The organism is Dyella humi (assembly GCF_044904605.1).
Classification (GTDB): Bacteria; Pseudomonadota; Gammaproteobacteria; order Xanthomonadales; family Rhodanobacteraceae; genus Dyella_B; species Dyella_B humi.
Genome location: NZ_JADIKI010000023.1, coordinates 1,078,311 through 1,135,981, shown reverse-complemented (window position 1 = coordinate 1,135,981; position 57,671 = coordinate 1,078,311). Strand labels below are relative to the sequence as shown.

The 57,671-nt window shown below is 61.4% G+C and carries 53 protein-coding genes (2 of these 53 cut by a window edge); 39 read left to right on the top strand and 14 right to left on the bottom strand.

Features of this window, described 5'->3' with window-relative positions; translation table 11 throughout:
- Positions 1-2,177, bottom strand: partial view of a sensor domain-containing protein gene (locus ISP18_RS16360; RefSeq protein WP_380014359.1) — the 5' portion only. 310 nt of this gene lie to the left of the window's left edge; only the first 2,177 of its 2,487 coding nucleotides appear in the window; its start codon is at positions 2,175-2,177; its stop codon lies beyond the left edge, outside the window.
- 107 nt (positions 2,178-2,284) lie between these two features.
- On the bottom strand, positions 2,285-3,418 hold the full coding sequence (locus ISP18_RS16355) for a hypothetical protein (RefSeq protein WP_380014356.1): 1,134 nt from the start codon (positions 3,416-3,418) through the stop codon (positions 2,285-2,287).
- Between the two features lie 250 nt (positions 3,419-3,668).
- Here ISP18_RS16355 and ISP18_RS16350 point away from each other — a divergent pair, with 250 nt between their 5' ends.
- A complete protein-coding gene (locus ISP18_RS16350) occupies positions 3,669-4,955 on the top strand; it encodes an acetyl-CoA C-acetyltransferase (protein WP_380014353.1) in 1,287 nt (428 codons plus the stop codon).
- A gap of 8 nt (positions 4,956-4,963) precedes the next feature.
- Positions 4,964-5,500 (top strand): energy transducer TonB family protein, encoded by a 537-nt coding sequence (locus ISP18_RS16345; RefSeq protein ID WP_380014350.1) that lies wholly within the window; start codon positions 4,964-4,966, stop codon positions 5,498-5,500.
- Positions 5,501-5,796: 296 nt separating this feature from the next.
- On the opposite strand, the gene ISP18_RS16340 is transcribed toward ISP18_RS16345, so the two are convergent.
- The 5 genes from ISP18_RS16340 to ISP18_RS16320 form a co-directional block, all read right to left on the bottom strand.
- Positions 5,797-7,083 carry an EAL and HDOD domain-containing protein gene (locus ISP18_RS16340; protein WP_380014348.1) on the bottom strand — a complete coding sequence of 429 codons (1,287 nt, stop codon included), beginning with the start codon at positions 7,081-7,083 and terminating at the stop codon, positions 5,797-5,799.
- Positions 7,084-7,159: 76 nt separating this feature from the next.
- Positions 7,160-7,606, bottom strand: a complete 447-nt coding sequence (locus ISP18_RS16335; protein ID WP_380014345.1) for a flagella synthesis protein FlgN — start codon at positions 7,604-7,606, stop codon at positions 7,160-7,162.
- A 16-nt stretch (positions 7,607-7,622) separates the two neighbouring features.
- Complete coding sequence (gene flgM / locus ISP18_RS16330; protein WP_380014342.1) at positions 7,623-7,937, bottom strand: flagellar biosynthesis anti-sigma factor FlgM; 315 nt, start codon at positions 7,935-7,937, stop codon at positions 7,623-7,625.
- 100 nt (positions 7,938-8,037) lie between these two features.
- Positions 8,038-8,709 (bottom strand): flagellar basal body P-ring formation chaperone FlgA, encoded by a 672-nt coding sequence (gene flgA / locus ISP18_RS16325; protein WP_380014339.1) that lies wholly within the window; start codon positions 8,707-8,709, stop codon positions 8,038-8,040.
- 158 nt (positions 8,710-8,867) lie between these two features.
- Positions 8,868-10,178 carry a methyl-accepting chemotaxis protein gene (locus tag ISP18_RS16320; RefSeq protein ID WP_380014336.1) on the bottom strand — a complete coding sequence of 437 codons (1,311 nt, stop codon included), beginning with the start codon at positions 10,176-10,178 and terminating at the stop codon, positions 8,868-8,870.
- A 304-nt stretch (positions 10,179-10,482) separates the two neighbouring features.
- Here ISP18_RS16320 and ISP18_RS16315 point away from each other — a divergent pair, with 304 nt between their 5' ends.
- The 14 genes from ISP18_RS16315 to ISP18_RS16250 all read left to right on the top strand — a co-directional run bounded on the left by ISP18_RS16315 (position 10,483) and on the right by ISP18_RS16250 (position 23,088).
- A complete protein-coding gene (locus ISP18_RS16315; RefSeq protein ID WP_380014333.1) occupies positions 10,483-11,409 on the top strand; it encodes a chemotaxis protein in 927 nt (308 codons plus the stop codon).
- 190 nt (positions 11,410-11,599) lie between these two features.
- Positions 11,600-12,007 carry a flagellar basal body rod protein FlgB gene (gene flgB / locus ISP18_RS16310; RefSeq protein WP_380014330.1) on the top strand — a complete coding sequence of 136 codons (408 nt, stop codon included), beginning with the start codon at positions 11,600-11,602 and terminating at the stop codon, positions 12,005-12,007.
- Positions 12,007-12,435: a flagellar basal body rod protein FlgC gene (gene flgC / locus ISP18_RS16305; RefSeq protein WP_380014327.1), complete on the top strand. Its 429-nt coding sequence runs from the start codon at positions 12,007-12,009 to the stop codon at positions 12,433-12,435. The genes flgB and flgC overlap by 1 nt, the downstream gene beginning before the upstream one ends.
- Before the next feature lie 2 nt (positions 12,436-12,437).
- Positions 12,438-13,121 carry a flagellar hook assembly protein FlgD gene (locus tag ISP18_RS16300; RefSeq protein ID WP_380014324.1) on the top strand — a complete coding sequence of 228 codons (684 nt, stop codon included), beginning with the start codon at positions 12,438-12,440 and terminating at the stop codon, positions 13,119-13,121.
- A gap of 47 nt (positions 13,122-13,168) precedes the next feature.
- Positions 13,169-14,392, top strand: a complete 1,224-nt coding sequence (locus ISP18_RS16295) for a flagellar hook protein FlgE (RefSeq protein WP_380014321.1) — start codon at positions 13,169-13,171, stop codon at positions 14,390-14,392.
- A gap of 6 nt (positions 14,393-14,398) precedes the next feature.
- On the top strand, positions 14,399-15,139 hold the full coding sequence (gene flgF, locus ISP18_RS16290; RefSeq protein ID WP_380014318.1) for a flagellar basal-body rod protein FlgF: 741 nt from the start codon (positions 14,399-14,401) through the stop codon (positions 15,137-15,139).
- A 61-nt stretch (positions 15,140-15,200) separates the two neighbouring features.
- A complete protein-coding gene (locus tag ISP18_RS16285; protein ID WP_404559531.1) occupies positions 15,201-15,356 on the top strand; it encodes a hypothetical protein in 156 nt (51 codons plus the stop codon).
- A 3-nt stretch (positions 15,357-15,359) separates the two neighbouring features.
- Positions 15,360-16,145 carry a flagellar basal-body rod protein FlgG gene (flgG, locus tag ISP18_RS16280; protein WP_380014315.1) on the top strand — a complete coding sequence of 262 codons (786 nt, stop codon included), beginning with the start codon at positions 15,360-15,362 and terminating at the stop codon, positions 16,143-16,145.
- 9 nt (positions 16,146-16,154) lie between these two features.
- On the top strand, positions 16,155-16,850 hold the full coding sequence (gene flgH / locus ISP18_RS16275) for a flagellar basal body L-ring protein FlgH (protein ID WP_380014312.1): 696 nt from the start codon (positions 16,155-16,157) through the stop codon (positions 16,848-16,850).
- Positions 16,851-17,026: 176 nt separating this feature from the next.
- Positions 17,027-18,121 carry a flagellar basal body P-ring protein FlgI gene (locus ISP18_RS16270; protein WP_380014309.1) on the top strand — a complete coding sequence of 365 codons (1,095 nt, stop codon included), beginning with the start codon at positions 17,027-17,029 and terminating at the stop codon, positions 18,119-18,121.
- Positions 18,121-19,080 (top strand): flagellar assembly peptidoglycan hydrolase FlgJ, encoded by a 960-nt coding sequence (gene flgJ / locus ISP18_RS16265; RefSeq protein ID WP_380014305.1) that lies wholly within the window; start codon positions 18,121-18,123, stop codon positions 19,078-19,080. Before ISP18_RS16270 ends, flgJ begins: the two co-directional genes overlap by 1 nt.
- Before the next feature lie 110 nt (positions 19,081-19,190).
- Positions 19,191-21,086 (top strand): flagellar hook-associated protein FlgK, encoded by a 1,896-nt coding sequence (gene flgK / locus ISP18_RS16260; RefSeq protein ID WP_380014302.1) that lies wholly within the window; start codon positions 19,191-19,193, stop codon positions 21,084-21,086.
- A 12-nt stretch (positions 21,087-21,098) separates the two neighbouring features.
- Complete coding sequence (gene flgL / locus ISP18_RS16255) at positions 21,099-22,337, top strand: flagellar hook-associated protein FlgL (protein ID WP_380014299.1); 1,239 nt, start codon at positions 21,099-21,101, stop codon at positions 22,335-22,337.
- 31 nt (positions 22,338-22,368) lie between these two features.
- Positions 22,369-23,088 (top strand): class I SAM-dependent methyltransferase, encoded by a 720-nt coding sequence (locus tag ISP18_RS16250; RefSeq protein ID WP_380014296.1) that lies wholly within the window; start codon positions 22,369-22,371, stop codon positions 23,086-23,088.
- Between the two features lie 94 nt (positions 23,089-23,182).
- Here ISP18_RS16250 and ISP18_RS16245 read toward each other — a convergent pair whose 3' ends face one another.
- The 5 genes from ISP18_RS16245 to ISP18_RS16225 all read right to left on the bottom strand — a co-directional run bounded on the left by ISP18_RS16245 (position 23,183) and on the right by ISP18_RS16225 (position 27,717).
- Positions 23,183-24,118, bottom strand: a complete 936-nt coding sequence (locus ISP18_RS16245; protein WP_380014293.1) for a bifunctional helix-turn-helix transcriptional regulator/GNAT family N-acetyltransferase — start codon at positions 24,116-24,118, stop codon at positions 23,183-23,185.
- 121 nt (positions 24,119-24,239) lie between these two features.
- On the bottom strand, positions 24,240-24,773 hold the full coding sequence (locus ISP18_RS16240; protein ID WP_380014290.1) for a DUF6630 family protein: 534 nt from the start codon (positions 24,771-24,773) through the stop codon (positions 24,240-24,242).
- Positions 24,774-24,998: 225 nt separating this feature from the next.
- Positions 24,999-26,036 (bottom strand): alpha/beta hydrolase, encoded by a 1,038-nt coding sequence (locus ISP18_RS16235; protein ID WP_380014287.1) that lies wholly within the window; start codon positions 26,034-26,036, stop codon positions 24,999-25,001.
- A 401-nt stretch (positions 26,037-26,437) separates the two neighbouring features.
- Positions 26,438-27,442 carry a diphosphomevalonate decarboxylase gene (mvaD, locus tag ISP18_RS16230; RefSeq protein WP_380014284.1) on the bottom strand — a complete coding sequence of 335 codons (1,005 nt, stop codon included), beginning with the start codon at positions 27,440-27,442 and terminating at the stop codon, positions 26,438-26,440.
- Positions 27,439-27,717 carry a hypothetical protein gene (locus ISP18_RS16225; RefSeq protein WP_380014281.1) on the bottom strand — a complete coding sequence of 93 codons (279 nt, stop codon included), beginning with the start codon at positions 27,715-27,717 and terminating at the stop codon, positions 27,439-27,441. The genes mvaD and ISP18_RS16225 overlap by 4 nt, the downstream gene beginning before the upstream one ends.
- 474 nt (positions 27,718-28,191) lie before the next feature.
- On the opposite strand from ISP18_RS16225, the gene cqsA reads away from it, so the two are divergent.
- A complete protein-coding gene (gene cqsA / locus ISP18_RS16220) occupies positions 28,192-29,547 on the top strand; it encodes an alpha-hydroxyketone-type quorum-sensing autoinducer synthase (RefSeq protein WP_380014278.1) in 1,356 nt (451 codons plus the stop codon).
- A 740-nt stretch (positions 29,548-30,287) separates the two neighbouring features.
- Here the strand turns inward: cqsA and ISP18_RS16215 are convergent.
- Both ISP18_RS16215 and ISP18_RS16210 read right to left on the bottom strand, forming a co-directional pair.
- Positions 30,288-31,481, bottom strand: coding sequence for a hypothetical protein (locus ISP18_RS16215; RefSeq protein WP_380014275.1), 1,194 nt, complete (start codon positions 31,479-31,481; stop codon positions 30,288-30,290).
- Between the two features lie 1,380 nt (positions 31,482-32,861).
- Positions 32,862-37,862, bottom strand: a complete 5,001-nt coding sequence (locus ISP18_RS16210; protein WP_380014272.1) for a glycosyltransferase family 92 protein — start codon at positions 37,860-37,862, stop codon at positions 32,862-32,864.
- 452 nt (positions 37,863-38,314) lie between these two features.
- Here ISP18_RS16210 and ISP18_RS16205 point away from each other — a divergent pair, with 452 nt between their 5' ends.
- The 22 genes from ISP18_RS16205 to flhA all read left to right on the top strand — a co-directional run.
- Positions 38,315-39,547, top strand: a complete 1,233-nt coding sequence (locus ISP18_RS16205; protein ID WP_380014269.1) for a flagellin N-terminal helical domain-containing protein — start codon at positions 38,315-38,317, stop codon at positions 39,545-39,547.
- A gap of 180 nt (positions 39,548-39,727) precedes the next feature.
- Positions 39,728-41,191 (top strand): flagellar filament capping protein FliD, encoded by a 1,464-nt coding sequence (fliD, locus tag ISP18_RS16200; protein ID WP_380014266.1) that lies wholly within the window; start codon positions 39,728-39,730, stop codon positions 41,189-41,191.
- A 2-nt stretch (positions 41,192-41,193) separates the two neighbouring features.
- Entirely contained in the window at positions 41,194-41,628 is a 435-nt protein-coding gene (gene fliS, locus ISP18_RS16195; protein WP_380014263.1) for a flagellar export chaperone FliS, read from the top strand.
- Positions 41,625-41,930, top strand: coding sequence for a flagellar protein FliT (gene fliT, locus ISP18_RS16190; protein WP_380014260.1), 306 nt, complete (start codon positions 41,625-41,627; stop codon positions 41,928-41,930). The genes fliS and fliT overlap by 4 nt, the downstream gene beginning before the upstream one ends.
- A 136-nt stretch (positions 41,931-42,066) precedes the next feature.
- Positions 42,067-42,663: a PilZ domain-containing protein gene (locus tag ISP18_RS16185; RefSeq protein ID WP_380014257.1), complete on the top strand. Its 597-nt coding sequence runs from the start codon at positions 42,067-42,069 to the stop codon at positions 42,661-42,663.
- A gap of 364 nt (positions 42,664-43,027) precedes the next feature.
- Positions 43,028-44,485, top strand: a complete 1,458-nt coding sequence (locus ISP18_RS16180; RefSeq protein WP_380014254.1) for a sigma-54 dependent transcriptional regulator — start codon at positions 43,028-43,030, stop codon at positions 44,483-44,485.
- 36 nt (positions 44,486-44,521) lie between these two features.
- Positions 44,522-44,854: a flagellar hook-basal body complex protein FliE gene (gene fliE, locus ISP18_RS16175; RefSeq protein ID WP_380014251.1), complete on the top strand. Its 333-nt coding sequence runs from the start codon at positions 44,522-44,524 to the stop codon at positions 44,852-44,854.
- A gap of 159 nt (positions 44,855-45,013) precedes the next feature.
- Positions 45,014-46,696: a flagellar basal-body MS-ring/collar protein FliF gene (fliF, locus tag ISP18_RS16170; protein ID WP_380014248.1), complete on the top strand. Its 1,683-nt coding sequence runs from the start codon at positions 45,014-45,016 to the stop codon at positions 46,694-46,696.
- On the top strand, positions 46,686-47,699 hold the full coding sequence (gene fliG, locus ISP18_RS16165) for a flagellar motor switch protein FliG (RefSeq protein WP_380014245.1): 1,014 nt from the start codon (positions 46,686-46,688) through the stop codon (positions 47,697-47,699). Before fliF ends, fliG begins: the two co-directional genes overlap by 11 nt.
- Positions 47,700-47,979: 280 nt before the next feature.
- Positions 47,980-48,615, top strand: coding sequence for a FliH/SctL family protein (locus ISP18_RS16160; protein ID WP_380014242.1), 636 nt, complete (start codon positions 47,980-47,982; stop codon positions 48,613-48,615).
- On the top strand, positions 48,612-49,967 hold the full coding sequence (fliI, locus tag ISP18_RS16155) for a flagellar protein export ATPase FliI (protein ID WP_380014239.1): 1,356 nt from the start codon (positions 48,612-48,614) through the stop codon (positions 49,965-49,967). Before ISP18_RS16160 ends, fliI begins: the two co-directional genes overlap by 4 nt.
- A 4-nt stretch (positions 49,968-49,971) precedes the next feature.
- Positions 49,972-50,400, top strand: coding sequence for a flagellar export protein FliJ (gene fliJ / locus ISP18_RS16150; protein ID WP_380014236.1), 429 nt, complete (start codon positions 49,972-49,974; stop codon positions 50,398-50,400).
- A gap of 50 nt (positions 50,401-50,450) precedes the next feature.
- Positions 50,451-51,722 carry a flagellar hook-length control protein FliK gene (locus ISP18_RS16145; protein ID WP_380014233.1) on the top strand — a complete coding sequence of 424 codons (1,272 nt, stop codon included), beginning with the start codon at positions 50,451-50,453 and terminating at the stop codon, positions 51,720-51,722.
- A 283-nt stretch (positions 51,723-52,005) separates the two neighbouring features.
- The gene (locus ISP18_RS16140; protein WP_380014230.1) at positions 52,006-52,500 is read left to right on the top strand and encodes a flagellar basal body-associated FliL family protein; all 495 of its coding nucleotides are present in this window, start codon (positions 52,006-52,008) and stop codon (positions 52,498-52,500) included.
- 14 nt (positions 52,501-52,514) lie between these two features.
- Positions 52,515-53,531, top strand: coding sequence for a flagellar motor switch protein FliM (fliM, locus tag ISP18_RS16135; RefSeq protein WP_380014227.1), 1,017 nt, complete (start codon positions 52,515-52,517; stop codon positions 53,529-53,531).
- Entirely contained in the window at positions 53,528-53,890 is a 363-nt protein-coding gene (fliN, locus tag ISP18_RS16130) for a flagellar motor switch protein FliN (RefSeq protein ID WP_380014224.1), read from the top strand. The genes fliM and fliN overlap by 4 nt, the downstream gene beginning before the upstream one ends.
- Before the next feature lie 2 nt (positions 53,891-53,892).
- On the top strand, positions 53,893-54,273 hold the full coding sequence (fliO, locus tag ISP18_RS16125; protein ID WP_380014221.1) for a flagellar biosynthetic protein FliO: 381 nt from the start codon (positions 53,893-53,895) through the stop codon (positions 54,271-54,273).
- 212 nt (positions 54,274-54,485) lie between these two features.
- The gene (gene fliP, locus ISP18_RS16120; protein WP_380014218.1) at positions 54,486-55,256 is read left to right on the top strand and encodes a flagellar type III secretion system pore protein FliP; all 771 of its coding nucleotides are present in this window, start codon (positions 54,486-54,488) and stop codon (positions 55,254-55,256) included.
- Complete coding sequence (gene fliQ, locus ISP18_RS16115; RefSeq protein ID WP_380014215.1) at positions 55,253-55,522, top strand: flagellar biosynthesis protein FliQ; 270 nt, start codon at positions 55,253-55,255, stop codon at positions 55,520-55,522. Before fliP ends, fliQ begins: the two co-directional genes overlap by 4 nt.
- Positions 55,519-56,286 (top strand): flagellar biosynthetic protein FliR, encoded by a 768-nt coding sequence (gene fliR, locus ISP18_RS16110; RefSeq protein WP_380014212.1) that lies wholly within the window; start codon positions 55,519-55,521, stop codon positions 56,284-56,286. The genes fliQ and fliR overlap by 4 nt, the downstream gene beginning before the upstream one ends.
- 216 nt (positions 56,287-56,502) lie before the next feature.
- Entirely contained in the window at positions 56,503-57,642 is a 1,140-nt protein-coding gene (gene flhB / locus ISP18_RS16105; protein ID WP_380014209.1) for a flagellar biosynthesis protein FlhB, read from the top strand.
- Positions 57,643-57,663: 21 nt separating this feature from the next.
- Positions 57,664-57,671: the beginning of a flagellar biosynthesis protein FlhA gene (gene flhA / locus ISP18_RS16100; RefSeq protein WP_380014206.1), read on the top strand. The gene runs 2,083 nt beyond the window's last position; only the first 8 of its 2,091 coding nucleotides appear in the window; its start codon is at positions 57,664-57,666; the stop codon falls past the right edge of the window.

The window sequence follows — 57,671 nt, the reverse complement described above, 5'->3', positions numbered from 1 at the left end:
AGGCGTACGCCGCGCTGGCGAATGCGTCGCAGCAGGCGGATGGTGCCGTCGCCACCGCTCATCATGGTGCGCTCGGTCAGTTCCAATTCCAGCAGCCCGGGATCGAGGCCGGTTTCGTTGAGAATGGTGTCGAGGCGCTCGCAGAAACCGGCATATTGGAACTGCAGCGGCGACACGTTCACCGAGATCGATATCGGATGCCCTTCGCGCTGCCAGGTGCGCGCTTGTCGGCAAGCTTCGCGCAAGGCCCAAGTGCCGATGGAAACGATCAGGCCGGTATCTTCCGCCACCGGAATGAACTGGTCCGGCGTGAACACTTCCTTGCCGTCCACGTACAGGCGCAGCAGCGCCTCCGCACCGACGATATGACGGTGCTGCGCATCCACCATGGGTTGGTATTGCAGCGCCAGTTCGTTATGCGCGAGCGCGTGGCGCAGCACATTTTCGATGCGCTGGCTGGCGGCGGAGCGCTGGCTCATTTCCGGCGCGTAGAAGCAGTAGCCCTGGCGACCTTGCGTTTTCACTTCGTACATGGCGGCGTCGGCCGTTCGCACCAGTGCGTCAGGTTCGGTGGCGTCGCGCGGGAACAGGCTGATGCCGATGCTGGCGCGGATGTCCAGCGGCGGTAGGTGCGACACCTGCGTCTGCGCGCAGGCGTCGAGCAGCTTGCGTGCGAAGCCGGCGGCTTCGTCCGCATCGTCCACGCGCGGCAGCAGCACCACGAATTCGTCACCGTTGTAGCGGAACGCCATGTCCTCGCTGTCGCGCAATACGCTGCGAATCTGCTGCGCCACCGCCTGCAGTACTTGATCGCCTACGCCGTGGCCGAGCGTGTCGTTGACGCGACGGAAATGATCCAGGTCCAGATACAGCAATGCGCATTGGCGATGTCGCTGTGTGGCCATCGCCGTGGCCTGTTCGATGCGCGCGTACAGCAGGCTGCGATTGGGCAGGCCGGTGAGTGTGTCGTGCTGGGCCAGTTGGATCATCTTCAGCGCCAGCGTGCGGTTTTCGCTGATGTCGTGACACACCAGCACGCCGCCGGTCACGCCGCCGGTGTGGTCGTGGATAAGCGCGGCAGAGGTTTCGATCGGCGTTTCAAAGCCGTTGCGATGAAGCAGGATCGCGCGTCCGCTGAAATCCACGATGGCATTGCGCTTTATCGCCTGGCGCAGGGGATTGTCTAGCGGCTGCCGGTTGTTGATGTCGCGCAGACGGAAGATGTCGTCCAGCGGGCTGCCTTTCGCGTCGGTGTTGGACCATCCAGTCATCGCCTCAGCGATCGGATTGAGCGAGATGATGTTGAGCCCGACATCGGCAGTGATCACTGCGTCGCCGATCGAGTTGAGCGTGACCTCGGCCAGCTGGCGTTCGCGGAACAGGGCTTCTTCGAATTGCTTGCGCTTGGTGATGTCCTGCACCTGGCTCACCAGGTAATTGAGCTGCCCGGCATCGCTGCGCACCTGTGAAACGCTTAGCTGCACGTGCACGGTATGGCCGTCGCGGTGGATGTAGCGCTTCTCAGTCTGGAACGCTTCGCGGCGGCCATTCAGGACCTGCGCGGACAGCGCTTCGCTCAGCGGAAGATCGTCCGGATGAGTTACGTCGCGCCAGGACATCGTGCGCAACTGCGCTTCGGGATAGCCCAGCATGTTGCAGAACGCGGCGTTCACACGCTGGTAGCGACCGTCCGGCAGGACCATCGCCATGCCTACCGACGCGTGCTGGAACGCCTGCGAGAAACGCTGCTCGCTTTCGCGCAGTTGTTCCTCCAGCGCATGGCGCTCGGTGATATCGGTGAACACGGTAAGCACACCGCGCAGCCGACCCTGCTCGTCGCGATCCGGCGTGAAGCTGCCGTGCACGTAGTGCAGCTGCGGACGGTTGAACAGCTGGCCTTCGTAGCTGGAAGCATGCCCGCCCAGCGCCTGCAGCAGGGCGGCGCGCACGCGCAGATAGCTTTCCGGATCGAGCACTTCGCTCACCAGCCGGCCCATGATGTGGGCCGGGTCCATATCGAACCAGCGACGGTGCGCCTCGTTGGCGAACATGAAGCGCTCGTGCATATCGATATAGGTAATGAGCGCCGGCACGCTTTGCACCACGTGCACAAGCAGGTCCTTCCCGGATTCCTGGGACGACGGATCGCCTTCGACGGGGTGCGTCAGCTTAGGCATGCGATTCCGGTTCGAGCGCGTGTCTGCACATCATGCGCCGGACGGGGTTTGGTTGCACCTGTGGGCGCGGCTCCCACTCCCCGGGAGGCACGCATGGCACCGTTCGGTCAGTGCAATGCAACTGCCGGCGCGCCAAGCGACCCATCCTCGTCCAACTGGATTTTCCCCAACGCATGCACATCGCTGGTCGCATTGAAGCGATCGGCCAGCGTGGTCACCAGCGGCCCGAGCGCGGCCGATTGCAGGGGGTAGCCATGCGCCAGCACGCGGGCGCGACCCGCCGCGCCGCGCTGCGCTACCGTGACCGCCACCACGCCGAGGCCGGCCGCCTCGTGTGCGAACAGCGTCGGCGCGTCGTAGGCGGGATCGGCCTGCGCCACGATCTCGGCCAGCCAGCCGGATCCATATTCGGTAGCGATGGCCGACCCGCCATCAAAATGCAGGGGCAAGCCATGTGCCTGCAACAACGCCGCATATTGGCGCAACTCGAACACGGCGCCGGCAAAAGCATGGCCGCGCTCGGCCGTCGCGCCGTCCTGCGCGGCCAACCATTGCGCCGGCGATTGCATCCAGGCTTTGCCGTCGGCGTAGCGCAGCGCCAGGCCGCGCGCGCTTAGCGTGGTTTCGGGGCGATACGGAGTGAGCATCGCCGCTTCCAGCAGTTGCCACAGCGGTGCCAGATTGACGTGCTCGTACTGCACGCAGGTGAGCGCGAGCAGATCGTTGCGGCTGAGGTAGCGCGCGTGTTCCAGCCGCACGCCAAGCGCGCGCATCAGCCAATCGGCGGTACGGGCACCGGCCTCGCCGCGGCCGACCAGTTCCACTTCCAGGCGCTCGGACAGCGCTTCGGCCATCTCTTCGGGAGCGAGCAAGCTCAGCGGCAGCAGGCGCATCGGGCCGTCGGCGTAGGCAGGGTCCGGCTCCAGCAGCTGCGCCGGCATGCGGCCTTCGTGATGGCCGAAGGCCACCACGTTTTCTAGTGCGCTGCGCGGCACGCGGCGCGCCAGCTCGTCCAGCGTGGCCCACACCGGAAAACCAGGGCGCAGTAGCTCTACCGCATCGAACACAGCGCCGCCCAAGGTCAACCGGGCTTGCGCGACTTCGGGCACCAATGCGTGCAGATCGTCTGCCACCAGAGCGACCAGCTCGGCGGCCTCGTCACGGCTGAGAGTGAGGTGTTGAGCGTGTTCGCCGGGCGACAGTTCCAGGGCCAGGACGACGTGCAGGGCTTGTTGTGACATTGAGATGGGAATTGGGGGAACAGGGAACGGGGAACGCAAGGTTCAACGCAAGTGGTGGGCTTGCCGAAGAAATAACTCGCTGTAGGCAAGCTGCGAAGCATAAGGCACAAACCGCGTCGCGCTTCACGTTCCCCGTTCCCGGCTCCCTGTTCCCCGGCTGTAAGCCCAACGAAGCGCCCGTTCGGGCTTTCGCCAGGGCCCCGCGCGGGTTAGCCTTGCGTGATCGGTGTATCGGGACCCAGATCAGGCTATGGAAAACACGCAGCAGCGCGTTGGCGTCATCGGCGGTGTGCGCATCCCGTTCTGTCGCAACAACACTGCCTATGCGGACGTCGGCAACTTCGGCATGTCGGTGAAGGTGCTGGGCGCGCTGGTCGAGCGTTTCGGGTTGCACGGTGTGGAACTGGGCGAAGTGGCGATGGGCGCGGTGATCAAGCACCCCTCCGAATGGAACCTCGCCCGCGAAGCCCTGCTCAGCTCCGGACTGGCGTCCACCACCCCCGGCATCACCACCGCACGCGCTTGCGGCACCTCGCTGGACAACGCCATCCTGATCGCCAACAAGATCGCCGCCGGGCAGATCGAAGCCGGCATCGCCGGTGGCTCGGACACCACCAGCGACGTGCCGATCGTCTACAGCCAGCGCCTGCGCAAGCGCCTGCTGGCGGTCAATCGCGCCAAGACGCCTTTGGACAAGCTGAAAACCGCAGTGCGCGGCTTTTCCTTCAGCGAATTGAAACCCTCGTTCCCGGGCGTGGCCGAGCCGCGCACGGGCATGTCGATGGGCGAACACTGCGAAAAGATGGCGCGCGAATGGCGCATCGGCCGCGAGGAGCAGGATCGCCTCGCGCTGGATAGCCATCGCAAGCTGTCCATCGCGTATGAGGCGGGTTTCTTTTCCGATCTGGTGGTGCCGTTCCGCGGCCTGAAGCGCGACGGTTTCCTACGCCCCGACACCAGCATGGACAAGCTGGCTGGCTTGAAGCCCGCATTCGACAAGAGCTCCGGCCTGGGCACGCTCACCGCCGGTAACTCCACCGGCCTTTCCGACGGCGCCGCCGCGGTGCTGCTGGCGAACGACGCGTGGGCAGCCAAGCGCGGCCTCACCATTCAGGCGTATCTGCGTGATGCCGAAGTGGCCGCTGTGGATTTTGTGCACGGCGAGGGCCTGCTGATGGCGCCGACCATCGCCGTGCCGCGCATGCTCAAGCGTAACGGACTCACGCTGCAGGATTTCGATTTCTACGAAATCCACGAAGCCTTCGCCGCGCAGGTGCTGTGCACGTTGCGCGCGTGGGAATCCGCTGATTACTGCAAGAATCGCCTCGGTCTGGATGCGCCGCTGGGCCACATCGATCCGGCCAAGCTCAACGTCAACGGCTCCAGCCTCGCGGCGGGGCATCCGTTCGCGGCCACGGGCGCACGCATCGTCGCCACGCTGGCGAAAATGCTGGAGCAGAAAGGCTCCGGCCGCGGGCTGATTTCCATCTGCACCGCCGGCGGCATGGGTGTGACGGCGATTCTGGAACGTCCCTGAAAGTTTTTATGCCCAGGCTGCGCACCACTGCCACTTTGAGTTTGCTCGCGCTGGTGATTGGCGTGGGCGGTACACAGTGGCTGAGCGAGCAGACCTATGCGCATGTGGATTGGCCGGTTGCCGCGCATCGCACGGCGGTCGCGCACGTGATGCATCGTGCGTACGAGCGGCCTCAGCGCGTAACCATGATGGCGCGCCCGCATTACGCGCCGGCGCAGGCGGAAGTGGCTGCAGCTCCGACAGTTCCCGCCAACGAAGAAACGACGCTGACGCCGGTATCGACGCCAGTTGCGTCATTGCCGACTTCGCAGATGGAAGATCACGCGGTGGGCAACCTGGTACTGCATCTGACGGTCGATGGACAAGGCCAGGTCACCCGCGCGTCGGTCGCGCAATCCAGCGGCGACAGCGTGCTGGATGCGAATGCGATGGCGATCGCGCAGCGCTGGCGGTTTGCGGTACCGGCGGATCATCCGCAGGGGATTAGTGGGGATTTGCCGTTGCGGTTTGCGGGTGAGTCGGCGCAGGTTGCGCAGACACCGTAAAGATTGTTTATACCGAATCGTCATTCCGGCGAAGGCCGGAATCCAGTTGAATACGCTGTGCGAAGCACACCGAACATACTTTTATGTTGTGTGCTTCGCACGCCATGTTTTGACTGGATTCCGGCCTTCGCCGGAATGACGGTGCGCAACGAAACGGCTTCAAGGTATGCGTTTGGCGCGGGAAAGAATGCCCTTAGTCGCGTAGGCTGGGATGACAATCCCAGCTATTCCAGCGCTACTTATTGCTGGGATTGTCATCCCAGTCTATGCACAAAACATCGCGGACAAAGCAAGCCTCAATGCGGCTTCTGCTCCGCAAACGAATACACCTGATCCGCCCACTGCGTCGCTGCGTAATACGCGCCGGCCATTTTGCGGATGTTTTGTGGTTGCATGTGCGCGCCCTTGAGGTCGCCCGCTTCCCACGCATAGACCTGTTCGAGCAGCGGCGCGAACGGGCCGCGGTCTTCGACCAGTGCGTCGCGAATTTCCGGTGCCAGCGGCAGATGGCTGAGCACGAATTCCATCGGTGCACACAACAGTGTATCGAGCAGGGACAACAGGCCGGCCATGAACGCCATTTCCTGCTGTCCAGCCGGCATGCCTTGCGCCAGTTTCTCGCACATATGCGCGCGGATCAGCGCGGTGCGCAGCAACTCCGGCGGACGATCGTCCGTGCCGCTGAGCGCCATGGTGTAGATCCAGTTGCGCAGGCGCGCCACGCCGAAGAAGATCGCCGCCTGCTGGATCGACTTCAGTTGCCGCGGCAACGCGAAGTACGCGGAGTTCACGCAGCCGAGCAGCTTGTAGCTGAGTACGGCGTCGTCGCGAATGATGTCGCCCAGTTCCACCGGGCCTGCGTTGCCGTCTTGCAGCGCGCTCATCAGGCGCAGCAGGCTGAGACGGCTGGGTGTGAGTACCGGCACTTCGATCTGCTGCGGAACGAGCAGGTAGCGACCTTGCACGGCTTGGAACGGCAGACTCTTGCAGTGGCCGTAGGTGACGTGATCGTCGACGTTGCCGGCGATCACGTCTACGCCGCGTTCAAAAAGATGCTTGCAGCGACGGGCCAGTGTATCGGCGTCGAGCGCTTTTGCATCGATACGCACGTAGCGCGCCAGGCGCAGCAGCGGTTCCAGCGCGCCATGGGGTTCGCTGGACGCAGGGTCGACGTCGCCAAGGTCAAGCAGTAACGGACAATTGCGCTGTGCCAGTTGTTGCAAACGCAGCAACACGGCCGCGTCACGCACATGGATCGGATCCATGATCACGCCCAGGCGCGGCGTATGCGCGAGGATGTCGGTCTGCTCCAGCAGCAGCGTGCGAGGCAGTCGCATGAAGGCGCGATTGCCGCGCACCAGTCGCGTGATCGCGCCGTCGGTGATGCCGGAAAGTACGCCGCCGATCAGTGTGGTATCGGCATCGGTGCCGGCGCCCTGGCGATAGAACACCAGTTCGTAGGCGAACAGCTCTTCCTCGCGATCCAGCATCGGACTGCGCACCACCGGCAGCAGCATGTCGCTGAGCGAGGTGGTTTCGTTACCCACGGGCTTGGTCGCGGAAGCCGCTGTACTGGTCGTCATGGTGTCGATACCGAACTTGGGTGAAGCCAGTGCTACGAACCGGACGCCTTGGATCACAGCGGCCGGGGGAATTCGTTCATGCCTGCGCGAGCTGTACGGAGCGATGCGTGTCCTGCAGCGCTCCGTTCTGGCCGTAGGTGCCGGTCTGCGCGTCGCTGCCGGTGAGCACCGCGAGCGCGCGCCGCACCTGCGTCAAACGTTGGCCGACCAGCGCACCGTTGCGCAGATTGTTGTCGCGGCAGACGGTCAGCGATTTCAGCAGTTCGCGCCATTGCGTATCCACCTGCTGCACGGCTTCGGCGGAGGTGCTGCACAGGTGCAGGCGTTCCACGTCGAGCTGCTCGAGCCTGCGCATCAGCATCTGCTTGGCTTCGCCCGCGCGGTTGAGTGCTTTGGCGTCGGCGACATTGAGCGCTTCGCGTTCTTCGTCCAGCACGTGGATGAGCTGCGCGGTGGTCGCGCTCATCTCGTCCAGTACGGTGCGCAAGGCGGCGCCGAGTTCGGCCTGCAGATTCGGGCTCATGGCATGGGGTTCTTTCTTACTTCGTGCCGCCGCCGATCTGGCCTTCCAGCGAAACCAGGCTGTTGGCGATGGCATGCGGATCGACCTTGTAGGTGCCGGCGGCCAGCTGATGCCGGATCTGATCGACGCGCTGCGTATCGACCGGCGCGTTCGCGCTGCTGGCCTGCTGCAGGGCGCGGGCCGAATCGGTCAGCTGCACGCTGTCGTTCGTCTGCGTGGCCGACGAGCTGGTGGCGGGTGCGGTGGTCGAAGTCTGGGCAGCGCTGTTTTCCGACGTGGTGGTGGCCAGTGGAAGCTGCGGTAAGCCGTTGGACGAAATCGTAGTGTTCATGGTTCTTGGCGTTCTCTCGATATGCCCTGGTAGGGGTATCGGCGTCCCCCGGGAAAACTTAAATGCGCCGATCGCCTGCAATATGTCTGGTCGTCCAAGATTAAGGAAGGGCCTGCACCTGGCCTTCCCCGATCACTACACCGTTGATCACCCGGCCGGAGTTGTCATTACGGACCCTCAGGCGCGCGCCGGTGTCCCCGCCGTCCAGGGCCATGCCCCGGGTGCGCACTTCGATGCCGTCCAATTGGGCCACCAACTGCACTTCCTCGCCGGCGCGCACGGTCTCTCGGCCGTTTAAGTCGCCCGGTTCCAGCGCCACGCCCGCGATCAGCGGTCGGCCCAGCGAGTGGCCCAGGATCTGGTCGAGGCTTTCGATATAGCCATAACCCAGCCGCGCCACGTCGCGCTCTTCGGTATGTACGTCGGCCGGGCCGGGCATATCACCGCGAGCCAGCGGCCGGCTGGTGACCAGCACGTTGCGGAACACCTGCATCTGCACCGGCACCTGAATCGTCCAGCCCGGATGGCCGGCGCAGCTCACCGCCACCGCCACGCGCGAGGGTGTGCCTTGGCGCATTGGAATGCGCGTTTGTAGAGGGAGCGGGCAGGCGGCCAGGTGCAGGCGCGCATTGAGTTGCGTCGGCATGATGACGACGCGACTGCCGGTGGCGCCGTATTGCGTGCGCACGGCTTGTTCGGCGGCGGCGCGCAGGTCGGCGGGGGTGGTGTCGGCGTGCGAGATGTTCGCCGCTACCAACGCGAGCAAACCCATGATCGCGCCTACACTGCTCCTCCCCCTGCTTGCAGGGGGAGGTTGGGAGGGGGTGAACCCTTGCGGGAAAGTCTCGGGCAAGTACTCACCCCACCCCAGCCCTCCCCTGCAAGCAGGGGAGGGGGCAGATTTCGCGAGAGGATGGGCGCCGAAAAAACTCATGGATGATCATCAGCCAACATCGCCGCCAATTGGCTGTTGATCGCCTCGCGCTCGCTCTCCAGCTTGTCGGACATCTGCGCGGCCTGTTCAAACTGCCCGTTGCCGAGCAATTCGAGAAACATTTCGCCGTGTTCGCGCAAACGCGCGGCCGATTCATGCAGGGTCGCGCCGGAAGGATGCGCGCCGTGACGGGCGATCAGCCGGTCGAGGCTGCGCCTGAGCACATCGGTGTCGAACCAGCGCCGGTCGAGCGAGGTAGGTTCTTGCAGCGCCAGGTCCATGCTCTGGCGCAAACCGATCACCGATTCGCGCACGGTCAGGCTGAGGCTGGCGATGTCGTTGCCGCTTTCGCCTTCCAGCCAGCTCAGGCACAAGCGATGCGCCAAGCCCGCCGCGCGGCCAAGCGCTTCGCCGTGTCGGCGACTTTCGTAGGCGCGGCGCTGCAAGGCGCCCAGCGTGGCTTTCAACGTGGTGGCGCGCACGTGCAGGGCATCCTGTCCGTCGCGCAGCGAGCGCAGGCGTTCGCCCGCGCCCTGCAAGGAGCCGCTGCCGTCCTGTAGCGTGCGTTCGGTGGCGTGTACGCCAGTTTGTGCGCGTTCCAGCCGCTGCAGGCTTTGTTGCACGTTGCCGTTCATCTGTAGCGAAAATTCGCCGATCGAACTGGTGACGGTTTCGATTTCCGCCGTGGCTTGCGCGGTTTTTTCCGCCAATTGCTTCACTTCGTCTGCCACCACGGCAAAGCCGCGACCGGCGTCGCCCGCGCGTGCCGCTTCAATCGCGGCGTTCAGCGCAACCAGGTTGGTCTGGTGCGCGATGTCCTGCACGCTGGTGGTGAGCGCGCGAATCTGCGCTACCTGTTCGGTAAGCAGGCTCTGGCTCTGGTTCATGGCCGACAGCGCGCTGCGCAGCAGGCGCAGATGGCCGTTGAGCTCGCTGACGTTCGCCGCGCTCTGCTCGCCGGCTTTGGACGCCTGTTCGATGCCGCCCTGCGCTTGCTGCAGGGTTGTCGACATGCCGGCGCTGCCCTCCGTCAACTGTCCGACGCTATCGCGACTCTCGCCGATCGATTGCTCGAGCGACACCTGCTCGCGATGCAGCGCCTGCGCATGCGTCAGCACCAGGCTTTGCTGCTCCAGCGATTGCAGCGCTACCGCCGCCGGCGCACGTGGCGCCAGTCGCGCGAACACGGGCGCGAGCAGCTTCGCTGTCGCGGGATGCTTGCGGCTCAAGCTCGCCAGTTCAGCTTCGTTTCCGGCAAGTGCGGCTTGCATCAGGGCGGCCAGATGCTGGCTGCGGATCAGACTCATAGACAAAAGAGTTCCGTGTATGGGTTCTCAGACATCGGCGGGAATGGTTGAAAGTTGAGGAAGCAATGTGTGTGCCACGGTGGGGAACAGGGAACAGGGAACAGGGAACATGCAGGTCGCACTAGCAAACGCATTGCGTTTTTTTGCGTCTTCATAGGAAAGGCTACGTTTGCGGTGCGCCTCACACCTGCGAGCACTTCACGTTCCCCGTTCCCCGTTCCCTGCTCCCTGCTCCCCGAGCAGCGCCCTCAAGCCACGCCTAAATGCGCCGATACCCCTACATCGAAAACACTCCAGAAAACCCATGACCTCCACGGCGCTGCTCGATAGCGTTGAAAGTCACACCCGCCTGGCCGGCCACAATCGCGTGGCGATGCTGCTGTTTCGCCTGGGCGATCGCCAGCTGTTCGGCATCAACGTCTTCAAGGTGCGCGAAGTACTGCGCAAGCCGCAGATGGAAAAATTGCCCGGCATGCACGCATGGCTGGCGGGTAGTTTCGACTATCGCGGCAAGACCATTCCGGTGATCGACCTGGCCGCCGCGATGGGCTATCCGCCGTTGGCGGGCGTCGATGCGACGCACGTGATCGTTACCGAATTCAGCCGATCCATGCAGGGTTTTCTGGTGTCGGATTTCCAGCGCATCGTGCATTGCACGGGCGAATCGCTTGAAGCGCCGGCCGTCACGCTCGGGTTCGGCAGTCGCGTCAACGCGGTCAGCCGCATCGACGGCCAGCTGATGGCGGTGGTCGACGTGGAGCACGTGCTGGCCAGCATCGAAGAGGTGGCGACAGAGCTTTCGCCACATATCCAGCAGCAGGCCGAGCAGCGCCCGCTGGCCCGGCGCCGCATCATGGTGGTGGACGATTCCACCGTGGCGCGCCAGCGTCTGGTCAGCCTGTTCAAGCGTATGAATGTCGAGTGCATCATCGCGCAGGATGGCCGCGAAGCGCTGGAGCAGCTTACGAACATGATGGAAGGCGGTGACGAAGGTGTGGCGCTGGTGATCTCCGATATCGAAATGCCGCGCCTGGACGGCTATGCATTGACGCGCGCCATCCGCGATACGCCGGCGCTGCGCCAGCTCAAGGTGGTGCTGCATAGTTCCTTGAGCGGCGTATTCAATGAAGCGCTGGTGCGCGAAGTCGGCGCGGACCGGTTCATCGCGAAGTTCCAGCCGGATTTATTGGCGAAGACGGTGCTGGATCTGATGGAGCTGTCAACAAATTGACGGCATTAAAGCCAATATGGTGATGTCGGGAATCCGTCCCGGCGCGCCGACATAACGTCACGCCACATCGCGCGCGCTACGGCGCACGGTCGCGAACGGCCGTCTCATGCGGTTTTTCCGCATTGTCAAGGCGTGGCATGCAACTTGCTCGACATCGTCCGCAGGCATCGATTGCCGCGGGGAATTCGTCATGAGCAACATTCTCGACAACGTATTCGGCTTAAGCAGCCAGGCGCTGGATGTATGGCAGCGCCGTTCCGAAGTGATCGCTTCGAACATCGCTAATGCCGACACGCCCAACTATCAGGCGCGCGACGTCGACTTCCGCCAAGTGCTGCAACAGGCCAGCGGCGGGGACTCGCAGTCGCTGCAATTGAGCACGCCTTCGCCCGGGCAGATCGATACCACCACGCAATCGGCGGATGCCTTGAAGTATCGCGTACCGCTGCAGCCGAGCATGGACGGCAACACCGTCGATGGGCAGGTGGAGCAGTCGGCGTTCGCCAGCAACATGGTGCATTACCAGGCCAGCCTCAGCTTCATCAACAGCACGATTCAGACGCTGCGCCTGGCCATCAATGGTGGAGGGCAAAACTGATGTCGCTGATGAAGATCTTCGACACTGCCGGTTCCGGCATGTCCGCCGAATCGCTGCGGTTGAACACCGTGGCCAGCAACCTCGCCAACGCCGACAGCGTCAGCAGCAGTCCCGATACCGCCTACAAGGCGAAGGAATTGCTCTTCGCGCCGGTGCTGCAAGCGCAAGGCGGCGTGGCCTCGCAGAACGCTGACACCAACGTCGGCGTACGCATGGAAGGCGTCACCGAAAGCCAGCAGCCGGTGGAAACGCATTACGAGCCGGGTAACCCGATGGCCGATGCGAGCGGCTTCGTCTATGGCAGCAACGTCAATCCGATCGATGAGCTGGTGAACATGATTTCCGCGTCCCGTTCGTATCAGAACAACGTGGAAGTGATGAACACTGCCAAGCAGCTCATGATCAAAACCATCAACTTGGGTAGCTGATCATGTCCGCCATCGGTAGTACCAGCAGTTATTCCACGTCGGGCTTGAGCCTCACCGGCAGCACGGTCACCAGCACGCCGACCGGCTCGACCATGACGCAATCCGATTTCCTGCAGCTTTTGACGACGCAGCTTACGAGCCAGGATCCCACGCAACCGATGGACAACTCGCAGATGGCCTCGGAGATGGCGCAGTTCGCGCAGCTCGGCTCGCTGCAGAACATCGAGAGCAGTTTGACCGGTTTGAGCAGCAACCTCGGCACCGATATGCAGACCTCGCAGGTGCTCAGCTCCGCCAGCCTGGTGGGACGCCAAGTACTGGTGCCGTCGACGTCGCTTACTTACAGCGGCAGCGCGGTGAACGGTGGTGTGAACGTCAGCACCGCGGGCGACGTGGTGGTCACCATCAAAGATGGCAACGGTAACGTCGTCAACACGATCGATCTCGGCGCGCAGCAAACTGGCCTGGCCAACTTTACCTGGAATGGCAAGGACAGCAGCGGCAACGCTGTGGCCAACGGCACGTACAGCGTTTCGGCCAACAACGGCGGCAACAGCAGCGCGCTTTCCACTTACGTAGCCGGTTCGGTGACCGGTGTCGGCTACGGCGGCAGCAGCACCGGCACGTATTTGCAAGTGGCGGGTATCGGCGGCGTGCCGCTGAGCCAGGTTGCACAGATCAACTGACGGCGCATCGATAACGCGCATCGTCATCATCCGGAGAGGTACAAAGCATGGCTCTCAATCAGGCGCTCAGCGGCATCAATGCGGCCCAGTCCGAGCTGAACATCATTTCCAACAACATCGCCAACGCCGGTACGGTGGGCTTCAAGGGCTCCACCGGACAGTTCGCCGAGGTGTATGCGGTCACCGGTCTCAATTTGAGTTCGGTGACCGTGGGCAGCGGTGCCGAACTCACCGGCGTTGCGCAGCAGTTTTCGCAAGGCGATCTAGAAACGACCAATGGCAGCCTGGACATGGCGCTCAGCGGCAACGGTTTTTTTGTCGTCAACAATGGCACCGGCAATCAGTACACGCGTGACGGCGCGTTCCACGAAGATGCCAACGGCTACGTGGTGACCGCCAACGGCGCCAACCTGCAGGTGTATCCGCCGACCACCGCGGGCGGCTTCAACACCAGCACGCTCACCAATCTGCAGCTCAATACCGCGCAGAGTGCAGCGACTGCCACCAGCACGATCACGGTTAGCTCCAATATTCCCTCTGGCGCAACCGTGCCGACCACGACACCGTTCAGTCCGACCGATTCGACCAGCTACAACGATGCGTCCACGCTGACCGTGTACGACTCGCAGGGTGGCGCGCATTCGGCGACGATCTATTACGTCAAGACTGGCAACAACGCCTGGAACGCGAATCTCTACATCGACGGCAACAGCGCCGGCACCGCAGCGATGACGTTCAACAGCGCCGGTGCGTTGACAACGCCGGCCAACGGTAATCTCAGTTTCACGCCGGTGCAGCCGACCAACGGTGCTTCGTTCCCCGCCACCATGACGGTGAACGTGACCAACACCACCCAGTTCGGCTCGGCATACGCGCCAGGCACGCTCAACCAGAACGGCTTCCAGGCCGGTGTGCTGGATAACGTGACGATCGGCACCAACGGCATCGTCACGGCGATCTACTCCAACAACCAGACCACCCAGCTCGGCCAGATCGCAGTGGCCAATTTCGCCAACTTGCAAGGCCTGCAGCAGGTGGGCAACAACCAATGGGTAGCGACGCAATCCTCGGGCACGGCGGTGCTGGGCACGGCCAGCGTCGGCCAATACGGCAACATCGAGCAAGGCCAGCTGGAAACCTCCAACACATCTGACACCACCGCGCAGTTGGTCAGCATGATCCAGGCGCAGCAGGACTATCAGGCGAATTCGCAGATGCTGGGTACGGTGAACTCGCTGTCGCAAACGCTGTTCCAGGCCGTGTCGCGGTAATAGCGTATGGATCGTTCCGTCTACATCGCCATGACCGGTGCCACGCAGATGATGCGTGCGCAGGATGCGGTAAGCCACAACCTGGCCAACGCATCCACCGTGGGTTTCAAGAGCGAACTCAGCGCGTTCCAAAGCGTGCCGGTGCTTGGGTCCGGTGCCAACACGCGTATCAACGCGGTGGCGCAAGGCGTGGGACAGGACGAAACGCAAGGCTCGGTGCAGCACACTGGCCGTACGCTGGATGTCGCGGTGAACGGTCCGGGCTGGATCGCGGTGCAAGCACCTGACGGCAGCGAAGGGTACACGCGTGCAGGCGATCTGCAATTGGGCGCCGACGGCAGTCTTACCGATGCGCGCGGCAATCCTGTGATGGGCACGGGCGGTCCGATCACCGTGCCTGACAGCGCGCAGATCGCCATCGGCAAGGACGGCACGATTTCCACCGTGCCGATGGGGCAGGGGCCCAACACTATCGCCGCGGTGGGACAGATCAAGCTGGTCAATCCGGATCCCACGCAGATGTCCGAGGGCACCGATGGCCTGATGCACATGAACGACGGCAGCAGCGCCGATAGCGACAGCACGGTGACGGTGACGTCCGGTGCGTTGGAAGCCAGCAACGTCAATCCATCTTCGGAGTTGGTGAAGATGATCTCGCTCTCGCGTCAGTACGAAATGCAGGTGCGTTCGATCAAGACCGCGGAAGACGACGCAGACGACAGCACCAAGCTGCTGCAGAGCAGCTAAGGGGGACGAGGCCATGAATTCATCGTGCAACCCATCCGTCGTCACAGCTGAACCTCGCCCTATGGCCGTCATTCCCGCGAACGCGGGAATCCACGTTGCTCTGATGCAAGAAGCGAAGATGGATTCCCGCGTTCGCGGGAATGACGGCAAAGAAGAATACGTAGCCCTGCAAGTGATCGGCCGTCTCTTGCTCATCGTCAAACCCATCTGGAGCTAACCCATGTTCTCCTCTCTCTGGATCGCCAAGACCGGCCTGGATGCGCAGCAGACGCAGATGGACGTGATCTCCAACAACCTAGCGAACGCAAGTACCACCGGCTTCAAGACCTCGCGTGCCTCGTTCCAGGATTTGATGTATCAGAACGAAGGCCAGCCCGGCAGCCAGACCACCGAGCAGACACAATCGCCGACCGGCCTGCTGCTGGGTACCGGCGTGAAAGTGGTCGGCAGCGAAAAGTTGTTTACGCAGGGTGCGATCACGCAGACCGGCAACTCGCTGGATGTGGCGATCCAGGGCAACGGTTTCCTGCAAGTTAGCCTGCCGGATGGCACGGTCGCCTACACACGCGACGGCTCGTTGCATGAAGATTCCACCGGCCAGGTCGTCACCGCGGACGGCTACCCGCTGGTGCCTTCGATCACACTGCCGTCCAACGTCAACAGCATCACCATCGGCACCGATGGCACCGTCAGTATTACCAGTAACGGTTCCACCGCGACGACGCAGGTCGGCACGATGCAGCTTGCCAATTTCGTGAACCCCGCCGGCCTGCAGCCGATGGGCCAGAACCTCTACCTGGAAACCCAGTCCAGCGGCACGGCACAGACCGGGCAGCCCGGCATCAACGGCATGGGCACGCTTGCGCAAGGCTCGCTGGAATCGTCCAACACCAACGTGGTGGAGGAGATGGTCAACATGATCCAGGCCCAGCGCACATATGAAATGAACTCCAAGTCGATCAGCGCCGTGGACGACATGTTGCAGTTCGTGATCAACAAGACTTGATGGTGATGTATGTCTGACCTCTCCGTGTTCGTGCGCATCGCTTCCGTTTCGCTGCTCGCAGCGACGCTGGCCGGCTGCGGTGCTATCCAACAGCACCAGCAACAGGAAGATGCGAAATGGGCTGCCACGGCACCAGCTGAACAGACGTCGCCGCCGCCCGCTGACGGTTCGATCTATCACGACATGCAGAACATGGAGCTGTTCAACGATGCGCGTGCGCATCGCATCGGCGACATCCTGACCATCAATCTGGTGGAAGCGATGCAGGCCAGCAAGAAATCCGAAACCACCACCAGCAAGACCGACAAGGTGAACGTCGGTGCGCCGCAGATCCTTGGCCAATCGTTGCGCGTCGCCGGCCAGAGCGCCAATTCCACGCTCAACTCCGCCAACAGCTTCGACGGCGCCGGCAGCAGCACGCAGAGCAACCAGCTTAGCGGCCAGCTTACGGTGACGGTGGCGCAGCGCCTGGCGAACGGCAACTTGCTGGTGCGCGGCGAGAAATGGCTGACGATCAATCAAGGGCAGGAGTTGATTCGTATCTCCGGCATCGTGCGTGCGCAGGACATCGGGCAAGACAACTCGGTGGATTCCACACGCGTGGCCGATGCGCGCATCACCTATACCGGTCGCGGTACCTTGAACGAAGCGAATACGCAAGGGTGGCTGGCGAAGTTCTTCAATTCGAAGTGGATGCCGTTCTGATTTTTTTCTCCCTCTCCCCTTTGGGGAGAGGGTTGGGGTGAGGGGCAACCTCGTGGAAAAGTACGTTTTTCAGGGTTCTACACATGCCATTCTTCAATCGCAAAAAAAATGAGCATGGCCGCAAGATTGGCCCCTCACCCCAGCCCTCTCCCCGAAGGGGAGAGGGTGCTGGGATCATGGCGGCCTTGTTGGTCTCGATGTTGGGTTTCATCCCGACCGCCCACGCCGACAAAATCCGCGACCTCGTCCAAGTCGCCGGTGTGCGCAGCAACCAGCTCGTCGGTTACGGCCTGGTGGTCGGTCTGGACGGCAGCGGCGACCAGACCACGCAGGCGCCGTTCACCACGCAGAGTCTGGAGAACATGCTCAAACAGTTCGGCGTGTCGATCCCTTCCACCGGCATCCAGCCGCAGTTGAAGGACGTGGCGGCGGTGACCATCACCGCGCAGCTGCCACCCTTCGCCAAGCCGGGGCAGACCATCGACATCACCGTCGCATCGATCGGTAACGCCAAGAGCCTGCGGGGCGGCGAGCTGTTGATGTCGCCGTTGCGCGGTGCGGACGGCAACGTCTACGCGGTGGCGCAGGGCAGCGTGGTGGTCGGCGGCGTGAGTGCATCGGGCAAAAGTGGCTCCAGCGTGCAGATCAACATCTCCGCTAGCGGCCGTATTCCCAACGGCGCCTCGGTTGAACGCTCGGTACCCAACTCTTTCAACAGCGGCGGCGACATCGTGCTGAATCTCAACACGGCCGACTACGCCACCGCTAACCACATCGTCGACGCGATCAATCATCTATACGGCTCCGGCACGGCGCATGCGCTCGATGGCGGTTCCCTCTCCGTGCGTGGCCCGGTCGACCCCGGCCAGAAAGTTGCGTGGCTGGGCGCGATCGAATCGCTCGACGTCACGCCGGGCGATGCGCCCGCGCGCGTGATCGTCAATTCGCGTACCGGCACGGTGGTAATCGGTTCGGATGTACGCGTGAGCGCCGCGGCCGTCGCGCACGGTTCGATCGCCGTCACGATCAGCGAGCAGCCGCAGGTCAGTCAGCCGGGGCCTTTCAGCAATGGGCAGACTGCGGTGGTGCCGAATAGCTCGGTGTCGGTAACCCAGCAAGGTGCGCACATGTTCAAGTTCGGCCCGGGCGTGAGCCTGGATGCCATCGTGCGCGCGGTGAACCAGGTGGGCGCCACGCCTACGGACCTGATCTCGATCCTCGAAGCGCTCAAGCAAGCTGGTGCGCTTCACGCAGATCTTGTGGTGATCTAATGGCTGATCTCGGCAACGTCGCAGCGCAAACGCTAAGCACCTGGACAGATCTGTCCGGGTTCGGCGCGCTGCGTCATCAAGCCGAGACAGACAGCAATGCCGCACTGCCGGCCGTGGCCAAGCAGTTCGAATCGATGTTCACAGAGATGCTGCTGAAGTCGATGCGCGAGGCGAACTTCGGCGATCCGCTGTTCGAAAGCCAGGCCACCGATACGTGGCAGGACATGTATGACCAGCAGCTGTCGTTGAGTCTTTCCCAGCACGGTAAAGGCCTGGGGATAGCCGACATGCTGGTGCGCCAGCTTGGCGGGCATGGCCAGGCGCAGGGTGCTGAAAACAAAAACGCCGCGGTGGATCCAAACACCACCGGTATGGTCGATAACTGGAAGCAGCGTTTGTTCGACCTGGAGGATGCCACCCGTTCCACCGCGCGCAAGGCGATGGCGTGGCTGCCGCCGGATGCGGAAACCTTCGTGCGCGAACTCGCGCCGCAGGCCAGCGTCGTCGCGAAGGAACTGGGCTTGTCGCTGCGCACCGTGCTGGCGCAGGCCGCGCTCGAAACGCAGTGGGGCAAGCACATGCCCGCGCACGCCGATGGCAGCAGCAGCTTCAATCTGTTCGGCATCAAGGCCGGTGGCAGTTGGGGCGGCTCACGCGTGAACGTACCGACACTGGAATACGAAGGCGGCATCGCCGTGCGCAAGCAGGCGCAATTTCGTTCCTACAAATCCGTGGCCGAATCGTTGGCCGACTACGCCGACCTGATCGGCAAGGACCCGCGCTACGTCCAGGCACGCGGCCGCGGCGACGATGTGATGGGCTACGCCCGGGCGCTGGTCGACGGCGGTTATGCCACCGATCCGGAATACGCGGGCAAGGTGGCGGCGATCGCCAACAGTAGCGTGATGCGGCAGGCGTTGGACGCGCTCAAGAAAACGGCTGGAGTGCCGAATTTATGAACGAGAACGTCCGCGGCCTTCGCGATGTACTCCCTCCCCCTGCAAGCAGGGCGAGGGGCGTGAACGCATGCACTTTCGGCAAGCTTATCGACTAAGGAAATGCCCTCCCCATGTCCAGCATCCTAAACATCGGCATTTCCGGCCTCAACGCCGCTCAGGTCGCCCTGAGCACGGTCAGCAACAACATCGCCAACGCCAGCACCAGCGGCTACAGTGAGGAAAGCGTGCAGCAGGCGGAAACCATCGGGCAGAGCAACAGCCAGTACACCATCGGTTCCGGCGTGAACGTGACGGCGGTGCAGCGCGCCTACAGCCAGTACCTGACTCAGGCACTGTGGAGCAGCAGCAGCAGCCTGCAGGGCGCGACCACCAGCAACAACCTCACCAGCACGCTCAATAGCCTGTTGAGCAACAGCGGCAACCTGCAAACGGCGCTGGATAATTTCTACAGCGGTTTCAGCAGCGTGGCGAACTCGCCCAGTTCCTCCTCGGTACGGCAGGCGGCGCTGGGCAGTGCAACTTCGCTCACCAGTGTGTTTAACACGCTCGGCCAGCAGCTCAGCCAGCAATCGACGCAGGTCAACCAGCAGATCGGCAGCACCGTCAGCAGCGTCAACAACCTGGCCTCGCAGATCGCCAAACTCAACGGCCAGATCGCACAGGCGGGTACCAACAGCAACCCGAATGCCTTGCTCGATCAGCGTGACACGCTGGTGCAGCAGCTCGCCGGGCTAACCGGCATTTCCGCAGCGACCAACAACGACGGCTCGATCAGCGTGTACACCTCGGCCGGCGGAACGCTGGTGAGCGGCACGCAGTCGTATGCGCTGTCCTCTGGTGCGAATCAATACGACCCAAGCAGCACCGATGTGTTCGACAGTTCCGGCAACGACGTTACATCGCAGCTGAGCGGCGGCACGCTGGGCGCGTTGGTGAACTATCGCAGCACCGTGCTGCAGCCTGCACAGAATGCGCTGGGTCAGTCGGCGATCGCACTCGCCTCCAGCGTCAACGGGCAACAGGCGGCAGGTTTGGATCTGAACGGCCAGCAGGGCAAGGCGATCTTCAGCGTTTCCTCGCCCACGGTGCTGCCGTCGAGCAAGAATTCCAGCGGCGGCGCCACGGTGAGCGCCTCCGTGAGCAACGTGTCGCAGCTCACCACTTCCGACTACGTGCTGAAGTACACCGGCGCGGGCACCGGCACCAATGGCTGGGCGTTGTCGACGACCAGTGGACAGAACGTGGCACTCACGGCGAATGCCAACGGCACGCTTTCCGCCGATGGCCTCACCTTCAGCGTGTCGGGCACGGCGCAGACCGGTGACAGCTACGAAATCGAGCCGACGCGCAGTGCTTCTACCTCGCTGTCGGTGAGCATGACCGATCCGAACGGCATCGCCGCAGCCGCAGCGTTGACGGGCTCGGCGACGACCAGCAATACCGGCACCGGCAAGGCGGGTTCAGTGAGCGTGACCAACTCGGCCAACAGCAATCTGCTTTCCGGCGCCACGATCACCTTCGGCGCAGGCGGCAATTACTCGATTACCGATGGTGCAGGTAATACGACAACAGGCACATACACCGCCGGTCAGCCGATCGCTGCCGATGGCTGGAGCCTGGCCCTCACCGGCACGCCGGCCAGTGGCGACAGCTTCACCGTGGCGGCCAATACCAACGGCCTCAACGACAACAGCAACGCGTTGTCGCTGGCTGGGCTATCCGATAGCGGTGTGCTCAATGGCGGCAAAACCTCGGTGGTGACCAGCTACGCCAACCTCACCGCGCAGATCGGCACCGCCGGCAGCCAGGCCAGTTCCAATCTCACCACGCAGACCAGCCTCTACAACCAGGCGATGAGCACGCAGCAAAGCTACGCCGGTGTGAACTTGAACCAGGAAGCGGCCAATCTCGTGCAGTTCCAACAGGCTTACCAGGCTTCGGCGCAAGTCATCACCACCGCCGAGCAGATCTTCAGCAGTCTGATCACTGCCATTCAATACGGTTAAGGTACGGCCCCCATGCGCATCTCTACCTCCTGGATGTACCAACAGCAGCTCACCACCATGCTCGATCAGCAGAGCGCGTTGGCGCAGACGCAGAACGAAGTGAGCACCGGCAACGCCATCAACGTGGCCTCCGACAATCCGACCGGTGCCGCGCAGATCGTGGGCTTGAGCCACATCCTTGCCCAGAACACGCAGTACAGCAGCAATACCGACAGCGCCAACACGCGCTTATCCACCGAAAGCAACACGCTCACCTCCGTCAATAACCTGCTGAGCAGCGTGAACGACATCGCTCTCAGTGCTATCAACGGTGCCATGTCGTCCACCGACCTGAGCAACATGGCCACGCAGCTCACGCAGTATCGCGATCAACTCGTGCAACTGGCCAACACCACCGATGCGAACGGGCAGGCGCTGTTCGCCGGTACCAGCACCACGACCACGCCGTTCGCCAAGAACAGCAGCACCGGTGCGGTGACCTACGTCGGCAACGACCAGCAGTCGTTCACCGCGATCGGCAGCGGCTTGCAGGTGGCCAGCAGCGATGCCGGCAGCTCGATCTTCATGAACCTGGCCGCCGGCAACGGTTCCTTCGTCGCAAGCGCCGGCAGCAGCAATACCGGCACGTTGGTAGTGGGCGCGAACAGCGTCACCGATACCGCTGCATGGACGGCTGCGACGGCTTCGGGCCCGATCAATGACACGATCACCTTCGGCGCCAACGGTGCCTACAGCGTGACGAATGCATCTGGCAACCCCGTTACCGACAGCAGCGGCAACCCCATCACCGGCACCTACACCGACGGCGGCAGCATCAGCTTCAACGGCATGAGCATCAGCATGAGCGGCACGCCGGCTTCGGGCGATACGGTGAATGTGAAATCGGATACCGCATCCAATACGCAAGACGTTTTCACCACGCTCAACAACATGATCGCCGCGCTGCAAAGTGGCGGCAGCTCGACCTCCATCAACAACACGCTGAACCGCCAGCTCGAATCGCTCAACCAGGCGATGAACAGCGTCTCCACTGCGCAGGTGTCTGTGGGCAGCCGCATCGACACCTTGCAGCAGCAGAGCAGCAGCTATTCCGATCTCAGCGTGACGTACAAGAGCGCGCTGTCCGATGTACAAAACGTGGACATGGCGACGGCGATCAGCAATCTCTCGCTGCAATCAACCGCGTTGCAGGCGTCACAGCAGGTGTTTGCAAAGATCCAGAGCACCAACCTGTTCGATTACATCCGCTGACGCATTACCCATTTCGACTTGAAGGCCAATTATGCTTCGGCAGATCGTCAAAGATTACCAACTGATCGACCCCGTCGATTCCAAACTTCTGCCTGGCGGCGAATCGGCGGCACCCAAAGAATTGATCTTCCACATCATGCAGGACAACGCGGCCAACGTCGAAGTCCTCGATATCGGCTTCGGCAAGGGTGGCCTGGGTGAGCTGATCAAAAGTCATCCGGCCATCAAGCACTGGTCAGTCGACGGCGTGGACGGCTTCGAGGGTGCCTTCAACAATCCCTCGCTGTTCGAGCGAAAAATCTATCGCAATGCTTGGCATGGTTTGGCGCAAGGCATTCCGTCCGACCGGTTTGCCAAATACAACATCATCTGCCTGCTGGACGTCATCGAGCATCTGACGGCAGAGACCGCGAAGTGGCTGTTGCGAACGCTGCTCACCAGCATGGGCAACGACTCGTTCCTTTTCATCAGCACGCCGCTCTGGTTCTATCCGCAGGACAGCCAGCAAGGTGGCGATCTGGAAGAACACCTGATCGGTGTGCCGGCGACGTCGATGATGGCGCTGGTGCCGATGATGTATGCCGTGAACCCGCCATTGATCGGCGGATTCGTGCTCAGCAAGCGCAGTCTGGATTTCATCGAGTTCTTCCAGCCGACCACGGACAAGAGTTTTTCGTATCACCGTGGAACGATGCTGGCGAGTGCGATCAATTTTCAGAACGTACCTGGGAAATTGTTCAAGCTGTCGTGATTTACGGGGCTGTTTGGTTGGTTTCTACGCCGCGATCGGTTCCACACATTCCGCCGCTTGTTCCCCTACAGCAACCAGTTCTTAAAGCACGGCATCACAATGTCCTTGCCCAGACCTGCCCCATCAGGTCATGCCCGAAGCTGTGATGCGCTTCTTCTGATACCAGCGAAAAGCCTGCAGCTTCGTAGATGCGGCGGGCGGAAGCAAGAATATCGTTGGTCCACAGCAACATCCGCGTGTAGCCGGCGGTTTTTGCAAAGCCGATGCACTCGTCGACCAGTCGCTTGCCGATGCCAAGTCCGCGCGCCTTCGGGTCAACGAGTAGGCAGCGAAGCTGCGCCGCCGTGGGATCGTCCGCATTGCGCACCACGAAAACGCAGCCGACGCGCTCGCCATCCACTTCGGCCATCCACATGCGTTCCATGGCGGGATCGTGATGGGTGACGAATTGCGCGAATAGGCCTGCTACGAGGGCTTCGAATTCCGCATTCCAGCCGAACTCATCGGCATAGAGCTGCCCATGGCGTTCGATAGCCCAGCCGATATCGCCGATACGATGCCCGCGAATAATGACCTCGCCATGGCCATTGGCCGGCGACAGCAGTCGCTGCACTTCCTGCATCGACATCAGCAAACGATGCCGGCCCGGTTCCGACAGGCGGGAGAGATGGGTTGCAGTGAGTTTGTGCGAGGCGCGGTCCAGATTGCGGAATGCCTTGCGGCCTTCGCTGGTGAGCGAAAGCATCCATTGCCGACCGTCTTCCGGCGAGGCCTGCCGCGTTATGAGTCCCTGCGATATGAAGTTCTGAATGATGCGACTGAGATAGCCGGCATCAAGCCCCAGCAATTCGCCGATCTCGCTTGCCGTAACGGTTTTGCGGGTGCCGAGTTCGAACAGCACGCGCGCCTGGGTGAGGGTGAAAGCGCTGGCGAGCAGACCTTCATCGAGCACGCCGATCTGGCGCGTGTAGAAGCGATTGAAGTTGCGGACAGCCTCGGCTTGCTGGGCGAGCGATTCGGAGATGGGCATGGGATATACCTCGCGACCGGATGCTGGAACGATACGCCCACATAGTTGACTGAGTCAACTATGTGGGCGACGGCCTTCGGAGGAGAGCGTTATGCCAACACCACTTTTGGTGCAGTCGAACTCAGGTGACTTCGGTGCCCAAACGCATATTGATGCCCAGTGCCGTAGCCAGTTCACGCAGCGGCTCGTTGTCACGGGTCAGCGTCATCCAGCCGGCGTAGCTGCCGTCGTCAGTTTCCCAGGCCCATAAGGTGTAACCGTATGGAGTTAGGCTGTCGTAGGCCGTAGCGAACAGTGACGGCACATCGACATCGGTATGGAAGTCGTCATCGTCAGGGTCGCCATCCCATTCCACCGACAGATTCCAGCGCGAGGTCAGCTCATCGATCGCCTGCACCAAAGTCCGTGTGTCATCGGCGTCGACATGGAAACCCGAGCGCCAGTCGATCACCTGACTGATCACCCGAATCGGCTCATCTTCATCAGCATGGCCAGCTGCATCGCGGTAAACCGCGAACTGCTGCAATGCCGTCTCCTCATCGCCTGGATTGATCAACAGCAGTAGCTGCCAGACACGTGCCTCTACCGAGTCGTCGCCATGCTCATCTTCGTCGAAGGAGTGCTCGGCATCGAAATCGTCGTCGGATGGGCTCATGGTTGTACAACGAAAAGGTAGGTAAACATGGTTGCGCGATCGGAGGTGATTGGTTGCCAAGCACAGTTTAGCGCGTAGGCTGAGCGGTAATGCCAGCTATCGTCCAGGAGATGTGTTGCTGGGATTGTATCCAGCCTACGAAGCGATCAATTCGGCGCCCGCATAGTGAGTGGTGGTTCGGGGTAACGCACCAACCCGAAAATCAACCGAATGACACAGGGCGCATCAGTCCTGCAGATTTCTTGAAAGGAATGGAAACACCTTCGTAACCAGACGCTCCTGTACTTGCTGGCGGTGGTCTCCCATATAAGTGTCGAGCAGGTGGGGGACGTGCGCATCACTGAGGGCTTTGGAAAATGCGGCCGTTGAAGGCGGGATATGCGCGAACTCGTCATTGAAGCCGTAGTCGATGGCCAGAGCGCGCAACTTGCACAGGTTGTCGCGAAATCTACTCACTTGCTGCAGCGGGAACTGGTTGCGGAACTCGGTGTAAGCAGGCTCGCTCGGCAGCAGTTCCTGTCCCACTTGCTGTAGCGGGATATTCACATGCAACGGCGCTGCAGGATTGGGATCGATTGCGGACAATAGTCCCAGCGCCGCAACTGGATAGAACTCACCGTTGTTGATGGCCGCGTCCGCATCTTTGTAGGTCTTGAACCGAAGCACTCCATTCCAGGAAGCGCTGTTGCCATAGCCGATATCCTCCACGGCGTCCAAACAACAGGGACTCATGGCGTAGACCACTGAAAATACATCCGGCCGATGCATGGCCATACGTATGGCCCCGAAGCCGCCCATGGAAAGGCCAGCGACTGCGCGGCTCTTCGCCGTGGCTAGCGTTCGGAAATCACGATCAACGCGGGCAACGATCTCCTCGGCGATGAAATCTTCCCAGTGGCCAGTGACTGGGGAATTGGCGTAGAAGCTGCCCATGAAGCGATTCTTCGCATTGGGCATGACGACGATCATTTCCTCGATTGCATGGCTGGCAATCAGCTTATCCAGCATGGCGGGAACGTTGAAATGGTGGATCCAGACGTCGTTCGTGTCGCCGATGCCATGCAGCAGAAAAACTACGGGGTAGCGTTTGGTAGATGTTTCGTATGAGGGCGGGAGATAGACGGCAAACGTCTGATCGACGGGATCACCGACGAGATTTCCGGCCAAGGCCGCGGAATGAATTGAAACCTGTTTGATGGTGCCAGCTGGTTGGCCCCAAGCTGGCATGGTTAAGAACATCAGCAGGAAGATCAGCCGTTTCATACTCTAACCTTGTCAGGCATGGAGTGCGCTGGGTGTGATTGCCTTCACGCGAAACAAATGCAGCTGCGAGTGTTCACGAGTCTAGTTTACGGACGGCAAGCTGCGCGAGTGCCATCTCACATGTAGATACTGGGATGCCAATCCCAGCTTATGCCGGATGGCGATGCTGGGATTGCATCCAGCCTATGTATGGCCGTCATTCCAGCGGATGCAGGAAGCCATTTGCTCTGGTGTAAAAAGCGAAGATGGATCGAGCAGTTTTGCTGTTATAAAGCGCGTAGGCTGGGATGGCAGTCCCAGCAATACGCTAGTTCGAAAACTGGGGTCACAAAACTGGAGTCAAAGACCTTCGTCAAGGCCAGAACGATGATCATGCCTGCTGTAGCGCTTCCCGTGCCAGCCTAAAACAAGTGTTTATCGGCAAAACGTGGTCCGTCGCCAACCTTGTCAGCGATGATCGTTCGTACGCCGGGAACCTCCGTCAACGCCTGCTGCACCTGTCCCGCGTGCGCCGCGATGCATAACACATGGACGTTCGGTCCGGCATCGATCGTGGCGCAGGCGTTCAGGCCATCGGCACGCAGGCAGCGCACCGCATCGAGCACGGCGACTGTCCCCGGTTGCCAGTAGAACATCGGGGGTCGTGCCGACATCGCGATCAGATGGAGATCAATAGCCTCTTCTTCGACGGCTTGTGCGAAATGCGTAAAGTCGTGTGCGAGCAGCGCGTCGCGTACACGCCTCGTGCGATCGGGCAAAACTTCCAATCGGCGTGTGTAATACGGGCTGCTGGGGGCGCGTCGGTGCCCCTCCAGCGAACTGACGGCTTTATGTGCCGGGTCGATCACGGCGACGAGATCGCACAAAGGCCAGTGATCGGGCGGCGCGAACTGGCGCGCCGCGCTTTCTGGATCTCTGGGGTCGCTCGGCCACTCGACGAAACCACCCAACACCGAGCGTGCCGCCGACCCCGAGCCAGACAGGCGCGCGAAGCGCGACAGTTCAGCAGGGTTGGCAGACCAGCCAAGAGCTGCACAGGTCGCCACCGTCAATGCTCCAAACCCCGATGCCGACGACGCAATCCCCGCACCGGTGGGAAAATTGTTGGTTGTAGCAACACGTAAGGCCCCCGATTTGTGGGTGTGCCTTCGCAGCCGTTCGATATGTCTTAGAACCCCATCCCGAAACATCGGCGCTGCCGGTTCAAGGTCGCCGGCATCGTTCAACCACTCCACTTGGTCATCGCTTGTTGGGTCGTCCTGTGGCGCAACGGTGCAGTGCGATACGCAATGCCGCAAAGTCATCGAAATCGATGGATTGGCGGGGAGCACACGCTCGGCGTTCTGCATTCCCCAGTACTTGATAAGCGCGATGTTCGCGCCGGCCACGGCAGTGATCTTCTTCATGCCGACTCCAGGGAGTGTCCCAAAGTGGCGAGTAGTGCCGCGATACTGTCTACGCACTCGACTTCACGAATCGCATGCTGAGCGCTGAGCAGCACGACACTCCGTGGTTTGAAGCAGGGCTCATAGCGACGCATCACATTAACAAGGCGATCTGCTCCAACTATGTGTGCGTCGAACATCCCGAACAGACGATTGCGCTGCAAACGCCGATAGTTCGCCGGCAAGCATGATGCTACTTCTTCGAATCTGACATTGATGATCGATGCCATTGCCATGATCTATTCTCATGTCGACTAACGCACAGCCAAGAAGTGTCACGGACCTAACTCAGTGCAATGACGTTGATGTTCGAGGAGAAGAGAATCGCTTGTTTTGTGGAAAAAAATTTTCCAGTGGCGCTGCGTGATCTCACGATAACGCTAGACCTATGATGTGATCGCACAAGTGATGTGCGTCCCAATTCACCTTCAAGGCGGCGCGATATCAGGACCCGTAGGTGGGATAAGTCAACCTGATACCGTTATTGTACTGTGCCCTAAACAGATACAAAGAAGTGCGCCAGGTTACTTCAGTGACATAAAGGCGCCGGCACTGAAGTTTCACATCTCATTACATGCGTCGGCGTACAAAGCTGCGTTGGGTATCCAGTTAATGCCGATTGCCCGGGGCTTACCAAACGAGTGACTCCTTGGTGCTCTTAATGCCGTCAGCATCAATAGATGCATTCGCGTGGTGTGTGCTGGATAGCAATGACTGTCGTCGTCAGAAATAAACAATACCAAAGACGACGTGTCACCTGTGTATCGACGCTACATGCGAAATCTTCGAGACTGCAATGGGAATTTACAGATATCTCCATGCCAATAGAGGCGCAAGCGGATGGTGTAGCCTTGCCGGATTTTGCGGCACGACGCGTAGCGCGCTTCTACATGGAGCGTTATCAAAAAACCTGGGGAGGCACCTTCATCTTTAAGGGCAGGAAGCCTGGGAAGATGGACGTTCTACTTCAAAGTAACGACTACCTCGCCATTGCCGGCCACCCGGCAATGGCGGAGGCCATCGTGTCAGCCTGTCGAATGAGCAGTGGCGCTCCGATGATGTCCAGCCTTTTTTTGCAGGACTCCGATCCTCTGCACGCCATGGAAGGAGTGCTAGCCAAGTTTCTCGGTTACGAAGAAGGGGTCCTGACCCAATCGGGTTTTGCTGCCAATGTGGGTCTACTCCAGTCGGTCATAGAACCCGATACACCCGTCTATATCGACATGCTTGCCCATGCCTCACTATGGGAGGGCATGCGAAGCGCGGGCGCCAAGGGCATCCATTTTCCGCACAACGACTTTGATAGGCTTCACAAACTGATTCTTCGGCATGGCATTGGTGTGATCCTGGTCGATTCAGTCTATTCCACAAATGGGTCGACATGCGATTTGGGGCTATGTGCAGCGATAGCCCATGACAGTGGCTGCATGCTCATCGTCGACGAATCGCACTCTCTTGGCACACACGGTGCTCATGGCGAAGGGATGGTGGCAAGTTTAGGTCTGCAGAATCGCGTTCATTTCGTTACTGCAAGCCTCGCCAAAGCGTACGCATGTCGCGCGGGTTTTATTGCCTGCCCTGCCTCGCTGAACCTTTACATCAGCATGAATTCCAATCCCGCGATATTCAGCTCATCGCTGATGCCGCTCGATGTCGCCGCCATCCAGGCGGCACATCGACTGATAACGACTGAGCATTGGCGCCGTGAGCGTTTGTGGCGCATCACCCGCCACATTCGTTCTGAACTTGACGCGTTGGGTTATCCCGTAAGGATTGGATCGGAACAGATCGTCGCATTTGAAGTCGGCACAGAGCCAGAGGTCATGCATATGCGCGATGAATTGGAGCGTGCGGGTATATTCGGCTCTATCTTTTGTCCACCCGCTACCGGCAAAAAGCGATCGCTGATTCGTTTCAGTTTGAATGCTGGCCTCAGCGACTCTCAGGTCGAGCGCTTTCTTGATGTATGTAAAGCTAAGCGGGACGAATTTTCTCCTACAAAGTGGAGCGCTAACCGATATTTGAGCGTGGGCGAGGATGCCGTTTCCAACCAACACGAGGCATAGAGCTGGCCGAGGGCTCGCGCACAAATGGCGCGTGCGGGTCACGTTAGGCGCTTTCGTTAAGCATTTGTTTCCGCGCGTATGGTCAGCAACGCGTCGATGGTGCAGCCGACGCACATCTCAGTTCACGCGAGAAAACTCCTTTTATTCAGGGCGCTAAAATTTTCTTTAAAGTTCCGAGGTGTCTCATAAGAGATGCGTGCGACCTGTGTCGGTTGCCTGTTCTATCCGGCGAAGAAAGCAGTAGTGCGAACTCCGCGACCTTCTTTCCTGGGGGTCAGAGTGGTGCCGGGAGTAATCCAATCTGATCCCTTTCCACGGGATCACCGCCAAGAGACACCTGGCATCAATTATTAACACCACACAGGGCCACAATAAATGGCATGGTCGAGATTATGGTGATGAGGTCCAGCGTGATGCGGAAGCGCAAATTGCACCTTGCGGGCTGCAATACTCCGAGCGTCCACTGGAAGACTCAAGATCATTGTCGCCGTTATCACCGCTAACACTAGAGCTAAACCTACCCGAGCGGACAGACGAGTCGCGGTTATGCCTTTTCGAAGTGATGGCTGGGCGAGTTGCCCTGCTTCATCAGTGTGATCATTGGTGATGCTTGGATGCGGTTTGCTTACGGTACTCATAGGTCAACTCCTCGTGATTCAATGTCGGGCCAAGCGGTCATGTCTGCGCCCATTCGGCGCAAGCGACGATCGGGCTGTTTTGACGTGTTTTCGCCGGCGTATCTAGAGGCTGGATTCGCCAGCGGTGTCATTTTGGCTGCTGTCCTCGCCATCGGTGGCAGCGGCCGTGCCGGCTTGGTTCGATCCAACAACACTGCTGTCCACGCCGCTATTTTCAAATCCTAGGGCCACTGTGCCCGTGGCGGTGGTCCACTTTGCCCCTTCCCAGTTTTCATTGCTGTCTTCGCTGGTGAGTGTCACCGTTCCGTTGTCACCCAATCCCTCAGCGACCGTGCGCACGCCACCGGGCAGTGGTGGGATCAAGGTCACGGTATTACTTGTCGGTATCCAGAACCCTGCGCTGCTGTCCCCACTGGTAGTCTGGTATTCAAAGACCACATTCCCAGGGGCATTGATAAAGTCCGCGCCGTTGCGCGCATTACCGGATACGGTGAGAAGATTGGGCGTGCTGGTGGGGCTGGGCCAATACGCGGTCTGCGGATGATCCGGAGCCGGGAAATGACAAGTGCCCACCGCCTGAAGCGCGTCATTGAGCGCGGCCACCGTGCAGTGAGTGGCCCCAGTCGGCAGCGGCAACGTAGTCGCTGTATACGCGTAACCCAGAAGGCCTGCGGTGTATTGCGCGAGCTTGCCCTGTACCAGGCCAGTACTGGTTGGACAATTCAGTGCAACGCTCGGATGGCCCGCACCCGATGGCCCCTCGTTAGTGCCGTTGACATCCACCGCGGAGCAATTGTCGCCATAGCTCGACACGATAATCGGGGTGCCGGTCATAGCCGGCCACAGCACAGCGGTCGCGACGCCCGAACCGGAAGCACTCTCGCCCACCACGTCTCCGCTCAAGTTGTAGCCGGTCGCGCCGGTGGCGACATCGGGGGCGAGATTGAGTCCGGACAAGATGGGCAAGGGAGCGAGTTTTACCGGCGCACTAGTGGGTGTGTTCCAAATCACCCCAAACGAGCGATTGTTCGCATCCGTACAGCTACCCACGATGGTCCCCTGATCGGCCAGCGCGTCGGCGTTACAGTCTTGTCCTGTAGCCAACGGCTGTAGCAGGGTGGGCGTCGTGCCACGGGTGGCGGCATACCATGCAACCGATGGATTGGTAGCGTTGGCCGGGATGCAGCTCCCCACCACGGCATTGCTGTCGTTGATGTCATCAGCCGAGCATTGTTTTTCTCCACTCGGATCGGGATACGCCGTCTCTTGTGCCTGGGCTGGTATGACATGTTCCATGCTGAATAATCCGGCGAGGAGTATCAGCGGTAAGAGAGCATGTGTCTGACGCAGATTCGTTGCCATATTGATTGTCTCCTTCAAAAAAGATCATCACGAAAGAGCCATCCGCTTCCCCGCCCCATCTGGAAGCAGGGAATAGGGCGCGCTGACCATCTATAGACCGACGCGGTCATGGCGCAATCGACGCTCGTCTCAGTTTGCCGGGAAAAGTCTTTCCGATTCAGTGCGCCCAACTTTTCTTCGAACTCGCGAGATGTCTCATCCGTGCGCTTTGATAGGGTCAAAAAAAGTGCGGTGCGATGGCTCGTCAAATAACGGGTCCAGGTTGCTTCATGCATAGGCGTGGTTACACCAATAAACCGAATACGAAAATTCGACAGATAGCCAACACCGCCGGAGGTATAGACGTCCGGACGTTGGCGCGACGCGGGGCGGCGCCAGCAGAATCATCACCCGCGTGTCGGCGAGATGTAGACAAGGCGGTGTTGGGGTTCAACAAGATGGTGACCGGACAACGGAGATGCTCATGCTGGAGCGTGGGACACCGTGTGTGCATGGCTATCTTCCGCGACTTCAAGCTGCGGCGCGCGCGCGCGAGGGGAGTGCATCCATCGCGCCGATGGCGGCGAACACTCGTGATGCTTCACGACGGCGACGATGCTGGAGCATAGAAGAGCTGCAGTACCTGGATACGTGGGTGGGCATTCGATCGGTCGGCGAGATGTGTCGACGATTGCAGCGCAGCGAACGTGCACTGCGTTGCCAGCTGCATCGCCGCGGTCTGAGCGCGAAGGTGTGTGAAGGCTGGGGTCTTGGGCAGCTGCGTACGGATATGCACATGCAGACACGCACAGTACTGCGTTGCGCTGTGCAGGGCATTTTGCGTGTGCATAGCGCACAGGTTTGCACGAAGCATCTGCGTGCGGCCGGCGGTCCTCGCTGCCTTCCGCCATGGATCGCGCGTGCGATTCCTCTCGGCGAGGCTGCACGCATGCTGAGATGTCCACGAACGCTAGTCCTTGTGGCGGCGCTGACCGGGCGATGTCGATTGGTCAACGTGCGCATCACTGAGGCGTCGGTGCTTCGATTTAGCGCTAGCCCCACTTTCAACGCGATCCGTGCGCGACTCAGCCCAGCCATGCGACGTTGGTTGAGCGCATCGCGAAAGCCAACCCTCAACTGAACGTTATATTTGTAAACTTGGGTTGAGTGGGAGCATCTATAGCTCGTAGGTTGGGATGGCAATCCCAGCAACACCACAGTTCAGCTGCAAACCGAAGATCGTTGCTTCTCCGTCATCGTCCGACATGCTCCCATAGGAATGGGTGATAGCTGGGATTGGCATCCCAGCCTACGAAGGGCGCATCGGTACACCGATCAATTTGGCAACCACGCATCCCGCCAAGCCACCAGCTTCTCGCCCTCCAGCATCCAATCCTTCAGCACCGCATCGCGCAGCGCATCGCCTGTTTTCGCTGTTGCATCCAGATCATCCAGGTGCATGCGGATCGCGCTCATCCATTCCTTGTAGCGATTCTTTACGCGCGTGGCGGGTAGATCGTTGCGGTAGCAGACGATGTCGGTGCAGATGACCGGGAAGCCGCAGGCGCCGTATTCGAGCAGGCGCAGGTTGCTCTTGCATTCGTTGAATGCGTTTTCTTCGAGCGGCGCCAGGGCAAGGTCCAGGTTCAGCGAAGCGAGTTTGCGCGGGTATTCTTCGATCGGTACGCCGGTGTGGAATTCGTGCACGTAGGGGCGCAGCTTGTCGGGACACATGCCGAAGAACACCCATTCCACTTCGTCCGCGAGGTCGCGCACGACGTCGGCGATCAGTTCCAGGTCGCCGCGGTGACTGGAGCCGCCGCCCCAGCCGACGCGCGGCTTGCGGCCTACGCGGCGTTGGGATTCAAGCTTGCTCCACCAATCCACCGGCAGGTGATTGAGCACCACACGGATGTCGGAGTGAAAGCCTTTGAATTCCTCGGCCAGCGTATCGGTGGAAACTACGAAGCGGTCCACCGTGGACAGGGCGCGGCGCAGGGATTTGACGATGTCCTTGGGCATGATGCCGTGGAACATGCTCTTTACTGGAATCTGCTGGATCAGGTCGTCCAGTTCGAACACTTTGAAGGCGTTGGAGAAGTCGCGATAGCTTTCCAGCAGCTTGATCTGATGTTCGTTGATCTGCCGCTGCATGATCAGTGAGCTTGGCTGAAAGCGCTCCATCGCTACGGGTGTCAGGTGCACGCCGGCGATGACGCCTTCGACCATGCCCTCGCGCTGCATGGAGGCGAACGGCTGGCGAATACGGTAATGGCCGCAGCCGTGTTCGTCGGCAGCTACACAGAACATGCGCGGCAACAGCGGACTGGCGAACGGCTGCCATGCTTTGCCGCGCAGTGCATCCAATTCGAAGCCGGTACCGTCGATGCTGAGGTTGGTGCTGTAGGCCGGATCGCGCGCGAGCAGCTTCAGCCACTTGCGATACATCGCGTTCTGCTCGCCCTGAAAGCGCTTCTGCTTTGCGTCCTGTGCGGTCTTATCGACCTTGGTCTGGCTGACGCTGCCCACATGCATCAGCCGTGCGTACGGCGTCCACACGGTGAGGTACCCGGCCTGTTGTACTTTCAGGCACAGGTCGACGTCGTTGTATGAGACCTTGAAATCTTGCTCGTCCAGGCCGCTGACTTCTTCATACACCGATTTGCGGATCATCAGGCACGCGGCAGTCACCGCAGTGTAGTTCTGGTCTACGCGCAGACGATGCATGTAGCCGTCCGCTTCCATTGGCTGGCCGATAAACGGGTGATCGGCAGGGCCGCGAAGGCCAAGCACCACGCCGCCGTGCTGGATGCGGCCGTCCGGAAAGTGCAGCTTGGCGCCGACGATGCCCACTTCCGGGCGCTGCGCATGGTTGAGCAGCGCTTCGATCCAGTCGGCATGCAGCACGGCCGTGTCGTTGTTGAGCAGGATCAAGTATTCGCCACGCGCCTGCATGGCGGCGAAGTTATTGATGGCCGAGTAGTTGAACGGATGTGGATAGCGCAGCACGCGCAGCTGCTGACTGTTGAGGCGTTCGATGCCGTCGAGGTAGGCGCACGCCGCTGGTTCCTCGGTGTTGTTATCGACGATCAGCAGTTCGTAATTGAGGTAGCTGGTCTTGGACAGCAGACTGTCGATGAGGCCGTTGAGCAGTGGCAGCTGATCCTTGGTGGGTACGATGATGGACACCAGTGGCTGCCGCGCATGCTGGTAGACCACTCGGTTGAAACCCGGCAGCGCGCCGAGCTCCATGCGATGCGCTACGCGGATGCGGTTGAGGTGGTTCGATACGATCTCGGCGCTGTGCGCTTTCACCGTTTCCGTGGTCAGCCAATGGCTGTACGGCAGCGCGGCGCGATGCATTACTTCGGCGATATGGCCGATGGCTTGCAGCCCGTCCGTTTCGATCAGACGGAATAGCAGATCGTGCGGCGCCATGTCGCCGTAGTGCGCCTGCAGGCCGCCCAATTCCACGCAGCGCTGGCGCTTGAAGGCCAGTGCGCGGCCGGCATACGGATAGCTGCGCAACATGTCCAGATTGAAATCCGGCTTGAAAATAGGTTGCTCAAACACGCCCTTGTTGTGTGCATCTTCATCGAAATAGACGGCGCGCAGATAAGGATGCGACACCACGCGTTCGGCCAACAGCAGCAAGGCGGCCGGATGCAGCAGGTCGCCGGCATAGAGCAGTTGCACCCAATCAGCATCGCTGGCGGCGATTTCGCCGTTGAGCTGATCCATCGCGTCATCGCCACCGCTGATGATGCTGAGGTGATAGTGCGGATAATGCTGCGCTTCCAGGCTCGCCTGCGTGGCCTGCATCGCCTCCACGTCGTTGGCCTGGTCGATCACGATGACCTGCATACGCGGTGCGCCGTATTGCTCGATGCGGCGCATGGCCTGTGCGACGGCCGTTTCGCTGAGCTGCAACTGCGCCTGCCAGTGCTTATAGAGATCCGAAGGCGGCGGCGGAATCAGCCATTCCGGAATGATCTTTAGATGGCGGTCGGTGCGGTTCCAGCAATCGCCCTCGTGAATTTCGCGCGCGAACGCCTCGTTGATGTTGCGGCCGTGACCGATCCATTCTGCGGAGGCGTCGATCAGCAAGCGCTTGCACAGCCAGGTGACGCGTTCGGCCGGCGCTGCTAGTCCAAGCAAGGATTCCAGGCCGGCTTCGTAGGCGATCTGCCACAAGCCGACGTATACCGGAATCTGCTTCTCAACCGGTTGCCGGGCGCGCCATTCCCCGCCATGAAACGCGAGGCTTTCGCCATCTGCTTCCAGGTAGACGTGTGCGGGCAGAGCGTCGAGCCATTCGCCGGGAATCTTATCGTCATCGCCGGCCTGCGCGTGGATCAGCGCGCCCCACTTGCGCAGCAGAGTCACCAAAAGATCGGCGCGCTGTTCGTGGATGGCCTTGCGAATCAGCACCAGTAGCGAACGTCCCGGTGCGAGCGGATAAGGTTCGCGCACGGGATCGAAGGCCGAGCCGGTCCATGTCGTGTCCGGCAGCAGCGCGCGCGGCACCACCTGCACGCTGCTGTTCTCCAATACGTATTCGGTGACCGTGTTACCGGCGGGAACGCGATTGTCGGCAAAGCTTTGGGCCAAAACGCCGGCGCGCAAGGGTGAAGACGTTTCGCTGCGACGCGCGACCAGCAGCAATCCCGGTGCATGGTCGGCCAGTGTGCCGGCTTCGAAATGCATCTCCCACTGCGACGCTTCCTTACCAGCTTCGCGCAGCAAGGGACGTTGCGCGATCAGGTCGTCCAGGCGCAATGCGGGCGCGGTTTGCGCCGCTCGCATGGAAATGAGCACTTCCGGCAGCAACGCATCGGGGAAGGCAAGTTGTACGTCGATCTCGGCGAGGCCCGCTGCGCGTAACGCTGCTTCAATTTTCGCGCGCGAGGGAATGTCACGCTGATCCGGCGATGCCAGGCGATTGGGCATCGCCAGCATCAGGACGCCGTTTGGCTTGAGCGCGCCGGCGGCGATCGTGATTGCTTCACGCAGACCATCGCCGCGCGACCAGGCTTCGGCGTAATCGTCCGCGACCGTTAGCGCCACCACGTCGTAGGCAGGCTGCAAGGCCAGTTCGCGCAAGCTGGCCTGAAACACGCGTGTCTGCGGATAATCGCGCAAGCGCGCCGCGGCGACGCGTGCCCAATGTGGCGCGAATTCGATTGCATCCACTTCGCAGCCGCGCTCGGCCCAGGCACGCGTCAAAACGCCGCCGCCACAACCGATCTCGAGCACGCGGGTACCAGCGGCAAAGCTGTCGAACGCCTGCAGCAGATTGGCGCGCCGGAGGGAGAGGTGCAGGGCGCTGGTGCGGCTGTGGATTTCTTTCGCCAGCACGGGCGAGAACACGCTCGTGTCGGTCGCATCCCGTACCAGCTCGTGCAGCTGCGTGGCGATGACATGGATCGCCTTGTGCGGGGCGCGATCGCGCAGCGGCGAATGCCATACGCCTTCGCCGTTCTGCACGAAAGCTTCCAGTGGCCACGTGGGCGGCAACACACCGAGCTGCGCCACCACACGCAGTGCGGTGTCATCGTGCACTGTGTTGAGAATTTTTTCGTGCTCCAGGAATTCGTTCCAGTCGCGAGCACCGCCGCCGTCGGCGAAGCCGCGCTCGAACTTGCGGCGGCATTCTTCTTCCGACTTGCTCCAGTAATGATTGATACGCAGCTTGTTCACCGACACCTTGGCGGTGAACGGGCCGTCGATCGGCTGCCCGTTCTCATCCACCGCGCGCGCGTTGTCGGTGTAGAGCATGAAATGCGCGTTCTTGCAGGCCATCACCTTGGATGGCTGCACGATGCTTTTTATATGTGCGTTCTCCGAACGGTAGCTGCCGTCCGGCAGGCGCAGGTGCGCATACGGCACGCCGCTTTCGAGTTCGCCGCGGCGCAGGTAATTCTCCAGTACGCCGCCCGTGGGTTTGTGCGTGTGACCGGCGGAGCCGAACATCACCCAGTTCACGCCGACGCCGGGATGGTCTGCGTACTCGGCCAGCACGTCCGGCAAAAGTGTGGCGTTGGGCGAGAACAGGAATTCGTCCACGTCGATGAACGCGATCCAGTCGGCCTCGTTGCCGTGCGTCTTCAAGCAGTGCTCGTACGCCTGCAACTGCGCCGGGTGGCGCGGCCATTCGTGCAGCACCACCGCGCCCGAGGCGATATGCACCTGCAGCGCGTCGAGGTAACGATCCGAGCTGTTGTTGTTGTAGAGATAGAAGCGCTCCACGCCCATGAGCTGATGGAACTCGACCCATTCACGCAGATACGCGGCCTCGTCCTTGAACACGGCGCAAATCGCAAGCACGCAACGCATGTGGCTTCCTCGTCTGATCGAAGTGGCACGGGTGCGGAGGTGTCGGAAAACCGACACTTCCGGCGGGTCCGTGCCGGGTATGCGAGGGTGGGAGCAATGTTGGTGCCAAAGGGGAGGGCGTATTTCCCTGTCGGCGAAGAGGCGTACTAATCAGCGATGGAGAATCTTGCCTCGTCGTCATTCCGGCGAAGGCCGGAATGACGACGAGGTACTAGTGGACGCCATCGGAAAGTTGGATGCCTGTCTTTACAACAGCGAGACGCAACTCGGCAGCGCCGACAAAACCTTTAGCGCGCCACATCACACTTTCCACGCCCATCTCCTTGGCCCCACAGCAAAAAAATTCTCAAGTAATCCCCGCCAGCGCCGAAAAAGTCCCTGAGGCGGTCGGCACAGCAGTGACCGGACCCCGCCGGCTTAAGTACCACCTATCCGGTTTCAGGAGACATCCAATGTCACTCGTTCTAAACACCAACATCGCCTCGTTGCAGGCCCAGAACAATCTGAGCCGCTCTTCGAGCGCGCTGGGCACCGCCACCCAGGACCTGTCCTCGGGTCTGAAGATCAACAGCGCTGCCGACAATGCTGCCGGCTACGCCATCGCCTCCCGCTTCCAGACGCAGATCGGCGGCCTGGGCCAGGCAAGCACGAACGCCAGCGACGCTATCAACCTGGCGCAAACCGCGGGCTCCGCGCTGAGCCAGATCACCTCCAATCTGCAGTCCATCCGTGACCTGTCCGTGCAGGCCGCTAACGGCACCTATCAGTCTTCCGACCGCGCTGCGATCAACACCTCGGTGCAGCAGTACCTGTCGGAAATCACCCGCATCGCCAACCAGACCACCTTCAACGGCACCAATGTGTTGAATGGATCGGTCGGCCAGTTGTCGTTCCAGATCGGCGCGAACGTTGGCCAGGCGATCAACGTGCAGCTCGGCCAGGGCGCTACCACGTCCCAGGTGGGCCAGATCTCGGAAGTGTCCACCGCCAACGTCAGCGGTGCGTTCGTCAATGCCAGCGGCGCGTCGGGCCAGTCGATCAGCCTGAGCGGCCTGAGCATTGAAGGCTCGGATGGCAAAGTAGTCAGCCTCAGCGGCGCCAGCGCCAGCAATGCGCAGGGCCTGGCCGATGCGATCAATGCGGCCGGTATCGCGGGCGTCAGCGCGGCAGTGAATGCCAGTGGCGGTATCAACCTGTACTCCACGGGTGAACTGGCCGTTACCGGCGCAGCACTTACTGGTGCGGCGGGCACGGCGTTCAATCTCACCTCGGGCGCGGTTGCGTTCGGCGCCAGCGGTGCTGGCTCCACGGCCAGCGGTTTTGCGGCCACGGGTGCGGCTTATACCGACGGCTCAGTGATCACGGCCTCCGGTTCGCTGACAGGCGGCGATGTTTTGACGGTGGACGATGCCAACAACCTGATCTCCCGCGTCGATGCGGCGCTGACTCAGGTGAGCACGTTCCAGAGCACGTTGGGCGCGGTGCAGAACCGCTTCCAGTCGACCATCTCCACCTTGAGTGCACAGCAGACCAACCTGACGGCTTCGCAAAGTTCGATTCAGGACACCGACTTCGCAGCCACTACCGCGCAGTTGAGCAAGTCGCAGGTGTTGCAACAGGCGGGTATCTCGGTGCTGGCCACCGCCAATGCCCAGCCGCAGCAGATCCTCAAGCTGTTGGGTTAATCGGTACGACCGGCCATGGCGAAATCGCCATGGCCGGGATTTTGCTTGAAGAGGTTCCGGCGGCCCGCGGGCCGTCGGAAAACCTACGCGAGCGGCGAGCAAAGCTTTCACTCATGAATTGATAGAGCGTGAGTTTTGCCGGCGGCTCGATGGCGCCAGGAACCTTCAACGAGGCCCTTCATGAGCAGCATTTCCAGCGTGAGCAGTACCTCGAGCGCGCTTTCCAGCGCGATCAGCGGCAGCTCCACCTCCACCACCGGCAGCAGTGGCAGCTCCAACATCAGCGGTACCGGCCTGCTCAGTTCGCTGGGCCTGGGCACAGGGCTGGACGTCAACTCGATCATCACGGCGCTGGTCAATGCACAAGAGGCCGGTCCACAGGCGCAGATCACCAACCAGTCCAATCTGGACAACAACAAGATCGCTGGCCTGACCGCATTGCAGACTTCGTTGACCGGTTTGCAGTCCGCACTGAACGAGCTGACCTCCAGCAACACCTACAGCATCTTCAACGCCACGCTGTCCAATACCTCCGTGGGCACGACGAGCACACTGCCGGACGCTTCGCCGGGTACCTATAACCTCGACGTGACGCAGCTGGCGACCGCGCAGAAAAGTGTGAGCGCGGCGCAACCCAGCGCGTCCACGATCGGTACCGGCACGCTCAACATCACCGTGGGCAGCAAGACTATAAATGTATCGGTCGGCGCGACCGATACGCTTTCGGCCATCGCCAGCAATATCAACAGCGCCAGCGGCAACCCGGGCGTCACCGCCACCATTGTGTCCGGCGTTAACGGCAACCAGCTGGTGCTCACCTCTACCAGCACCGGCACGGCCAACGCCTTCAGTGTGAGTGCCAGCAGCGGCAGCAGCAGCGGCGTCAGCTCGCTGGCTAGCGCGCTCAACACGCCAAGCACCACGGCAACCGATGCAAAGCTGACGATCGACGGCATTGCCGTCACCAGCGCCAGCAACAGTGTGAGTGGCGCGTTGACCGGTGTGACGGTGAACCTCGCGGCCACCGGCAGCTCGCAGCTCACCATCGCGCAGAGCACCACACCGATCAGCACAGCGGTGAACGACTTCGTTACCGCGTACAACACCTATGCGAGCACGGTCAATCAGCTCGACAGTTACGACAGCACCACCAAGGTCGCCGGCGTGCTGCTGGGCGATGCCACGCTGTCGTCGGTGCAGAGCCAGATCTCCAGCGTGCTCAGCAGCAAGGTCTCCGGCAGCAGCCTCGGCAGTCTGGCCAGCCTCGGCATCACGCGTAATTCCGATGGCACGCTGGCACTAAATTCGACCACGCTGGCCAATACGCTGGCCAGCAATCCATCGTCGGTGCAGCAGCTTTTCACGGGCACCAATGGTATCGGCACGCGGCTCAGCTCCCTGGTCACCAACTTCAACAGCAGCAGCGGCGTGCTGCAATCGCGCGTCAACAGCCTCAACAACGATCTGACCACGCTTTCGAGCCAGCAGACGGCGTTGAATGCGCGCATGGCGGTGTATCAGCAGCAGCTGGTCAAGCAGTATTCGAGCCTGAGCACCCTGATGACCTCGCTCAACAACACCAGCTCCTACCTCACCCAAGCGATGAATGCGCTAACCGGCACCAGCAGTAGCAGCAAGGGTTGATCATGAGTTACATGTCGCGAAATGCAAGCTCACTCTACGCACAGACGCGTGCACAAGGCAGCGTCGAAGGGGCCGACCGCCATCAGCTGCTCGCGATGTTGCTGGATGGCTTGGTCGATCGCATCAACCAGGCGCGCGGCCATATTCTGCACAAAGACATTCCGGCCAAGGGCCAGGCTTTCGGCAAGGCCATCGGCATTCTCGTGGCCCTGCGCGAGAGTCTCGATCACAACGTGGAACCCACGTTGACCGGCCGCCTCGACGCCTTATACGACTACATCACCCGGCGCCTGCTGCATGCGCAGCTCAATGACGATCTGCGCGCGCTGGATGAATGCGAGCGCCTGGTTGCACCGATCCGCGAAGCCTGGCACACGATTCGCGAGCCCTATCTAGCGGAACAAGCGCAGGCGAAGGCGACCGTAGCAACGCCATGAACGAGGCGACGCAAAACGAACTGCAGCGCGCACTGGCGCTCACCGTCGAGATGATCGACGCGGCCGCGCGCGACAATTGGACGCTGGTGACCGAGCTTGACGCGCAGCGCCAGGTTCATCTGCAGCAGATTCAACACGACACGCTCGCCGCGCAGCACCGCGAAGCGTTACAGACCTTGCAGGTTCACAACCGCGCGCTGCTGGAGCGCGCCGAACAGGTGCGCGAGACGGTGGAGCAGCAGCTCAGCCAGCACCAATACAATCATCGGGCGTTGCGGACGTACATTACGTCGGCGGGTTAATGCGGTCCATTCATGACCGGGAAGCGTGGAGATCCCGCTTCAAAAGCGAAAAAGCTGGGCTATGGCACGCGTTGTGAATACTTATTGCCAATAGCCGGCACGCCGTCATAAAGCCGGCACGAGGGAGGGGAAATTCATGCAACCCATGCAAACTGACGAAAAATGGCAGGCGTTTTCCGAGCGCGTGACCTATCAAGGCCAACCGCACGTCGGTGTGGAGGCGTTCGAGCCGGAGCCGGACATGCTCGCGCGCCTCAACGAGCGCAACCTGCATGTATTGCGCTCGCTCGCCTCGCTGGATGAGCGCCGGGCCGACAGCGCCAATGACGAAGACAGTCCGTTGATGCAGGAGCTGCAGCGTATGGACAGCAAGATCAACGTGCTGCTGGACATCGTCGACCGCCTGCTGCTGCCGGCTACGTTATTGCCACCGCGCCGGTCGATAAGTTTCAACGCGGTAGGCCTGATAGTGCCGGAAAGCGCGCTTCCGGCTGCCGGACACCTGCTTGTGCGCCTGCATTTCGATGCCTGCCGCGCCCTGCCGTTGGAGCTGCCAGCGCTATGTGGGCAGCCTCTAAACGATGCCAACGCTTTCGTTTACTTTTATGAATTGAGCGAGGCGGTCGAGGATGGGTTGGAACGTTTCGTTTTTTGTCACCACAGACGCAAAGTGGCCGAAGCACGTCTGACAGGAATGGCGGAAAGCGTGCCAGGGGGAAAGCACAGAGTGTGATGCGTATCACGCCATGAAGCATCCAAAGCCGCCGAAATTCCGCCAACCATGCATCGGAAGCGGGGCGACCACAGACTGAACCGGCTGCGTGCCGAGTCGCTGAAATCGATCTAAACCCTTGATGTAAACGGTTTCTTTGGCGGCTCACGAATGTGAAGCCGTCGATGCGCGGTGCGCGAATTCCGTCACGCAACTTACGAGAAGTACCGCACAGGCCAATTTGCTGCGAAATTTTTGGCGTTCTTCTTGCTGGACTGCTGCACATGTCGCGACGGATCGCTGACACATAGGGGGAACACGACATTCGGGACGGGAATCGTCGTTGTTCGTCAGCAGTCGCAGCAATGCAGCAGGACTCGTGCTCATGCCAAATAGCAATGTACTTATCATTGAATCCAACGGAACACGCGCCGACATCGTTGTCTCGGCGATGCAATTTATGGGCTTCTTTCCGCGGCGCTGGGATGCGTCGTTACCGGCTGATGCGATCACGCATGACTGGAAAGCGGTTTACATCGGCGGGATCGAAGACCAAGAACTTTGCGAACAATTGCTGGCCTCGCTCGACGTGCCGGCGGACCAACTGCTGGTGCTGGTCGGCTCCGACTCGCCGCAGCTGGAGCGTCTAACGAAAGTCGGTTCGCCGTACGCGGCGCAGATCGAAGTGCTGGATTTTCCGCTGCGCTACGAGCGCCTGGCTGAAGCTGTACGCCGCGCACCTACGTTGCGCACCACAAGCAGTACGGCACCGCTACGCCTGGTCGGCAACTCCTCGGCGATGGGCCGCGTCAATGCACTGATCCGCCAGGTGTCGCCGTTCGATTCCAGCGTGCTGGTGCTGGGCGAATCCGGCACCGGCAAGGAAATGGTGGCGCGCGCCATCCACGATTGCTCGCCGCGCCGCGACAAGCCATTCGTAGCGATCAACTGTGGCGCGATTCCGGCGGAACTGCTGGAAAGCGAACTGTTCGGCCATGAGAAGGGCGCGTTCACCGGCGCCATCAGCACGCGCAAGGGCCGTTTCGAAATGGCCGAGGGCGGCACATTGTTCCTCGACGAAATCGGCGACATGAGCCTGCCGATGCAGGTGAAGCTGTTGCGTGTGCTACAGGAGCGCATGTACGAGCGCGTCGGCAGCAACCGCACCCAGCGCTGCGATGTGCGCATCATTGCCGCCACGCACCGCAACCTTGAAGTGGCCACGGCCGAAGGCCGTTTCCGTGAAGACCTTTATTACCGGCTCAGCGTGTTCCCGCTGGAGATGCCGTCGCTGCGCGATCACCTGGACGACATGCCGGAACTGATTGCCGAATTCAACCAGCGCTTGCAGCGCCGCGGCTTGAACAGCGTGCGCTTCAGCGGCAGCGCCATGCAGTCACTGCGTCAGCACAGCTGGCCGGGCAATGTGCGCGAGCTGTCCAACCTGGTCGAGCGCCTCGCCATCCTCTATCCGAACAGCGAAGTGCGCGCCAACGATCTGCCGGAAAAATATCGCGGCGTGCAGCCGATCGACGAAACCGGCGGCGGCGTGGTGCGCGCCATGCTCGACGGCCAGAGCAAGGCCGCGCCGGCGAACAACCGTCATCTGGATGCCGAAGTGCTGTTGCCGGAAGGCGGCGTAGATCTGAAGGATCACCTGGCCGACATCGAAGTGGGACTGATTCGCCAGGCGCTCGATATCACCGACGGCGTCGTGGCGCATGCGGCAAAGCTGTTGCACATGCAACGCACCACGCTGGTGGAAAAGTTGCGCAAGTACGGTCTGCAGTCGGCCTGCCGCAGCAACGATACGTCGCCAGAGAGTGGCACAGCCGTTGCATGAAGCACCTTGTAACCGCTCAAGCGTTGGAAAACCGACATGAGTCAGATTGACGTCAACAGTGTGCTTTCGCAGATGCGCGCGCTTGGTGCGCAAGCTTCCGGTGCGATGCCGAGCGCTTCGCTGCCTGCTTCATCCAACGGACCGAGCGTGGATTTCAGCACGCTGTTCAAGCAAAGCATCGGCTCGGTGGCTGCGCAGCAGAACGAAGCCGAGAAGCAGGTCAGCGCGTTTGAGCGCGGCGATCCCGGCGCCGACATCGTCAAGACGTCGATCGCGGGACAGAAGGCCGATCTCGCGTTTCGTGGTCTGGTGGAAGTGCGCAACAAGCTGGTCGATGCGTACACCACCATTATGAATATGCCGGTTTAACCGTAGCGCCGTCATCCCCGCGAAAGCGGGGATCCATTGCATCAACTATGCGTTCGAAGGACGCCACATCGATTTCGAGTGCTTTCGCTCAGGCTGATTGAAAATGGATTCCCGCTTTCGCGGGAATGACGGCAAAAAAGAACTCACTGATTCGCTCCCATGGCCGACAACATCCCAGCAACCGCCAACGCACGCCAGGACCAGCTCAAGATCCTCCTGCGCAATCCGACCACTCGCCTGCTGATGCTGCTGGTGAGCGTGGCCATGGCGGTGGCGCTGGGCGTGGGCATCGTGCTGTGGTCGCGCGGACCGAATTACGCCTTGTTGTATGCGGGACTGGATCCGAAGGATGCCGCCGCAGTCACGCAAGCCCTGCAAACCAGCAACACGCCATTTCGTCTCGGGGCTGATGGCGCATCCATTTCGGTGCCGGCCGACGTACTGGCCGACACGCGCCTCAAACTCGCCAGCCAGGGCCTGCCGCAAGGCAGTACCGCCGGCGCGACGATGCCGCAGAGCGATTCTCCGTTCGGCATGAGCGATCTGGCCGAAAGCACGCATTACCGCGAAATGCTGGAAACAGATCTGGGCAACACCATCGCCGGTTTGCAATTCGTGCGCGCGGCGCGCGTGCATCTGGCGCTGCCGAAACCTTCCGCCTTCATTCGCGACAATCATGCGGCCAGCGCGTCGGTGTTGTTGACCTTGTATCCCGGTCGCCAGCTCGACGGCAGCCAGGTGCAGGCGATTGTGCACCTGGTGTCCTCCAGCGTGCCGGATCTGGATCCTTCGCAAGTTTCCATCGTGGATCAGCAGGGCAGCTTGCTCACCGTTTCTGATCCTGACAGCCCGGGTGCGGTGGGCGATGCGCACATGCGACTGGTCACGCGCATGGAGAACAGCTACACGCAGCGCATCGAAACCCTGCTCACGCCGCTGGTCGGCGCGGGGCGCGTGCGTGCGCAAGTGGATGTATCGCTCGATTTCAGCCAGACCGAAAAAGCCAGCGAGAGCTACGACGGCGACAAGCCCGTGCTGCGCAGCGAACAGACCAGCAGCGAACAGAAAAATGATGGCGCCGCCGGCGAGATTGCCGGTGCGCTCAGCAACCAGCCGCCGAACATCGTGGCGCAACCGACTGCCGCCAAGCCCAATGCGGGCACGCCAGCGGCGGCCAATGCAGCGGCCAGCAACACGGCCAAGGCGACGCCCACCGATACGTCGTCCACCGCCACGCGCAATTACGAAGTCGGTCGCACCATCAGTCACGTTAACAATCCCGCCGGCAAGCTGACGCGACTGACGGTGGCGGTGGTGGTGGACAACAAGCCCGCGACGGACGGCAAAGGCAAGAGCATTCCGCTCACCGAGCAGGAATTGCAGCATCTCACCGATCTCACCAAGAACGTGGTCGGTTACGACCAGCAGCGTGGCGACAACGTCACCGTGATCAACGAGGCGTTTTCTTCTGATTCGCCGGTCGACGTCACGCCCGTTGCGCAACCATTCTGGCTGCGTCCAGGCATGCTGGATCTGATCAAGCAGGGCGCGGGCATTCTCATCGCGCTACTGATTGCCTTCGGCCTGTTGCGCCCCTTGCTCAAGGGCTTGCTGCGCGGGCCCGAACCGATGCCAGTGCTGGCAGGTCCAGTGCCGACTGTGTCCGTGCGCATCGCAGACGATGGTCGCGGCGATCGTGATGATCCGGTGCGCATCACTTCGCCACAAATCCAGAACATGGCATACGAACAGAAGATCGGTCTCGCACGCAAGCTGGTGCAGGAGAATTCCAAGCAGGTCGCGCAAGTGGTGATGAATTGGGTGGGTGAGGATGGCAGCTGAGCACAACAACGCGCTCAACGGCGCGCAGCGCGCTGCGATCCTGTTGCTGACCCTGGGCGAGCAAGATGCCGCCGAGGTGCTCAAGCATCTGAGCGCGCGCGACGTGCAGGCGGTGGGCACCGCCATGGCCACGCTCAGCAACATTTCGCGCGACCAGGTCGAGCACGTGCTCGGCTGCTTGAACGACGATATCGGCCGCCAAACCGCACTCGGCGTGGGCACCGAGGAATACATCCGCAAGGTGCTGGTGAGCGCGCTGGGCGAAACCAAGGCCGGCAGCCTGATCGATCGCATCTTGCTGGGCCGCTCCACCAAGGGCCTGGAATCGCTCAAGTGGATGGAAAGCCGCGCGATCGCCGAGATGATCGGCATGGAGCACCCGCAGATCATCGCGCTGGTGCTCGCGCATCTGGAACCGGATCAGGCCGCCGAAGTGATCGGTTATCTGCCGCAGCGCGTACGCAGCGACGCGGTGATGCGCATTGCCAATCTCGACGGCGTGCAGCCGCAGGCACTGAACGAACTGGACGAGATCATGGAACGCCAGTTCTCCGGCACATCGACCAAGCTCAAATCCGCCACCGTGGGTGGATTGAAGGCGGCCGCCGACATCCTCAACGCGATGGAGTCCACGCGCGAAGCCGAACTGATGAATGCGATTCGCACGCATGACGCCGGACTCGGCACCAAGATCGAAGAACTGATGTTCGTGTTCGACGATCTGGCCGACATCGACGATCGCAGCATGCAAACCCTGTTGCGCGAAGTACCGTCCGCGCGCCTGATCGTTGCGCTGAAAGGCTCCGAACCCGTCGTGCGCGAAAAAATCTTCGCCAACATGTCCAAACGCGCCGCCGACATGCTGCGCGACGATCTGGAAGTAAAGGGCCCGGTCAAGCTCAGCGATGTCGACGCTGCGCAGAAGGAAGTGCTGCAGCTCGCGCGCAAGCTGGCGGATGCGGGGCAGATCAGTCTTTCGGCCAGTGGGGATGAGTTTGTGTGATGCGGATCATGGCTACTCATCGCCGCGAATTCACTCCCTCTCCCCTTCGGGGAGAGGGTTGGGGTGAGGGGGCAACCTTGCCCAATGTGTTTTATTGCCTTGCCGTCATTCCCGCGAAAGCGGGAACCCATATTGCTCTGAAGCAAGAAGCGATGATGGAGTCCCGCTTTCGCGCGAATGAAGGCTTCAAGGCGTTACGCGAGCTTCCCGCGAGATTGGCCCCTCACCCCAACCCTCTCCCCGTAGGGGAGAGGGAGTTGCCGGCGCGCGAGGCATCCTGATGCCCAACGTCCTCACCCGCGAAACCATCGCCGTCTTCAACCGCTGGGAGCCGCCCACAGTCGGCAGCGCAAAACCCGCAACCGAGCCCGCGCAAGCCCCCGGTCCCACGGTCTACGAACTGGAAGAAATCGAACGCCAGGCACGCGAAGAAGGTTATGCCGCGGGGCTGGCCGAAGGCCGTGCCGCGGGGAAGAAAGAACTGGACGAACGTCTGGCGCGACTGGATTCCATCTGCACTGCCGCCGCGCGTCCGCTTGCTGGCTTGGATGACGCCGTCGAACGCGAACTGGCCCAACTCGCCACCGTGATTGCACAGCGCGTGGTGACGCGCGAACTGCAACTCGATCCGGCACTGATTGATCGCGCCGTGCGCGAAGCCGCCATGGCCTTGCCATCGGCCACGCGCGATTTGCGCGTATGGGTACATCCCAGTGACTTGGATCTGCTGCGCGAACTTGCCGCCGCCGAACCGCATTGGCGTTTCGGTGCCAATCCGGCGCTGCAACGCGGCGATTGCGTACTGGAAAGCGAACGCTCGCGTCTGGATGCGCGCGTCAGCACACGCCTGGCCGCGGTGGTCGATGCCGTTATCGGCGACGATCTGGATGACGGCGAGGACGAGGTTTCCGCATGAACGACACCGCGCCAGGCAAACACCAACGCTGGCGCCGGCAGCTCGCACTGCGCGCGCAGCACGCGCGCTCTGCACAACTGCTGACCGTGGAAGGGCGCCTGCGCCGCGTGGTCGGCTTGACGCTGGAAGCTGAAGGCTGCGAAGCGCCGCTGGGCGCGCGCTGTCTGGTCGACGCCGCCGACGGCGTCCAATTGGATACGGAAGTGGTGGGCTTCGCCGACGAACGCCTACTGCTGATGCCGGTAACCGAAATGCATGGCGTGTTGCCGAATGCACGCGTGCGTCCGTGCTTGCGCGCGGGGGGATTGCCGGTGGGCGAAACCCTGCTCGGCCGCGTGATTGGTGCCGACGGCGTGCCGTTGGACGGTGAAGGCCCGCTGCATGCAGAGAGCCACGCGGCGCTCAAGCGCGAGCCGATCAATCCGATGGCACGCAAACCGATCGATACACCGCTCGACACCGGCGTCTGCGCGATCAACGCGTTGCTGACGGTCGGTCGCGGCCAGCGTATCGGTTTATTCGCGGGTTCCGGCGTAGGCAAATCCACCTTGCTCGGCATGATGACCCGCTACACCGACGCCGACGTCGTCGTCGTCGGATTGATCGGCGAGCGCGGCCGCGAGGTGAAGGAATTCGTGGAACAGACGCTGGGCCACGAAGGCCGCGAACGCGCGGTGATCGTGGCCGCGCCGGCCGATGCGCCTCCACTCAAGCGCCTACGCGGTGCGCAGTACGCCACGGCGATTGCCGAGTGGTTTCGCGATCGCGGCCAGCGCGTGCTGCTGCTGATGGATTCGCTGACGCGCTACGCCCAGGCACAGCGCGAGATCGCGCTGGCGATCGGCGAGCCACCGGCGACCAAGGGCTATCCGCCGTCCGTGTTCGCCATGCTGCCCGCCTTGGTTGAGCGCGCCGGCAACGATGCGGAAGGGCGTGGCTCCATCACTGCGTTCTACACCGTGCTCACCGAAGGCGACGATCACCGGCACGATCCCATCGCCGATGCGGCGCGTGCGATTCTGGACGGCCATATCGTGCTGTCGCGCGATCTGGCCGAAGCCGGCCACTACCCCGCGATTGACATCGAAGCTTCGATCAGCCGCGTGATGCCGGCGGTCGTCGCGAAGGAACAGATGCGCGCCGCGCAGCGCTTTCGCCAGATCTATTCGGCGTATCGCCAACGGCAGGATCTGATTGCGGTCGGCGCCTACCAGAAAGGTTCCGACGCGCAGGTCGACCACGCCATCGCCATGCACCCGAGCCTGGTCCGATTCCTGCAGCAGGAAGTCGACGAGCCTGCCGAACTGCGCACCGCGCAGGAACGGTTGGCTTCACTTGTCGCGGAGACCTAAGCCAATGCCATCGCGTTCGGATCGACTGCAGCCCGCCGTGGACCAGGCCCAACGCCGCCAGAAAGATGCCTTGCAGCGCCTGGCCGATCATCAGCAGAAACTTGCGCATGCCGAACAGCAGCTCGAAGAATTGAACCGCTACCGGCGCGAGTACAGCCTCGGCGACGGTGGCCTGACGGTAACCGCATTGCTCAACCGTCAACAATTCGTCGATCGCATCGACCAGGCCATCGTGCAGCAGGGCAAGCTGGTCGAGCGTCTGCAGCGACAGCTCGACGGCGCGCGCGAACGCTGGCTGCAGGCGCATGCGCGCGAAAACGCGCTCGATACCGTGGTGGATCGCTTGCGCAAGCAAGAGGATCAGCGCGAACAGCGACTGGAGCAGGCGGAAGTGGACGAGCGGATGCAGTATCGCCGCGGTATCCGCAACTAGCTGGCCCGCTTTTTGCTCCACATTTCAGCCATTTCATCGAGCATCCGCGCATGAGCGCCACGCCATTACCCCCTCTGCCGATCACTCCGTCGCCGCCGACGCAGCAGACCAGTGCACCGCGATCGGGCAGTCAGCAGCCCAGCGGCACCAGCTTCAACTCGCATCTGCAATCGGCGCAGCAGCAATCGTCGTCGGACCAGGCGCAGAACGGCAGCGCGGCCCAGGACGGCAACGGCAGCCAGAACACGGCTGCGCAGGCCGGCAATGCGTCGAACAACACGGCCACACCAGGCCAGGCCGATGCGTCCAAGCAGAATGACGCAACGAACAGCAGCGATATCGGTATCGATCTCACCGGTGGCATCGCTACGCTGGCCGGCACGATGCTGGGCCTGATCGATCATGCCGCCAGCGATACGCATGGTGACGCGACGCCGGCAACCCATGCGGCGCCAGCGAAGCCGGTTACGCAATCCGCCAACAAACAACCCGCAGCCGCGCAGCCCAATGCGCTGGCTGCGACTATGATTCCCATACCGCTATCAGCCGCCATGACGGCCGCGCCTGCCACGACCAGCAGCGGCGTGCAGACGGCTGACGGCACCGCCGGTGCCTTGTCGCAAAAAGCATCGGCCTTCGCCAGCGCGAACGCCGACAATGCGTCCGCCAGTGCTAGCAGCAGTGCTTCGGTTGCCGCGGATGGTGGAGCATCAACGCCAACGACCAGCGATAACGTCCAGGCATTCGCTGCTGGTTTGGCCGCCATCAGTCATGCAAGCGTTCCGTCGGCGGCATCGACGGTAACCGACAGTGGTTCGCAGGCTTCGCCGGATCTTGCCGCGCTGGGCAGCCTTACCGCGGCGCCCACGGTTCCGGTCAGCGCAACGACCGGCGCCACGCACAACCTTGGAATGAACGAGACGGTCGGTTCCTCAGGCTTCGCCAAGGAACTCGGCCAGCAGATCACCTGGCTCAGCGGCCAGGAAGTAAAGCAGGCGCAAATACGCTTGAATCCGCAGGATTTGGGCCCGCTCGACGTGAAAGTGAGCGTTGAGCATGGTCGCGTAGACGTAAGCTTCATGACACAGCATCCCGCCACTACCGCAGCCGTGCAGCAAGGCTTGGATCAGCTCAACCAGATGCTGGGCGGACAGGGGCTTTCGCTCGGCCACGCCACGGTGGGGCAGCATGCACAGCAGCAGTTCGGGGCGCAGCAGGGGCAGCAAGGTCAGGCGTCCGGTAACACCGGCGATGACGTCGCCGATACGCCGGTTGCCGTTGCAACGCGTGTTGCCGTGGGGCTAGTCGACGCGTTTGCTTGATGCTTCTGCTTCGTATTCTTCATGGCCGTCATTCCCGCCTTCGCGGGAATGACGGCCATGTTGGTTTCTGTATTTGTCTGCGCACGACGGAATTGCCACGCCGCCCATCGCGCCCACATCCCGACGCGCGTCAATAAAACGCCGCCCAGCGTCTTCACGAATCGCGCAAACCGCGCTGCTATGCGCTTTCAAACCATGGCACGCCGCTTGCTAAAACCTCTTTAGATAACGCCGCCATACACCAGGCGCGGCGTCATGCCTTTCATGGAACTTGGGGTTGTTCATGGCTAACGCCGAAAGTCTCGAAGGAGAAGTCCCTGTCACCGCTGCCAAGAAGAAAGGCGGCAGCACGGTGATGTTTGTCGGTATCGCCGTGCTCGGGCTGCTTGGCGCGGGTGCTTATCTGTACAGCCGCGCGCACGGTACGCAGCCCGCTGCCGCGGCGCTGGCGCCAAAGACACCGGAACTGTTTCTGCCGCTGGATCCCGCTTTCGTGGTGAATTTTCAGGATCAGGATTCCACGCGCTACCTGCAGGTGGGTGTGACGGTGATGACGCACGATGCGTCGGCCGTGCAAGCGATGAAGGAAAGCGATCCGGTGATTCGCAACGCGCTGGTGATGCTGTTCAGCAGTCAGACCTATGCGGGCTTGAGCGACATCGCCGGCAAGAAAAAGCTGCAGGCCGAGGCGCTGGAGGCCGTGCGCAAGATCGTGGCTGACAGAACCGGCAAGCCGGATGTCGATGCCCTGTATTTCACCAGCTTCGTGATGCAGTAACGGGATATAAGCCGATGAGCGACCTGCTTTCTCAAGAAGAAATCGACGCCCTGCTCAACGGCGTCGACGACGGCAAGATCGAAACCGAGAGTGATGTGCCGCCGCCGCCGGGCACGGTGTTGGATTTCGACTTCACCCAGCAAGACCGCATCGTGCGCGGTCGCCTGCCGACGCTGGAAATGATCAACGACCGCTTCGCGCGCTTCTTCCGCACTCAGCTGTTCGGCGTGCTGCGCAAGACCTGCGAAGTGTCGGTACTGGGCGTGAAGATGCAGAAGTTCAGCGAGTACGTGCACGGCCTCAACGTGCCTAGCAACCTCAATTTGATCAGGGTGAAGCCGTTGCGCGGCACCGCACTGGCGGTGATGGAACCGCGGCTGGTGTTCACCGTGATCGACAATTTCTTCGGCGGCGACGGGCGCTATCACGCGCGCATCGAAGGCCGCGACTTCACGCCGACCGAAAATCGCGTGATCCAGATCCTGCTCAACGAAGTGTTCATTTCGATGGTCGAGGCCTGGGCGCCGGCGATGCAGGTGCAATTCGAATTCCTCAATTCGGAAATCAATCCGCAGTTCGCCAACATCGTCAGCCCCACCGAAACCGTGGTGGTGTCGCGCTTCCACGTGGAGCTGGACGGCGGTGGCGGCGAAGTACACCTCACCTTGCCTTACGCGATGGTGGAGCCGATCCGCACCATGCTCGACGCCGGCGTGCAGAGCGACCGCATGGGCGAGCGCGACGAGCGCTGGATCCATTGTCTGCACGACGAAGTGATGGATGCGGAAGTGGAACTGAGTTCGATGCTTCTGGAAACCAGGATCAGCATCGGCGAATTCCTTGGCCTGCGCATCGGCGACGTGATCCCGATCAACCTGCCGGATGCCACTACGGTGTTTGCCGAGGACGTACCGATTTTTCGCGGCCAGTACGGCCAATCCAATGGCCGTTATGCCGTGCGATACAAGACCGCCGCCGGCCGCCGCGCGCCGCTTCCCGTTTTCGAATTCGCCCCGGAAAAACTCGTATGAACCACAGCTTCGATACCCACGGCCTCAACGGCGCATCCAAAAACGGCGAGCAACCCCTTGAGTTCGACAACTTGAACGAAAGTACGAGCGACAAGGCCGACGTCAGCCTGGACATGATTCTGGATGTGCCGGTGACGCTGGCCATGGAGGTAGGCCGCACGCGCATCAGCATCCGCAACCTGCTGCAACTCAACCAGGGTTCGGTGGTGGAACTGGATCGCGCCGCCGGCGAACCGCTGGACGTGTTCGTCAACGGCACTCTTGTGGCGCATGGTGAAGTGGTGGTGATCAACGAGAAGTTCGGCATCCGTCTTACCGACGTGATCAGCCCGGCCGAACGGGTGCGTAAACTGAGATGAGCATGATGAACGACATGCTGGCGCGCGCGCCGATGGCGAGCGTGCCCGATATCAACGTGACCGGTGAACTGATCCGCGTCGTGCTGAGCCTGGGCGCGATCGTGGCGCTGATCTTCGCGGCGGGTTGGTTGACGCGGCGACTTCAGTCCCGGCAGTTCGTAGGTGGACGTCGCTTGCGTTGCATCGAAACCATGTCGATCAGTGCGCGCGAACGCGTGTTACTGATTGAAGCGGATGGCAAGCGCCTGTTGGTCGGAGTCGGCACGGGTGGTGTGCGTGCGCTGCATGTCTATGAAGGTGCGGTGCCGGTGGAAGCTGCGCCGACGCCTGCACCGGTGCTGCCCTTTGCGGAGTTGTTGAATCGTTTGGGGCGCAAGTCATGAGCAGCGTATGTATGCGAGAAGTTTCGCTCCCTCTCCCCTCCGGGGAGAGGGCTGGGGTGAGGGGTCAGCCTCGCCGGATGCATGCTTCTGGCAAGAGCACAAAACATGCTCTTCATGCGCTGATGTGCTTTCTCGCAAGCCTTGCACCCCTCACCCCAACCCTCTCCCCGCAGGGGAGAGGGAGCCGGTTCCGGCGCTGCCTGGCTTGCCTGATGCTGCTATTCGCACCAATCGCGCATGCGGCAACCACCACAACAACGTCAACCGCGATAACACCGATCGCCCCCATCGCACCAATCGCCCAGTCAGCCGGCATCCCCGTGCTAACCGTGCAAAACGCAGGCAGCGGCCAGAACTGGAGCGTATCGCTGCAAGTCGTAGCACTGATGACGGTGCTTACCCTGCTGCCGGCCGTGCTGCTGATGATGACCTCGTTCACGCGCATCATCATCGTGCTGAGTTTTCTGCGACAGGCGCTCTCTACGCAATCCACGCCGCCGAACCAGGTGTTGCTGGGGCTTGCGTTGTTCCTCACGCTGTTTGTGATGTCACCGGTGATCAACCGTGCCTACGACAACGGTGTGAAGCCGTACATGGATCATCAGATGAGCGCCGAGGCCGCCATTCCGGCCGCGGCGGCGCCGTTCAAGCATTTCATGCTGGACCAGACGCGCGATGCGGATCTGCAGCTGTTCACGCACCTGGCCAAGGAACAACCCTATGCCAGCAAGGACGACGTGCCGTTCCGCGTGGCCATGCCAGCTTTCGTCACCAGTGAGTTGAAGACCGCGTTCCAGATGGGCTTCTTGCTGTTCATTCCGTTCCTGGTGATCGACCTAGTGGTGGCGAGCGTGCTGATGTCGATGGGCATGGCGATGGTGTCGCCGTCGATCATCTCGCTACCGTTCAAGATCATGTTGTTCGTGATGGTGGATGGGTGGTCGTTGCTGGTCGGCACCTTGGCGGGGAGTTTCTACACATGACGCCGGAATGGGTGATTCATTTCGGCCAGCACGCCCTCTACATCGGCATGCTCGTTGCCGCGCCGCTGCTGCTCACCGCGCTGTTGGTCGGCCTGCTCATCGGCGTGCTGCAAGCCGCCACGCAGATCCATGAAATGACACTGAGCTTCATCCCCAAGCTGCTGGCGATGGCGGCGGTGGGTTTGCTGGTAGGGCCGTGGATGCTGCACACGCTGGTGCAGTTCACGCACGACATCATTGTGGGGCTGCCGGAGGCGATCAAGTGACGATCGAGCTGGCCGCGTTGATCCATTGGCTGTCCGGCACGCTCTGGGCGCTGGGTCGCGTGGGCGGCTTCTTCATGGCGGCACCAATCTTCAACGCCACGGTAGTGCCGGCGCGCATCCGCGTTGCGATGATCATTGTGCTGACGCTGGTGCTGGCACCGCTCGCGCCCACGCAGATGGATCTGTTCAGCGCAGCCGGCGTAGCGACGATGGCGACGCAGATCCTGATCGGTGCCAGCGTCGGTTTCGTGTTGCAGCTGGTTTTTCAGGCGGTGTCGTACGGCGGGATCCTGATCGGCCAGAGCATGGGTCTCGGGTTCGCCGAACTGATCAGTCCCACCAGCAATACCAGCGTACCGGTGCTGGGACAGTTCTACATGGTGATGGTGAGCCTATTGTTCCTGGCGATGGATGGCCATCTGCAGGTGATCGAACTGCTGGCGGACAGTTTTCGTAGTTTGCCGCCGAGTGCGACCGGCATGGATGAAAAATCGTTGTGGGCGCTCGTCATGGCCGGTGGCGATCTGTTCGCCGGCGCGCTGCGTGTGGCACTGCCGGCGATGACCGCGCTGCTGCTGGTGAACATCGGCTTTGCCGCCACCAGCCGCGCGTCGCCGGCGATGAATCTGTTCGCAGTGGGTTTTCCGATCAGCATCTGCATGGGTTTCATTGCGCTGTGGTTGGCAATGCGCGGGATGGCTACCGCGTATTCGGCGTTGCAAGCGGTGGGTTGGGATTTGATGCGGCATTTGGTGGGGCTTTGATGATGAGCTCACACGTTTTCCCATCAGCTTCCCTAGTGAATCCCTCTCCCTCCGAGAGAGGGTGCCGAGAGGCGGGTGAGGGTTCGGGCGGAGCGCGTTACCAATCCTTGTGGTGCGCTTTGATATCGCACCCTGATCGCACCCTCACCCCAACCCCTCTCCCGGAGGGAGAGGGGCTTTTGCTTCGTGCTGGTCTAACGGTGAGGGGCTAGTCCCATGGCCGAGACCGAAAACGAAGATCGCACCGAACGAGCGTCGGAAAAACGCCTTCAGGAAGCCCGCGACAAAGGCGAGATACCGCGCTCGCGCGATCTTTCCGGTGCCATGGTGGTGCTGGCCGGTTCGAGCATCCTGCTTTCCTACAGTTCCAGCATGTACGCGCATATGCGGCACATCTATGCGCTTAGCTTTGGTTATTCGCGCGATGCGCTGTTCAGCGATGCGCTGATGTCACACGTGCTGCAGGCTGCGTTGGGCGACATGCTTGGCCTGTTGATACCGGTATTCGCTGCGACGATGGTGGCAGCGGTGGGCTCGTCGGTGTTGATCGGCGGATTCAGTTTCAGCTCGGAAGCGCTAGTGCCGAACTTCCAGCGGCTCGATCCGATCGCGGGATTTGGACGGCTGTTTGCATTGAACGGCTTGATCGAACTGGCCAAATCGCTGTTGAAGGTCGCCGTCATCGGTCTTGCGCTGGTGTTGCTACTGCGTCATGACGAAGCAGCCGTGATGGCGACCAGCCGCGAAGCAATCGGCAGCGGCGTGGGGCGCGCGCTGTCGCTGGTGGCACACGCGGCCATGGTGTTCGCTGCGATTCTTGGCGTGATCGGCGGCCTCGACGCACTGTGGCAGCGTTTCGACTACGAGCGCCGTCATCGCATGTCCAAGCAGGAGCTGAAGGACGAGCACAGAGAAAGCGAGGGCGATCCGCACCTGAAAGGCCGCATCCGCCAGATGCAGCAGCAGATGGCGCGTCGGCGCATGATCCAGGACGTGCCCAAGGCCGATGTAGTGGTGGTCAACCCCACCCACTTCGCGGTGGCGCTGCGTTACGACGATGCGCGCATGCGTGCGCCGCGCGTGGTGGCGAAGGGGCTGGACGTGCTCGCGCAGCAGATCCGTCTGGTGGCGGACGCGCATCGCATTCCCTTGGTGGAAGCGCCGCCGCTGGCGCGCGCGCTGTATGCCACCACCGAAATCGGTCACGAGATTCCGTCCGCGCTCTACGTGGCGGTCGCGCAGATTCTCGCCTACGTCTATCAGCTCAAGCAGGCCACGGAACGCGGTGGCCCCATTCCCGATACGCCGCGGCCGGATATCGATCCGGAACTGCAAGGCCGTTACCGCCAACCGTAATTCACACTCAAGGCGACACGCATGGCAAC

Bases quoted from the DNA above. Each gene is read 5' to 3' on its own strand.
- ISP18_RS16355 (WP_380014356.1), bottom strand. From the start codon at position 3,418: ATGTCACAACAAGCCCTGCACGTCGTCCTGGCCCTGGAACTGTCGCCC.
- ISP18_RS16350 (WP_380014353.1), top strand. From the start codon at position 3,669: ATGGAAAACACGCAGCAGCGCGTTGGCGTCATCGGCGGTGTGCGCATC.
- ISP18_RS16345 (WP_380014350.1), top strand. From the start codon at position 4,964: ATGCCCAGGCTGCGCACCACTGCCACTTTGAGTTTGCTCGCGCTGGTG.
- ISP18_RS16340 (WP_380014348.1), bottom strand. From the start codon at position 7,083: ATGACGACCAGTACAGCGGCTTCCGCGACCAAGCCCGTGGGTAACGAA.
- ISP18_RS16335 (WP_380014345.1), bottom strand. From the start codon at position 7,606: ATGAGCCCGAATCTGCAGGCCGAACTCGGCGCCGCCTTGCGCACCGTA.
- flgM (WP_380014342.1), bottom strand. From the start codon at position 7,937: ATGAACACTACGATTTCGTCCAACGGCTTACCGCAGCTTCCACTGGCC.
- flgA (WP_380014339.1), bottom strand. From the start codon at position 8,709: ATGGGTTTGCTCGCGTTGGTAGCGGCGAACATCTCGCACGCCGACACC.
- ISP18_RS16320 (WP_380014336.1), bottom strand. From the start codon at position 10,178: ATGAGTCTGATCCGCAGCCAGCATCTGGCCGCCCTGATGCAAGCCGCA.
- ISP18_RS16315 (WP_380014333.1), top strand. From the start codon at position 10,483: ATGACCTCCACGGCGCTGCTCGATAGCGTTGAAAGTCACACCCGCCTG.
- flgB (WP_380014330.1), top strand. From the start codon at position 11,600: ATGAGCAACATTCTCGACAACGTATTCGGCTTAAGCAGCCAGGCGCTG.
- flgC (WP_380014327.1), top strand. From the start codon at position 12,007: ATGTCGCTGATGAAGATCTTCGACACTGCCGGTTCCGGCATGTCCGCC.
- ISP18_RS16300 (WP_380014324.1), top strand. From the start codon at position 12,438: ATGTCCGCCATCGGTAGTACCAGCAGTTATTCCACGTCGGGCTTGAGC.
- ISP18_RS16295 (WP_380014321.1), top strand. From the start codon at position 13,169: ATGGCTCTCAATCAGGCGCTCAGCGGCATCAATGCGGCCCAGTCCGAG.
- flgF (WP_380014318.1), top strand. From the start codon at position 14,399: ATGGATCGTTCCGTCTACATCGCCATGACCGGTGCCACGCAGATGATG.
- ISP18_RS16285 (WP_404559531.1), top strand. From the start codon at position 15,201: ATGGCCGTCATTCCCGCGAACGCGGGAATCCACGTTGCTCTGATGCAA.
- flgG (WP_380014315.1), top strand. From the start codon at position 15,360: ATGTTCTCCTCTCTCTGGATCGCCAAGACCGGCCTGGATGCGCAGCAG.
- flgH (WP_380014312.1), top strand. From the start codon at position 16,155: ATGTCTGACCTCTCCGTGTTCGTGCGCATCGCTTCCGTTTCGCTGCTC.
- ISP18_RS16270 (WP_380014309.1), top strand. From the start codon at position 17,027: ATGGCGGCCTTGTTGGTCTCGATGTTGGGTTTCATCCCGACCGCCCAC.
- flgJ (WP_380014305.1), top strand. From the start codon at position 18,121: ATGGCTGATCTCGGCAACGTCGCAGCGCAAACGCTAAGCACCTGGACA.
- flgK (WP_380014302.1), top strand. From the start codon at position 19,191: ATGTCCAGCATCCTAAACATCGGCATTTCCGGCCTCAACGCCGCTCAG.
- flgL (WP_380014299.1), top strand. From the start codon at position 21,099: ATGCGCATCTCTACCTCCTGGATGTACCAACAGCAGCTCACCACCATG.
- ISP18_RS16250 (WP_380014296.1), top strand. From the start codon at position 22,369: ATGCTTCGGCAGATCGTCAAAGATTACCAACTGATCGACCCCGTCGAT.
- ISP18_RS16245 (WP_380014293.1), bottom strand. From the start codon at position 24,118: ATGCCCATCTCCGAATCGCTCGCCCAGCAAGCCGAGGCTGTCCGCAAC.
- ISP18_RS16240 (WP_380014290.1), bottom strand. From the start codon at position 24,773: ATGAGCCCATCCGACGACGATTTCGATGCCGAGCACTCCTTCGACGAA.
- ISP18_RS16235 (WP_380014287.1), bottom strand. From the start codon at position 26,036: ATGAAACGGCTGATCTTCCTGCTGATGTTCTTAACCATGCCAGCTTGG.
- mvaD (WP_380014284.1), bottom strand. From the start codon at position 27,442: ATGAAGAAGATCACTGCCGTGGCCGGCGCGAACATCGCGCTTATCAAG.
- ISP18_RS16225 (WP_380014281.1), bottom strand. From the start codon at position 27,717: ATGGCAATGGCATCGATCATCAATGTCAGATTCGAAGAAGTAGCATCA.
- cqsA (WP_380014278.1), top strand. From the start codon at position 28,192: ATGACTGTCGTCGTCAGAAATAAACAATACCAAAGACGACGTGTCACC.
- ISP18_RS16215 (WP_380014275.1), bottom strand. From the start codon at position 31,481: ATGGAACATGTCATACCAGCCCAGGCACAAGAGACGGCGTATCCCGAT.
- ISP18_RS16210 (WP_380014272.1), bottom strand. From the start codon at position 37,862: ATGCGTTGCGTGCTTGCGATTTGCGCCGTGTTCAAGGACGAGGCCGCG.
- ISP18_RS16205 (WP_380014269.1), top strand. From the start codon at position 38,315: ATGTCACTCGTTCTAAACACCAACATCGCCTCGTTGCAGGCCCAGAAC.
- fliD (WP_380014266.1), top strand. From the start codon at position 39,728: ATGAGCAGCATTTCCAGCGTGAGCAGTACCTCGAGCGCGCTTTCCAGC.
- fliS (WP_380014263.1), top strand. From the start codon at position 41,194: ATGAGTTACATGTCGCGAAATGCAAGCTCACTCTACGCACAGACGCGT.
- fliT (WP_380014260.1), top strand. From the start codon at position 41,625: ATGAACGAGGCGACGCAAAACGAACTGCAGCGCGCACTGGCGCTCACC.
- ISP18_RS16185 (WP_380014257.1), top strand. From the start codon at position 42,067: ATGCAACCCATGCAAACTGACGAAAAATGGCAGGCGTTTTCCGAGCGC.
- ISP18_RS16180 (WP_380014254.1), top strand. From the start codon at position 43,028: ATGCCAAATAGCAATGTACTTATCATTGAATCCAACGGAACACGCGCC.
- fliE (WP_380014251.1), top strand. From the start codon at position 44,522: ATGAGTCAGATTGACGTCAACAGTGTGCTTTCGCAGATGCGCGCGCTT.
- fliF (WP_380014248.1), top strand. From the start codon at position 45,014: ATGGCCGACAACATCCCAGCAACCGCCAACGCACGCCAGGACCAGCTC.
- fliG (WP_380014245.1), top strand. From the start codon at position 46,686: ATGGCAGCTGAGCACAACAACGCGCTCAACGGCGCGCAGCGCGCTGCG.
- ISP18_RS16160 (WP_380014242.1), top strand. From the start codon at position 47,980: ATGCCCAACGTCCTCACCCGCGAAACCATCGCCGTCTTCAACCGCTGG.
- fliI (WP_380014239.1), top strand. From the start codon at position 48,612: ATGAACGACACCGCGCCAGGCAAACACCAACGCTGGCGCCGGCAGCTC.
- fliJ (WP_380014236.1), top strand. From the start codon at position 49,972: ATGCCATCGCGTTCGGATCGACTGCAGCCCGCCGTGGACCAGGCCCAA.
- ISP18_RS16145 (WP_380014233.1), top strand. From the start codon at position 50,451: ATGAGCGCCACGCCATTACCCCCTCTGCCGATCACTCCGTCGCCGCCG.
- ISP18_RS16140 (WP_380014230.1), top strand. From the start codon at position 52,006: ATGGCTAACGCCGAAAGTCTCGAAGGAGAAGTCCCTGTCACCGCTGCC.
- fliM (WP_380014227.1), top strand. From the start codon at position 52,515: ATGAGCGACCTGCTTTCTCAAGAAGAAATCGACGCCCTGCTCAACGGC.
- fliN (WP_380014224.1), top strand. From the start codon at position 53,528: ATGAACCACAGCTTCGATACCCACGGCCTCAACGGCGCATCCAAAAAC.
- fliO (WP_380014221.1), top strand. From the start codon at position 53,893: ATGATGAACGACATGCTGGCGCGCGCGCCGATGGCGAGCGTGCCCGAT.
- fliP (WP_380014218.1), top strand. From the start codon at position 54,486: ATGCTGCTATTCGCACCAATCGCGCATGCGGCAACCACCACAACAACG.
- fliQ (WP_380014215.1), top strand. From the start codon at position 55,253: ATGACGCCGGAATGGGTGATTCATTTCGGCCAGCACGCCCTCTACATC.
- flhB (WP_380014209.1), top strand. From the start codon at position 56,503: ATGGCCGAGACCGAAAACGAAGATCGCACCGAACGAGCGTCGGAAAAA.